The sequence below is a fragment of the Acinetobacter sp. genome (assembly GCF_036666595.1).
Lineage (GTDB): Bacteria > Pseudomonadota > Gammaproteobacteria > Pseudomonadales > Moraxellaceae > Acinetobacter.
In genome coordinates, this window is sequence record NZ_JAVWVO010000007.1 from 115,344 (window position 1) to 173,014 (window position 57,671).

Sequence of the window (57,671 nt, forward strand, 5' to 3'; positions counted from 1 at the left end):
TTGTAATTCATCCTGATCTTCAATAAATGTCGCGCGTGGGAACTGTTTTTTCAGATAGGTCAATGCATCCCGATTTGCTTCGGTAAAGGCCATATGACAAATCCCTTTAGGGGTCGAGGCAATAATGACGGAGCCAAAAATGGTCTCGGCAAAGCTATAGTGGATGTGGAGTGCTTCACCGCCATGTTTATATTCTGCGGGCGTCATACCTTCGATTTGAACAAATAAATCATGCAATCGACTGGTACTAGAAAGGCCAGTGTCAAAGGTTGCTGCAAAAATATTATTTTCTGTGTGATTTTTCAAAACGGACTTTGCATATTCCACACTAATATATTGCAGAAATTTCTTCGGGCTAATGCCTGCCCATTCGCTAAAGATACGCTGAAAATGTGTAGGACTTAAATGAACGTGTTCTGCAATCTCAGCCAAACTGGGTTGCTGTTTGAAGTTTTGTTCAATATATTCAATCGCCTTTGCCACACGTGCATAGTTACTATGTTCTGTCATGATGACTCGCGGAAATCATTTAACTTAAGAAAACAGTAACAAATCCAGCGAGGCCTGAAAATCCGTTTCTTGCGCTTTATCAGAAAAGGTTCGGAGCATGCATTGATTGACTTAATCGTTCCTTGGTAAGCATAAAAAAAGCGGAACAGTGACCTGTTCCGCTTGAGATGGCGTTTTAACTGAAGGGTTTTAGAACTGGTAGTTCAAACGCATGAGGAAGCTACGTGGTGTACCTGGCATAGAGTCTGAACGCCAGTATTCTTTATTGGTCAAGTTACTGACAGCTAAAGTCACGTTCCATGGGTCAGCACTATAACCAATGGCAGCATCGACGCGATTGAAACCATCCATCTTGGTCAAGTTATTGATGTTTGGATAGTAAGAGCCAACATAAGTCACGCCAACTTCACCGTAGAGTTTTTCTGTAGGTAAGTAACGCACAAACAGGTTGCCTGTGTTTTTAGAGGTATTTGCTAATGCATTCCCTGCATTCTCAGGCTTTTCCTTATCCTTTTTCACTTCAGTATCCGTATAACCATAACCACCACGGACAAATAAGTTGTCCAGTACACGACCGATGAAGCTGAACTCTAAACCTTTGGCTTGATGCTCACCACCTACAGACCAAAGGAAAGGCTGTTCTTTGGCATCAGGTTGATAACGAATATTCTTTTTGCGAATGTCATAAACCGAAAGTTGTGTGTTTAAGCGTTGATCTAACCAATCACTCTTAATCCCAATTTCATATTGTTCATTATATTGCGGTTCAGCGTCATAGTATTTAGGGTCAGTATTGACATCAACAGAAATATTGCCGCGACCTCCATAAGGGGCGAAGCTCTTGTTATATGAGGTATAAAAACTATGTTGTTCTGATGGCTGCCATACAAAGCCAATATTAGGGCTGAAGGTCGTATCATCATATTGTTTTGAAAGGTTCTGGATATGATTGGTCGATTTGAAATTGTACTGATCATAGCGCATACCTAACATCATTTTCAGTTCAGGTGTCAGGCTAATTAAATCTTGAGCAAAGAACCCCATTGACTCACCTACGTGATGATTTTCCGAGGTTACAGGGAGGCGTTCAGAGCTTGGTAACGTATTATATTGGTCTGCTGGATTGTAGGGGTTAATAAAACCATAGTAGCGCGGAACACCTGTGCCACTTGAGTAATTTCCTAGTTTTGGTGAACGCTCTTCACGGCTGACATCTGCACCGATGAGGAGCTGATGTTCTATAGCTCCAGTTTTGAATGAACCAGATATATCAAAAGTATTGGTAATGGTCTTATTCATGGTTTCTTGCCATGCATAGCTTTGACGCACGTAACCATTCCAAGAACATGTCTCAGGCTTGGCAGCTATAGTGAGATTATTATTGCAATAGGTACCACCAAAGAAGTTGTCAAAGTTCTGATAAGCTTGGCGATAGCTGAGCGCCCAGTGGAAATTCCAATTTGGTGCATATTGATATTTCACATCAGTGCGAATTACTTGTAATTCATCTTCAATAAAATCGCCTTCTTGAGCAAAGCCAGTTTTGATTGAAACACCAGCGGGTAAATTACTATAAGAAGGCCCACGGTCAGGGGTTCGATTTAATTTGTCATAGGTATATTGTGTGGTCCACGTAAGGGTTTCGTCATCATTTTTATAAGTGAAACTTGGTGAGATCATTTCAATTTTACTGTCGATGCCTGAACGAAAACTATCCGCTTCACCGTATTCACCCGTCAAACGGACAGCCCAATTGTCATTCAACACTTGGTTAATATCTGCTGTTGCACCGTAGTTATCATATGAGCCGACATAGGTGCCGACGGAACTTTTCGAGTCAAAGTTGGCGTATTTACTCACCATATTGATCACACCGCCGCCAGCACTACGACCATATAACACCGAGGCAGGGCCTTTTAAAATTTCGATGCGTTCAATGTTGGATGTGCTGCGGCGGACTTGGCCACTTTCACGAATACCGTCACGGTAAATATCGCCCGAGTCGGCAGAGAAGCCACGGAGGGTGATGCCATCACCACGCGTATCGTAGCTGGTGGATACCCCTGGTGTGCCTTGTAGCATTACACTGAGGTCATTAGACCCATAGATTTTATATTTCTGTACATCGATGGTATCGATGGTTTGAGGAATATCTTTTTTCTTTAAACCATTCCGTGTGACATTGGCCTGATCATAATCGACATAGCTTTTGATTGGATCAAGTTCACTCATTGCCTCAATTTTTAAAGTAGGCAAAACTGCTGCTGTGCCCGATTTGTTTGTCGTCGCTTGAGAGGAGGGGTTCTCATTACTTTGTAGCGTCGCTTCATCCGCATAGGCTGCATGCGCATTTAAAATCATAAAGCTGAGAAGGCTATATTTGAATAGGTTAGAACCACAAAGCGGCTGTGGTGAAAATTTCATCATGATTTAAGGCTCGGAGAGAGTGAATGGCCAATAAAAATGAGAAGTATAATCATTTACTAAAAATGAACAAGACTTACGGTAATATTCATTTTTTCTACATAGTATTACTGAGTGGAAAAGTACAGCTGTACAGGCTGTTTAATTTTTCTAAAAAATTGATAAATAAGCATTAAAATTTGAAGGAAATGCAAAAGAATTATTTTTGTGAATTTTCCATGCATTTTTTACAGCTTAAAAGAACGCCTATTTTTTCTTGGCGTCCTTGCTCAGTTTGTACCCAAGGGCGGTTTTGCCACGGTGGAGTATGGCGGACATGTTGTGTGTGGCCACAGGCTAGTTCCGCCACCCAATGATGTTCTTCATCGAGATGAAAACCAACAATCGCTTGTTGCACTTAAGTATCTCCACTGGCGTGTTGGGTCTGGTCTAAGCCGTTTAAAAAACGCTGACACAGTTGATGGATGGCTACCAAATCATCGGGATCTAGGCCTAAAGAACATGCCAGCTCAAAAGGAATGGCCATAATTTTATCTTTGGCTAAGAGTGCTTTTTCCAGCAGAACGACTTTTTTCATACGTTCATCTTCTTTGACGGCAACACGCTTTAAAAACTGTTTTTCTTCTAGTTTTTTAATAATCGGGGTTAAGGTGCCTGAGTCAAAAAAGGTTTTTTGTCCAATCTCAGTCAGCGTCACATTGTCCTGCTCATATAAAGCCAACAAAACAATAAATTGCGGATAGGTCAGATCGTAAACCTGTAAGCGTGGACGGTATTGACGAACCATGGCATTGGTTGCGGAATACATGGCAAAACACACGCGGTTTTCTAAAAGTGGGGTGTCCGGCATGTTGCATGTCCTTGGGTGTTGATGTCTGTAAAGCAGTATAAATGAAATAGGGGGAGAAGTATATTGTGCATAATAATCTTGTGTACAAGTTAATTGTGTGCGATATTTATTTGAGATTGAGGTCGGTTCAGTCCTTGAAGCGACTTCAAGTAATGACATTTTGATGAATGGAAGAGATGTAATGACCACAATTTATGATTTTCAGGCTGAACTGTTAGAAGGCGAGCAAAAAAATCTGGCCGATTATCAAGGCAAGGTTTTATTGGTGGTGAATACCGCCAGCCAATGTGGTTTAACCCCGCAATTTGAAGGTTTGGAACAGTTATATCAGGACTATCAACAGCAAGGCCTGCTGATCTTAGGCTTTCCCTGCAACCAATTTGCGCAGCAAGACCCTGCGAGTAATGAAGAGATCGGTAGCTTTTGTCAGCGTAACTATGGGGTCTCTTTCCCAATGTTTGCCAAAGTTGATGTGAATGGTCCTACAGCACATCCGCTGTATCAGTATTTAACCACTGAAGCGAAAGGCATTTTAGGTAGCCAGAGCATCAAGTGGAATTTCACCAAGTTTCTCATTAATCAAAAAGGGCAGGTGGTGAAACGTTATGCGCCAATTGTTAAACCTGAAAAAATTGCCAAGGATATTCAACGTCTTTTGGCTTAATGGAGAAGGTGTGGAAAGGAGCTGTCGCGTGGTAATGGATGCATACTTTCCTTTGTTGCATCGCGCAGTTAGCAACTAAGTGGTTGCTGAAATATGTTGTAGTTATTTGAATAAAATAGATTTTTTAATCTTTAATTATTACACAACTTGTTGCACCCAAACCTGAAAACTTCGTTATACTTTTTGCCAAGTTTAAAAAATATGAGCGTGAGAATTATGCGTGTACTGGTAGTGATGGACCCGATTGAAACGGTGAATCTGAAAAAAGATTCCACCATGGCCATGTTATGGGCCGCAAGCCGTCGCGGACATGAGCTGGGTTATGCATTACAACACGATTTACATATCGATCAAGGTAAAGCCTTTGGTCTGATTTCTCCCTTAAAAGTGTTTGAAGACTACGATCATTATTTTGAGTTGGGCGAACAGCAAAAAGAGTCCTTGGCCGATTACGATGTGATCTTGATGCGTAAAGATCCACCGTTTGACATGAACTTTGTCTACACCACCTATATCTTGGAACAAGCAGAACGTGAAGGCGCGTGGATTATCAATAAACCACAGTCCTTACGTGACTGTAATGAAAAACTGTTTGCCACGCAGTTCCCCGAACTGCAAGTTCCTACATTAGTGACTTCACAACAAAGCCTCATTCGTGAATTTATCAAAGAACATGGTGATGTGATTGTGAAGCCTCTTGATGGTATGGGGGGTATGGGAATTTTCCGTTTATATCAAGATGGTGTGAACATTGGCTCCACTTTGGAAATGTTGACGGAAATGGGCACACGTCCAATTATGGCGCAGCGTTATATTCCTGAAATTGTGGAAGGGGATAAACGTATTTTGTTGGTCAATGGCGAACCGATTCCGTACTGTTTGGCGCGTATTCCACAAAACGGCGAAGTGCGTGGAAATTTGGCCGCAGGTGGTTTGGGTCAAGCACGTCCTTTGACTGAAAACGATAAGGCGATTGCTGCAAAAGTGGGACCCTTCTTACGTGAAAAAGGTTTGGTTTTTGTCGGACTTGATGTAATTGGCAACTATGTGACCGAGATTAATGTCACCAGTCCAACCTGTATTCGTGAGATTGATGCACAATTTGGCACCTCGATTGCCGATGATTTATTTGATGTCTTGGAAGCAGGCAAAGCCAGCTAAATTGACAGAAAAGGAACCTGAAATGGTTCCTTTTTTCTTTCATGGTGGTGGTCGGTTTTGAAATAGAAGTGTACTTTGCTGCAAAGTGTATCAATTTGGTTGAAAATAAAGCGGATTATGTTGCTAGACACTACAAATTTTTATCCTGCTCAAATGTATGCGCTCACATTGTATTTCTGAGCGATAAAATGAAGTGAATTGGGCTTTAAAATTATGTTAAATATTTGATTCAAATCAGCTTCATTGTTTTATTTTTAAATATCTCCAATTGCGCTGTCGAGCCTGATTGTGTGCTGTAGTTTGAGTAAAAATGCACATCTGATAACAAATCTAGTTTAAACTTGAAAATCAGTAGAAAAAAACAATCAAATGCCTGTTGAAAAAAAGTAAATAATCTTTCGCGGCTATGCGTTTGTGATTACAATTGATCGCTTAAAATTGAATTTTGTTTCCATATTTTTAGAATTGAAGAATTAGACTGTGACCGAAGCAACACAAACAAAGCCGAAACATGTAATGATGATGGCTGCCGGAACGGGCGGACATGTTTTTCCAGCACTTGCTGTGGCTAAGGAATTACAGCAACAAGGCTGCCAAGTCTCGTGGCTTGCTACGCCTACAGGTATGGAAAATCGCCTGCTTAAAAATCATGATATCCCAATTTATCAAATTGATATTCAAGGTGTGCGCGGCAATGGCTTAGTCCGCAAAGTATTGGCACCCTTTAAGATTTTAAAAGCCACTTTAAGTGCAATGCGCTACATGAAGCAGCTCAAAGTCGATGCCGTCGCGGGCTTTGGGGGGTATGTCGCTGGGCCTGGTGGATTGGCTGCGCGCGCACTGGGTATTCCTGTGATTATTCATGAGCAGAATGCGATTGCTGGATTTACCAATACGCAGTTATCACGTATTGCCAAAACAGTGTGTCAGGCGTTTCCAAATACCTTTGCGGCACAAGATAAAATTGTGACCACGGGTAATCCTGTCCGCAAAGAGATTACGGAAATTTTAAATCCGTCTTGGCGTTATCAAGAACGTGAAAAAGCTGGAGCCACGCTTCGAGTTTTAATTGTGGGTGGCTCGTTGGGTGCACAAGCGTTAAATGAGCGTGTTCCTGAAGCATTGACGCAATTGAATGTGCCTTTAAGCGTTTATCATCAGTGTGGTCAAAACCATGCAGATGCGACCCAAGCGCGTTATGCCGATGCCCCTGAGCAGCTTCAGGTTGAAGTCCACCCTTTTATTGAAGATATGGCCCAAGCTTATAGCGATGCCGATTTAATTATTTGCCGTGCTGGGGCGTTAACCGTGACCGAAATTGCGACTGCGGGTGTGGCTGCGGTGTTTGTTCCACTGCCAAGTGCAGTAGATGATCACCAAACGGCCAATGCAAAGTTTTTAGCCAATATTGGTGCAGCCAAAATTTGCCCACAAGCAAGCATGACGCCCGAGAGTTTAAAAGAATTATTATTACCCTTGATGAACCGGCAGTTATTGTCTGAAATGGCAGTGAAAGCACGTCAGCAAGCACAACCCGATGCAACCCAACATGTGGTTCGTTTAATTCAAGCATTGTAAACCGAGTATTTTATGTCGCCATCTACGCCTGCTGATCAAGCAAAAAAGTTAATTAAAGTGCCAGAAATGCGCCGTATTAAGCACATCCATTTTATTGGAATTGGTGGTGCGGGTATGTGTGGTATTGCCGAAGTGTTAAAGAATCAAGGCTACAAAGTCTCAGGTTCAGATATCAAGGCATCAAAAACCACGGCTCAGCTTGAAGAAAACGGCATCAAAGTCTACATCGGGCATACGGCTGAAAATATTCAAGGGGCAAACGTGATTGTGGTGTCGACTGCAATTGATGCAGAAAACCCAGAAATTAAAGCAGCCATTGAAACGCGTACACCTGTGGTGCGCCGTGCAGAAATGCTGGGTGAGCTGATGCGCTACCGTCATGGGATTGCTGTTGCGGGAACGCATGGTAAAACCACGACCACCAGCCTAGTCACGTGTATGTTGGCAGAAGAAAATCTCGATCCAACCTATGTGATTGGTGGTTTGCTGAATCGTACTGGTGTGAATGCTGCGCTGGGCGCGAGTCGTTTTATCGTGGCAGAGGCAGATGAATCAGATGCTTCATTCTTGCATTTGCAACCAATGGCCACCATCGTGACCAATATTGATGCAGACCATATGGACACCTATGGTGGTAGTTTCGATGTCTTAAAAGATACCTTTGTACAGTTCTTACAAAAACTACCGTTTTACGGCTTGGCTGTGGTGTGTGGCGATGATGCCAACATTCGTGAAATCATGCCGCGTATTGGTCGTCCATTGATCACGTATGGTTTTAACGAAGACAATGACATTCGTGCAGTGGATATTGAACAAGAAGGCATGCAGTCGCACTTTACCGTATTACGTAAAGATCGTGAGCCTTTGCGTTTAACCATCAATTTGCCGGGTTTGCATAATATTTTAAATGCACTTGCAGCGATCGGTATTGCAACTGATGAAGGTGTGTCTGATGCTGCGATTGCACGTGCGTTGGAAAGTTTCAGCGGCGTAGGCCGTCGTTTCCAAGTACAAGGCGAATTTGACATCGAAGGCGGCAATGTGAAATTGGTGGATGACTATGGTCACCATCCAAAAGAAGTCGAAGCGACTATTAAAGCGGCACGTGCAAGCCATCCAAACCGCCGTTTAGTGATGATGTTCCAGCCACACCGTTTTAGCCGTACCCGTGACTGTTTCGATGACTTTGTGGATGTACTGTCACATGTCGATCAGTTGTTGCTGCTTGAAGTCTATCCTGCGGGCGAAAAACCGATTGTGGGCGCAGACAGCCGTTCATTGGCGCGTAGTATTCGTTTACGTGGCGATGTAGAGCCGATTTTGATCGATCCGGTTGAAGGTAATTTGCAGCATGCGTTGAAAAAAGTGTTACAAGCGGATGACTTGTTATTGACGCAAGGCGCAGGTAATGTGGGGGCTATCTCGGTTGAGCTTGCAAGCAATCATTTATATTTAAAATAATCACGTTTTGTGATTACTCAATGAATAAAACAGTCATAAAGTTTAAGGATATCAACGTGTCAAATGCTTCAAAATTCGGCAAAGTAGCGGTGTTGCTTGGTGGTAAGTCTGCTGAGCGTGAGGTTTCTCTAGATAGTGGTGCAGCTGTACTTGAAGCATTGGTTCGTTCGGGTGTAAATGCAGAAGCTTTTGACCCGCAAGAGCGTAGTGTGACGGAATTGGTCGGTTATGACCGTGCGTTTATTGTGTTACATGGTCGCGGTGGGGAAGACGGTCAAATCCAAGGTGTCTTAGAGTGGCTCAACATCCCGTATACTGGAACAGGCGTACAGGGTTCTGCTATTGGCATGGATAAAGTTAAAACCAAGCAAGTTTGGCAGGGTTCAGACTTACCGACAGCGCCTTATCGCATCATTAGCCAAGAGTCAGATTTAGCTGAAGTGGTGGCGAATTTGGGTCTTCCACTGATTATCAAGCCAGTACACGAAGGTTCAAGTGTCGGCATGAGTAAAGTCGAAAAAACAGAAGATTTGGTAGCGGCAATTGCCAAAGCGACCCAACACGATGCTGTGGTGATGGCTGAAAAATGGATTACGGGACGTGAATTCACGATTTCATTTTTAAATGGTCAACCGCTACCTGTGATTCGTCTACAACCGCCTGCGGATGTGGCTTTTTATGATTACGAAGCGAAATATCAGCGTAATGATGTGGAATACGGAATTCCGTGTGGCTTAAGCGCTGAAGAAGAGCAAAAGTTGCAAGCGCTTTGCCTCCGTGCATTCCAAGCGGTAGGTGCAAGTGGTTGGGGCCGTATTGATGCGATGCAAGATGAGCAAGGCAATTTCTGGTTATTAGAAGTGAACACAGTCCCAGGGATGACCAGTCACTCTTTGGTGCCGAAAGCAGCAAATGCAGTGGGTTATAGTTTTGATGCGCTTTGTGTCCAAATTTTAGAGCAAACACTGACAGGTGTGGCTCACTAAATGGCGCAATTACCCGCTTCTATGCGCCGTAAACGTGCAGCGATTACTTCGATACACGATAAACCACCGACGCGTAAGGAAAAGCTTGCCAACTTCGGTGGTTGGGTGATGTTGGTCGTTGCCGTGGCGGTGCTGTTGGTTGGTATTTATGGCTTATATCAAGTCATGACAGATGCTCGTGTGGCCGAACTTGATGTAGTAGGTGTACGTTCTGAGGCGGAAAAGAATCAGGTGATGGGACATGTTTCACCAGCCATTACCCATAATTATTTCACCTCAGATTTAGAAGAAATTCGTGATCGCACTTTAGAGCTGGCTTGGGTCGATCGCGTGGTGGTTTCGCGGGCATGGCCGAATGCGATTCGCGTTCGTGTTATGCCACGGCATGCAATTGCACGTTGGGGGACAGGGCGTCTCTTAAGTGACAGTGGTGACGTATTTAGCGAAGTGACGCCGAAAAATAATCAGAATTTGCCTTTATTACACGGCCCAATCAGTCAATCTAAAATGATGATGCGCCGTTATAATGAAATTAATCAATTATTCCAGCCAGTCAACCTTCGTTTAAAAGAACTATATTTAACGGAGCGTATGACTTGGTTTATGCAGTTCGATTCAGGTTTACGTGTTATCGTAGATCAGGATCAAACCATGAGTAAGCTGCAACGTTTGAGTTATTTGGCTCAAAGTGATTTGAAGCCAGTTTGGGCTAAAGTATCTGCCATTGATTTGCGTTATCGGAATGGCTTGGCCATCCAATGGAAGAATGCTGCCGCACCAAAGATAGCAAATGGTCATTTTGTTGTAACGATTGATGACACAAGCATTGCAGGTGGAGCAGCAGCAAAGCCATAATACTTGGCTTTAAAACAGAGGCATAAAGCCATAAATTAAACAAACATGTGATGGTAGTAGTAAATAATGAATGAAGCGGTTCCCTCAGTTGTTGCGATTGACATTGGGACGCACAAAGTTTCAGTTTTGATTGGTAAGGTACATGCGCCAGACAATATCCAAGTGATAGGAATGGCAACTGCTCGTAACCGAGGCATGAATAAAGGAAAAATTGTAAGTCTTGATAAAGTCATTACAGCGATAAAAAATGCCGTGCAAGAAGCAGAAGATATGGCTGAATGCCGTGTCCATTCCGCGTGGGTGTCGATCCCAAGTGCCGAGTTAAAAAGCTTTTATGCATCTGGACGAACGCCAGTTGAAAATACTGACCATACAATTACAACAAGTGAAGTGGTTCGTGCATTAGAGTTGGCCAAAGCCAGCCACATGACCTCGGATCATTATTTGGTCAGTGCTGTTCCACTGGGCTTTGAGCTGGATGACTCCACTGAGTGGGTACAAAACCCAATACGGATGTCTGCACACAGCATGATTGGCCATTATCAGTTGATGATGTTACCGATTAGTACCATGCAAAACCTTGATCGGGCATTAAAAGGCGCGAACATCGGGGTAGAAAAACTGGTGGTGTCTTGTTTGGCAACGGCAGAAGCGAGCCTACTCAAAGATGAAAAAGAGTATGGCGTCTGTTTGGTTGATATTGGTGCAGGTACCACTAACATTGCTGTGTATTTGGATGGTCGTTTGGCATTGACACATACGTTGCAGCGTGGTGGCGAGCATGTCACCCGTGATATTGCTGCTGTGTTACAAACCACCACTGAAGAAGCTGAGCGAATTAAATTACTCTATGGGTGTGTCGACATTAAGTCGGTTAAACCGGACCATATGATCCAGATCCAAGGAATTGATGGTCCGCAAACGATTAGTCGTATTGAGCTGACTGAAATCGTGATTGCGCGTTATGAAGAAATCTTAGGCCAAGTTCGCCAAGAGCTAGAGCGTAATGGTGCGATTCATGGTTTGTATCATGGTGTGGTGTTAACTGGTGATGCCAGTCAAATCGAAGGTATGGTGACGTTGACTCGTCGTATGTTGGGTGTGTCTGCGCATTTGGGTAATCCACCTGTGCAAGTGACAGCAGATGAGCAAAATATTGCCGCACTGCGTCGCTCTCAGTATGCCACAGCCGCAGGTTTGTTGATGTTTAGTCAGAGCGAAACACAAGAAACCATAGTGGAACCAGAAGATACAGAAAAACTGTCTCTGATTAAACGCGTTGGACGTGCTTGGTCTGGACTCAATGAAAAGCTGAAATCTGTTTTTTAAGTTGAATTTTTTTGGAATATTGTTAAGAAGTTGTACAACGCATCGCTTAAACTTGACAAGCTATGGCTTGCACAGCATGCTTAAAAGCAATTTTGTTTATTAAGATCAAGGCAGTATACGGGCTTAAGTGACTGCCAATAACGAATTAGGAAATCTATAGGTCATGGCCTCATTTGAATTTTTAGAAGATGATCAAACCGATAGCAACGGTCAAGCCCGTTTTACTGTGTTTGGTGTTGGTGGTGCAGGCGGTAACGCCGTACAACACATGCTTGAGTCAGATATTCAAGGTGTAAAATTTGTATGTGCCAATACGGACAAGCAAGCGCTAGACCGTATGAATGCACAATTCAAAATCCAGCTGGGTGAGCAAAGTACTCGTGGTTTAGGTGCAGGTGCTAATCCAAATGTCGGTCAAACAGCGGCTGAAGAAAGTCGTGATTTGATTCGTCAACACCTTGAAGGCACTGACATGGTGTTTGTCACTGCCGGTATGGGCGGTGGTACAGGTACAGGTGCTGCGCCAGTGGTTGCTGAGATTGCCAAAGAAATGGGCATTTTAACCGTAGGTGTGGTGACGACACCGTTTAACTTTGAAGGTAAACGTCGTCTTCAGTCTGCGGAGCAGGGCATTGAAGCATTAGAAGCGCATGTTGACTCTTTAATCATCATTCCAAACCAACGTTTGTTAAAAGTTTTCCGTGACATCTCAATGAAAGATGCCTACAAAAAAGCGGATGATGTCTTATTAAATGCGGTCCGTAGTATCTTTGATTTGGTGGTACGCCCAGGTCATATTAACCTTGACTTTGCTGACTTGAAAACTGCGATGAGCACACGTGGTTATGCCATGATGGGTGCGGGTTTAGGTCGTGGTGAAAATCGTGCACGCCAAGCGGCTGAGCAAGCGATCCGTAGTCCATTGCTAGATAATGTCACCATTATGAATGCCAAAGGGATTCTGATTAATGTGACGGGTGGTGATGATGTTACATTTGGCGAAATCGAAGAAATTACCGACGTTGTGAACCAAATTGTCGATCTAGATGAAGGCCAAGTCTTCTACGGTACCGTATTTGATCCAGATGCGCGCGATGAAATCAGTGTCACTGTCATTGCAACAGGTTTAACTCGAAATTCAGCAGATTCTGCTGAGCCAGTGAAGCGTCCAAATGCACATGTGCAGGTAGCACAACATGGGCATGCAACGCAAGCGGTTGTTGAAGATGATGATGTGCCTGCAATCCAGCGTCAGAACCAAGACGTGGCTGCTGCAGCAAGTTCTGCATCGACAGTGAGTGCTGCACGTCCAACTCCAATGAGTATTCAAGATTACTTGAAAAATCAACAACGTAAGTAGTGTTTGTCTATGTGGTTAAGCCACATATGATGAAGAAAAGGTAGTCTCTGACTACCTTTTTGTTTTTTATCAATGGCTAAATATGCTAACGTATAGCGGTTTAGTGGTGAGATGATATGAAACATGTTGAAACAAAGAACTCTACAACGTGTCGTTAAAGCAAGCGGCATTGGTTTGCATAGTGGTCAAAAAGTCTTAATTAACTTTGTACCACATCATGCGGACGGAGGAATTGTGTTTCGTCGTATCGATCTCAATCCACCCGTCGACATTCGTGCAAATGCGATGTTGATCCAAGAAGCCTTCATGTGTTCAAACTTGGTTCAAGAAGATGCCAAAGTCGGTACCATTGAACATGTCATGAGTGCAATTGCAGGTCTAGGTATTGATAACTTGATCATTGAGGTGTCTGCCTCTGAAGTCCCAATTATGGATGGCAGTGCAGGTCCGTTTATTTACTTGCTCATGCAAGGCGGCCTCAAAGAATTAGATGCCCCTAAAAAATTTATAAAAATACTCAAACCTGTTGAAGCACTCATTGACGACAAACGCGCCATTTTCCGCCCGCATGAGGGTTTCCAACTCAACTTCACGATTGACTTCGATCATCCCGCTTTTAAGAAAGAATATCAGTCTGCCACTATTGATTTTTCAACCGAAACTTTTGTTTATGAAGTCAGCGAAGCCCGTACTTTTGGTTTTATGAAAGATTTGGACTATCTCAAAGCCAATAATCTCGCTTTGGGGGCAAGTTTAGACAATGCCATTGGCGTCGATGAAACCGGTGTGGTGAATGAAGAAGGTTTACGCTTCTCAGATGAATTTGTTCGTCACAAAATATTAGATGCGGTGGGGGATCTTTACTTGCTCGGTCACCAAATTATTGCCAAATTTGATGGATATAAGTCTGGGCATGCTTTGAATAATCAATTATTGCGCAATGTTCAAAGTGATCCAAGCAGCTATGAAATTGTAACATTTGATGACGAAGATCAGTGTCCAATTCCTTATGTGAGTGTGACTTAAGTCATTGTCTTTATTGTGTGATGTTATATTGTAACAAATATAAGTGTGATGAATTTATCATTTTAAAATCGTAATTCTGAAGCTAGTCGCGACGAGGTTACTTTTTTTTGCTTGCCAAACGGCGCATTGCTTGGCTAAGCTTAGGGTCGCTCACAAAGTCAGCAGCACCTCGAATTAAGTCTTGAGTTTCTGTGCTTAGCGATCTTGAAATAGATTGTATCTTTGCGGGTGTTTGAGAGGGGATTCTCAAACGAACTTGGAGTTTTTGTAGGTCTTTAAACTCATCAAGTTCCGATAGTTGTGCAATATATTGTTTTTGAAGGTAACCAAGTTGACTAATCATCGCTTGATTTTCGCCGGTAATCGTCAAAATACCATATTGATAACAAACAACCTGCCACTGCTCTGGTTGCGGTAGGATAGGTTGAATCAGTTTTGTAAGTTTCTGCCATGCAGTCACTTGCTTTGAGAGAAACGTTAAGTTTCCTGTTTTTATGTGTTTTCTGGTTTGTTGAAAGAGATTCACTGGTTCGGACATACATATTTCCTTCATGTTAATGTCTTAATCTTATGCGCTTCTTTCGGTAGATATCAAGGACGAGATCACGCAAGAAACATTCGTAAGAACAGTTTTAAGAGGTTTTTTATGCATATGCGACGTATTTTGTTGGCTTTTTCTTTTGCGGCATCGGCTGCTTCAGTAGCCTTCGCTGATTTGGTAGAACTCAATACAAATAATGCATCTTCGGATCGAATTGAGCAATTGACACGCACTTTATCGGAAGGTGCTTATACTGAATCAAATGATATTGATGTTCCTGCCGAAACGAAAATGTCCGTTCAGCTCCGTGAGAAAACGGTTGAACTCAACAACGCTTCACTGGCGAAAAAATACGGTTCGGAATCCTCTGCAAAAAGTTTTTCAACTAATCCATATTCGTGGTTAGTGACACACCCGCTTCCAAGTGCACGTGTTAGCTCAAGTTACGGTGGCCGAACCATGAATGGTCGTGCTGAGCGTCACTCAGGTCTAGATCTTGCTGCGCCAAGCGGTACACCGATTTATGCGACAGGTCCAGGGATTGTGACCAAGTCAGGTTGGGGTACAGGTTATGGTCAATATGTTGAAATTAACCATGGCAATGGTTACATCACGCGCTATGCTCATGCATCACGTTTAATCGCTCGTGTTGGCGACCGTGTAGACGCGGGTGAACATATTGCCAATGTTGGTTGTACAGGTCGTTGTACAGGCCCACATTTACACTATGAAGTAGTTAAAGATGGCCAGCGCAAAAATCCATCGACTTATCTAGCCATGTTGCCTTAATCCGATTTGATCGATGATCCGAACTTACCGTTGGTCTGATGCTTGAAAAAGGAATACAGCTCTGACGAAATCTAAGTTAGCATCAAAAAATAGCATTAAATGTATAAAAAACCGCCTAAATTGGCGGTTTTTTGTTATCTTGGGTAACGAATGGTCAATGACTATTTAGTTGCTAAATAGTATGGCTCGGCCATATTCAGCTGTAGCGATACTCTTATAGGACGAAAGTATGATACATATTAGCGTATAAGATTAGGATATCGAAATAGGTGAATTATGGCGTTTTATGGTGATACTGACGCGCAAGAAACGCAAGAATGGCAAGATGCGTTTGACTCCGTTTTACAACACATGGGGACTGAGCGTGCAGCTTTTCTACTGGAAAAACTGTATCAACAAGCAATCGCTAAACATGTCCCTATTCAGCGATTAAATACGCCTTATTTAAATACAATTTCAGTGGCTGAAGAACCTGCAATGCCGGGCGATCAAGACATGGAGCGTCGTATCCGTGCGTTGATTCGTTGGAATGCGCTAGCGATGGTACTCCGTGCCAATAAAACGGGTGATGACTTAGGTGGTCACTTGGCAAGTTTCGCATCTTCAGCAACATTATATGATGTCGGTTTTAACCACTTTTTCCGTGCCAATAACGACAACTTTGGCGGCGACATGATTTATTATCAAGGTCACTGTGCGCCAGGTATTTATGCGCGTTCGTTCCTTGAAGGTCGTTTGACTGAAGAGCATCTAAACAATTTCCGTCGCGAAGTGGACGGTGTTGGCTTACCTTCTTATCCGCATCCATACTTAATGCCTGATTATTGGCAGTTCCCAACGGTATCGATGGGTCTTGGCCCAATCATGTCGATTTACCAAGCACATATTCAAAAATATTTGATGAACCGTGGTTTGATTAAAGAAGAAAATCGCAAAGTTTGGGCATACCTTGGCGATGGCGAGATGGATGAGCCAGAAAGCACAGGTGCAATTTCACTTGCGGGTCGTGAAAAATTAGACAATCTCATTTGGGTTGTAAACTGTAACTTACAGCGTCTAGATGGCCCAGTACGTGGTAACGGTAAAATTATTCAAGAATTAGAATCTTTATTCCGTGGTGCGGGCTGGCGTGTCATTAAAGTGGTTTGGGGCCGTCATTGGGACCCACTACTTGCAAAAGACAAAACTGGTGCTTTAAAGTCGGTTATGGAAGAAACACTGGATGGCGAATACCAACGCTTACAAGTGAAGGGCGGTGCATATGCACGCGAAAAATTCTTTGGTAAATACCCAGAAGCGGCTGAGTTGATTAAAGACTTAAGCGATGAAGATATTGATAATCTAAATCGTGGTGGTCATGACCCGTACAAAGTTTTTGCAGCCTATGCAGAAGCATGTACAGCCAAAGGTCAACCAACTGTAATCTTAGCGAAAACTGTTAAAGGTTATGGCTTGTCTGATGAAATTGAAGCGGTAAATAAAACGCATCAAATCAAAAAGATGCAAATCGAATCTTTAAAATATGTACGTGATCGCTTCAATTTGCCATTTAACGATGAGCAATTAGAAGAAGTGCCTTTCTATCGTCCAAGCGAAAACTCGCCTGAATTGAAATATATGAAAGCACGTCGTGAAGCACTAGGTGGTTATTTGCCTGCACGTCGTAAAGAAAGTGAACAGTTGGCTATTCCAGAACTTTCTGTCTTTGATGCAGTATTAAAAGGCTCACAAGGCAAAGAACAATCAACCACCATGGTGATGGTTCGTTTAATCGCTGCATTGTTAAAAGAAAAAGCAATTAAAGACCGTGTTGTTCCTATTGTTCCAGATGAAGCACGTACTTTTGGTTTAGAAGGTATGTTCCGTCAGTTAGGTATTTATGCAGCCAATGGTCAGCATTACACGCCTGAAGACCAAGAACAGTTGATGCATTACCGTGAAGCAAAAGATGGTCACATGCTTCAAGAAGGTATTAACGAAGCAGGTGCGATGAGTGCTTGGGCGGCATTGGCAACAAGTTATTCAACCAATAACTTACCTATGATTCCAATGTACATGTACTATTCTATGTTTGGTTTCCAACGTATTGGCGACATTGCATGGGCTGCAGGCGATGCACAAGCACAAGGTTTCTTGTTGGGTGCTACAGCAGGCCGTACAACGCTCAATGGCGAAGGCTTACAACACCAAGATGGTCACTCACATATTCTTGCGAACACGATTCCGAACTGTGTGTCGTATGACCCATGTTTTGGTTATGAATTAGCAGTTATTGTGCATGATGGTTTACAACGCATGTATGTGAACCAAGAGCGTATTTTCTATTACTTAACGGTAATGAACGAAAACTACGAGCATCCTGAAATGCCACAAGGTGCTGAAGAAGGCATTAAACGTGGTATGTACTTACTTCAAAAAGATGAAAAAGCCACTGTTCAGTTGATGGGTTCAGGTGTGATTCTGCGTGAAGTCATTAAAGCAGCACAAATCTTACGTGATGAATACCAAATCCATTCAAATGTATTTAGCGTAACAAGTTTCAATGAACTTGCACGTGATGGTATGGCATGTGAAGAATATAACCGCTTGCATCCAATGAGCGAGAATGTGAAAGAGGCTTGGGTGACTGAGCAACTGCGCGGTACAGAAGGTATCGTGGTTTCTGCAACAGATCATATGCGTGCTTATAGCGAACAAATTCGTGCATATCTTCCAGACAACCGTCCATTCGTAGCATTGGGTACAGATGGTTATGGTCGTTCAGATTCACGCGCTAAATTACGTAGCTACTTTGGTGTAGATGCAGCGCACATTGTTGTTGCCACACTGAAGAAATTGGCTGATGAAGGTGAAGTGGATGCACGCTTAGTGAAAGATGCCATCTCTACATTTGAATTAGATACGGACCGTCCTGTGGCTTGGGCTCCTCAAGCAACGCCATCTGTACACGCTGTAGCTGACTACAAAGAGGAGAAATAAGTATGCAAATTACAACTCCTGATATTGGTGTAGATAAAGCCGTTGTTGCTGAAGTTTTGGTCAAAGTCGGCGATCGCATTGCGGTTGATGACAGTGTCGTTCTATTAGAATCAGACAAAGCATCTGTTGAAGTGCCTAGCACTTCAGCAGGCGTTGTTAAAAGCATTTTAGTAAACTTAGGTGACTCGGTTGCTGAAGGTGCAGCGCTGATTGAGCTGGAAGCCGAGGGACAAACTGAAGCGCCAGCAGTACAAGCACAGGCTGACGTTGTACAAGCTGAAGAAAAGACTGCACCCGTTGCTGTTGCTGAAACGGTTGCACCCGCTGCGACTACAGTATCACAAGTGATTGATGTGCAAGTGCCAGACATTGGTGTAGAAAAAGCAACCGTTGGTGAAATTTTGGTGTCGGTTGGCGATCAAATTGATGTCGATCAAAGCATCCTTGTGGTTGAGTCAGACAAAGCGACGGTTGAAGTCCCGAGTACGATTTCAGGCACAGTGGAATCGATTAGCATTCAAGTTGGTGATAGTGTTAAAGAAGGTGTGGTGATTCTGACTGTAAAAACAGCAGCGTCAGTTGCACCAGTGACTGCTGAGCCTGCGCAAGTTGCAGCACCTCAAGCCACTGAAGCTCAGCCTGCTGAAGCGGCGCCACAATTAGCTGCTGCACCTGCAGGTGCGTTTGAAATTGCAGTGCCTGACTTGGGTGTGGATAAAGCGGCTGTTGCTGAAATCTTGGTGTCAGTAGGTGATACGGTTGAAAAAGATCAAAGTATTATCGTGGTTGAATCAGACAAAGCAACGGTTGAAGTACCAAGTACAACAGCAGGTGTGATTAAAGCCATTCATGTTGCATTGGGACAAAATGTATCGGAAGGTGTGGCTTTGGTGACCATTGAAGCCGAGGGCCAAGCCCCTGCACCAGTGGCTCAAGCTGTTGCTCAAACATCAGCGAAACCTACAGCAGCTCCAGCTGCAACTACACCAGTGCTGACATCTACTGTACAAGTTGCACCAGCAGTTCAAGGTGCAGATAAACTGACCAAAGAGCAAAATGCAGCCAATGCTAAAGTCTACGCGGGTCCTGCGGTACGTAAACTGGCGCGTGAATTGGGCGTGGTACTGGCAGAAGTAAAAGCCTCTGGGCCGCATGCACGTTTAATGAAAGATGACATTTTTGCTTATGTGAAAGGTCGCTTAACAGCACCGCAAACTGCACCTGCTGCGACGGTTGTTGCTGCCGCGGGCTTGCCGAAACTGCCTGACTTTAGTGCGTTTGGTGGTGTAGAAGAGAAAGTGCTGACACGTCTGCAACAAGTCTCTATTCCGCAGTTGTCTTTAAACAACTATATTCCGCAAGTAACTCAGTTTGATTTGGCGGATATTACTGAACTTGAAGCTTGGCGTAATGATCTTAAAGGTAACTTTAAGAAAGATGGTATTAGCTTGACCATTATGGCTTTCATTATTAAGGCTGTTGCGCATTTACTCAAAGAAGAACGTGATTTTTCCGGTCACTTGGCTGATGATGGCAAGTCTGTACTCTTGCGTAACGAAATTCATATGGGCATTGCTGTAGCAACGCCAGATGGTTTAACCGTTCCTGTACTCCGTAATCCAGATCAGAAATCGATTAAAGACATTGCGGTGGAGCTTGGTGTATTGGGTCAGAAAGCACGTGATAAGAAGCTTTCGCCGAAAGATCTACAAGGTGCGAACTTCACGATTTCAAGCTTAGGTGCAATTGGTGGTACGGCATTTACACCACTGGTGAACTGGCCGCAAGTCGCAATTTTGGGTATTTCTCCAGCGACGATGCAACCGGTATGGAATGGTCAAGGTTTTGATCCGAAACTGATGTTGCCGTTGTCATTGTCTTATGATCACCGTGTGATCAATGGGGCCGATGCAGCGCGCTTTACCAATAAGCTGACCAAGTTGTTGAAAGACATCCGTACTTTGCTGATCTGATGATCTAGCTTTTAGCCCTGCTATTCTCTCTTCTCAAAAGAGAAAAATAGCGGCTGGAAGCACTGAAAAAAATACCTCAATAAAGACCCTGCTTCGGCAGGGTCTTTTGTATTTATAGATTGCCAAAAAACATATTTTCGCCTAACATGGTGTTACTTCATTGGGGAGTAGCCGCTGTTCCTAAGAACAGGTGATGATCAACATATTTGCTCTAAAAAGAGCATGGTCATCATAGCAAAGAACCAAATGAGCTTCTAAAGAGCTTTCTTTTGTTGGCAAGACCTTTGATTTACCACTCTGCAGATTTTTGGCTAGCAGGAGCGGTGAGTCATTGGTATTTGTTATGCTAGCCAGAGAAAGACATCATGTATGAATTCCTCCTCTCCACAGCCATCGTGGCTTTAGCTGAAATGGGCGATAAGACCCAACTGCTTGCATTGTTACTTGCTGCACGTTTCCGTAAACCCGTCCCAATTCTATTGGCTATTTTGCTGGCGACCATTATTAACCATGGTGTCTCTGCTGTTTTAGGCCAATGGATCACCACAGTTTTAAGCCCTGATGCGCTGATCTGGATTCTCTCGATTGGTTTCATTGCTATGGCAGGTTGGATGTTAATTCCTGATCAGTTGGATGATGAGTCAGGCAGCATTAAGAAGTGGCAGAAGCTTGGGGTATTTGGTGCAACGTTTGTGTTGTTCTTCTTGGCCGAAATTGGAGATAAAACCCAAATTGCGACAGTGGCTTTAGCGGCACGTTTTGACAGTATTGTTTGGGTGATGTTGGGTACGACTTTAGGGATGATGTTGGCTAATGCGCCAGCGGTCTTTATTGGCGATAAGTTGGCGACCAAGTTGCCAATTGCCTTAATTCATAAAATTGGTGCGGCCATTTTCTTGGTCATTGGTGTTGCAACACTTGTACAGCATTATTTCTTCTAATTTATCGTAAAAAATAAGAATCCCGACTTAAAAAATCGGGATTTTTTCTTGAAAACTTATCTTCAATTTATTGATATATCAAATGATATTGGTCGCAAATGCATTGTAAGTTTGTGTAAATCCATATATGTTGTAGGTATTAAAAAGTCTTTTAAGAAAAACAGCATTTTGAGGGGATGGGCATGGCATTTGACCGCACAACGTCACAGGTTTTATATGATGATGGCACACATAAGTGTATTAGCTTTACCAGCTTGGTCAAAGGCGAGGGTGTACAGGCAAATCAGTTCTTAATTATTGACCATGAGCGTGCAGCAGTCTTAGATCCCGGTGGGGACTTAACCTATGTACCGTTGACCATGGAGTTGAATAAATATACCCGTTTGACCAATCTTGATTTTGTGATGGCCTCACACCAAGACCCCGATATTATTACCTCAATGCCGCGTTGGTTGGTCTATACCGAAGCGAAAGTGGTGGCTTCTAAACTTTGGGCACGCTTTTTACCCCACTTGAACTCTGCCTTTATGAGTGAGCGGATGAAAGGCAACTGGCTGGATCGTTTAGTGGAGCTACCTGACCACGGTCAAGTCATCACTTTGGGACAATCCTCCATTATTGCTGTGCCTGCCCATTTTCTACATTCGGTAGGCAATTTTCAGTTTTATGACCCAATTGCCAAGATTCTATTTTCAGGCGATATGGGGGCATCGATGGTGGACGATGCCTCAAAACCTTTGGAAAACTTTGCTGCGCATATTCCTAAAATGAAAGGGTTTCATCAGCGCTATATGTGCAATAACAAAGTGATTCGTTTATGGGTCAATATGGTCCGTACCATGGATGTTGAAATGATTGTACCGCAGCATGGGACACCGTTTATTGGGCACGAGCAGATTCATCAATTTTTAGACTGGATTGAGACTTTGGAGTGCGGTACAGACTTGATGGATGAGAGTGTTTTTACCTGTCCAACTTAAGTGACAAAATAGTCGTAAATTTTGCTTGTTTGGCAACCACAATTTTTTTAATATTTTCTTCCAAAAAAAGTTTTTGAAAATGAGAATATAAAGGATGTTGTCTCAAGTTCCAACGGAAGATGCCTGTTTAAGCTGCGGGGCATGTTGTGCCTTTTTTAGAGTCTCATTTTATTGGGCTGAAGGCATTTCCATGCCTGAACATTATACAGAGCCAGTGACGGCTGTGTATTCATGCATGGTTGGTACCAATCAAGCTAGCCCACGCTGTATCGCACTGCAAGGCACTATTGGCGAACACGTTAGTTGCGGGATGTATGAACAGCGTAGCTCTTCATGTAAAGAAGTTCAAATTGCTGATGATCAATGCAACAAAGCACGACGTGCACACAATATGATTCCATTTGTACAATTGGAAGCGAGTATTCCAGTCAATGATGAAGGTTTTGATCAAGTGTGTTAATCGGTAAAAGCAGAGTCAAGGCTCTGCTTTTTAGTTTTTGAAAGTAAATCAAATTCATCTTAAAACAAGAAATAAAAAATAAAGGTGAAAATGAAGGTATCAAATAAAATATGGGTTTTATCACTTTATTTTCTAAGATAAAAAAAATAAATTTTCAATTGAAATGAAATTTAAGTTCATATTTGTTTATAATAGCGCACGGAAATTACCAGTGAGACTGCCATGTTGACCATCGTTCAAGACGCGTTAACTTTTGATGATGTCCTATTACTCCCTGCCTATTCTACTGTTCTCCCAAAAGATGTCTCATTAAAGACACGATTCACGCGCGGCATTAATTTAAATATCCCCCTTGTTTCAGCAGCAATGGATACGGTGACTGAATCACGTATGGCGATTGCGATGGCGCAAAACGGTGGTATTGGTATTTTGCACAAGAATATGGATATTGCTGCACAAGCTGCAGAAGTCCGTCGTGTGAAAAAATTTGAAGCAGGAATGGTGAAAGATCCAATCACTGTGACACCTGAAACTACAGTGCGCGAATTGATTTCGATTACTCAAGCCAACAACATCAGCGGCGTGCCTGTTGTGAAAGATGGCAAAGTGGTCGGTATTGTCACAGGTCGTGATACGCGTTTTGAAACCAACCTTGAGCAACCTGTAAGCAACATCATGACCGGTCAAGATCGTCTCGTGACTGTTCGTGAAGGTGAGTCGAAAGAAAATATTCAAGCATTGCTACAAAAGCATCGCATTGAAAAAGTTTTGGTCGTTGGTGAACACAACGAACTTAAAGGTTTAATTACAGTCACTGACTTCCGTAAAGCGGAAAGCTATCCAAGCAGCTGTAAAGATGACCTTGGTCGCTTACGCGTGGGTGCTGCCGTCGGTACAGGTGTAGAAACACCAAGTCGTGTAGAGGCTTTGGTTGAAGCAGGTGTTGATGCGATTGTCGTGGATACGGCACATGGTCACTCTGCGGGTGTGATCGAGCGTGTACGTTGGGTGAAAGCGAATTACCCACAAGTCCAAGTGATTGGCGGTAACATTGCAACTGGTGATGCAGCATTGGCACTTCTCGATGCAGGCGCAGATGCGGTTAAAGTCGGTATCGGTCCAGGCTCAATTTGTACCACTCGTATTGTGGCGGGTATTGGTATGCCGCAGATTTCTGCGATTGATAGCGTTGCCAATGCACTAAAAGATCAAATTCCATTAATTGCAGATGGTGGTATTCGTTTCTCTGGCGATATGGCGAAAGCGATTGGCGCGGGTGCGAGTACGATTATGGTTGGTTCACTCCTTGCCGGGACTGAAGAAGCGCCAGGTGAAGTGGAATTCTTCCAAGGTCGTTACTATAAAGCGTATCGTGGTATGGGCTCATTGGGCGCGATGGCAGGAGCAACAGGTTCTGCTGACCGTTATTTCCAAGACTCTAAAGCAGGCGCTGAGAAACTTGTTCCCGAAGGAATCGAAGGTCGTGTGCCATACAAAGGGCCAATGGGCAACATTGTGCACCAAATGATGGGCGGTTTACGTTCTTCTATGGGTTATACGGGTTCATCTGTGATTGAAGATCTTCGTCAAAATGCGAAGTTTGTGAAAATTACTTCGGCAGGTATGTCGGAGTCACATGTTCACGACGTTACGATTACCAAAGAAGCACCGAACTATCGCGTTGGTTAATTCAGCTATACCAATTGTTCAATGTAAAAGCCGTCATTTTTATGACGGCTTTTTCGTTTTGGTGTAAAGTAATTCGCAATGAAAAAGGATGATGCAAATCACCCGTTAAGAAGTGAGTAAAATATGAGTTATTTTGGTACCGATGGTATTCGTGGCAAGTTTGGCGTCCTCCCTATTACCCCTGAATTTGCACTTAAATTAGGCTTTGCAGCAGGGAAAGTTTTAAAACGCCACAGTAAAAAATCAAAACCTGTTGTGGTGATGGGGAAAGATCCTCGCTTATCGGGCTATATTTTAGAATCTGCACTACAGTCAGGTCTGAATGCTGCAGGTGTTTACGTGCATCTGTTGGGTCCTTTACCGACTCCTGCGATTGCCCATTTAACTCGTGCTTTACACGCAAGCTTAGGCATTGTGATTTCAGCATCACATAATCCTTATTTTGATAATGGGATTAAATTTTTTTCCAGTGAAGGCAAGAAGCTTCCAGATGCGCTACAAGAAGAAATTAACCAAGAATTAGAAAAAGACCTCATCATTGATGATATAGCCAACTTGGGTAAAAGTGTCCGTGTAGATGATGCACAAGGCCGTTATATTGAATTCTGTAAATCCACATTTCCCTATCATTATGACTTGAATGATTTAACGATTGTGATGGACTGTGCCAATGGTGCAGCCTATAGCGTGGGCCCATCGGTGTTTCGTGAGTTGGGCGCTAAAGTTATTGCTATTCATAATGAACCCAACGGTTTAAACATTAACGAAGGTTGTGGTTCAACACACCCTGAAAGTTTACAACAAGCTGTGGTTGCAAATCGTGCAGATTTGGGCATCGCTTTTGATGGTGATGCAGACCGTGTCATGTTAGTCGATAAGGCTGGGAATTTGATTGACGGCGACCATATTCTATATATCTTGGCGACACAGAGCGCTAAAAAGCCTGCTGGAATAGTGGGTACCTTGATGTCAAACATGGCTTTAGAGCTGGCATTGGATAAAGCGGGTGTAGCATTGTTACGGGCCAAAGTGGGTGATCGTTATGTCCTACAAGGCCTAGAAGAAAAAGGCTGGGTCATTGGCGGTGAGCCATCAGGACATATCTTAACCTTGGATAAAAGTACCACGGGTGACGCCATTATTGCGGCTCTACAAGTGCTTACCGTGATGGTCGAGCAGAAGAAAGCGCTGCATGAATTGGTTGCTGACTTTAAGCTTCTACCGAATGTGTTGGTGAATGTACGTTTAGAGGCGATGTTTGACCCTTATGCAGTGCCTGCTTTGGTGGCTGAATTTGATAAAGCAGAGCAACAACTTAAAGGTCGTGGTCGTTTGTTGATTCGTAAATCAGGCACTGAACCTGTGATTCGTGTCATGGTGGAAGGGGATGATCTCGATGAAGTCAGTAGTTTAGCCCATACATTGGCTGATGCTGTACGTGCGAATGCAGCTTAATAAGGAGTGGAAAAATGAGTGATTTAATTAAAGATCTCAGCGAGCTTCGTTTAAGTTATCAAAAAGGCGAGCTGCGTGAAGATCGCGTAGAAGCCCATCCACATGCCCAGTTCTTGCTTTGGTTTAATCACGCTCTAGAAGCACAACTGCACGAACCTTATGCCATGTCACTGGCGACAGCAAGTGCGCAGGGTCGTCCGCATGTACGAACGGTATTGTTGCGTGGTGCAACTGAAGCAGGGTATGATTTTTATACCAATTATGACAGCCAAAAAGGCTATGATTTGGCTGAAAACCCATATGCAGAGTTACTGTTCTATTGGCAAGAGCAGGAACGTCAGATTCGCATTGGCGGTAAAGTGATCAAAGTTTCTGAAGCAGAATCGACTGACTACTATCATAAACGTCCACGAGATAGCCAAATTGCAGCACATATCAGTACACCACAAAGTGGTGTGATTGAAAGTCGTGAAGTCTTGCAACAACGTTTTGCGCAATTGCAGAACCAAGTTGAAGCTAAATCAGAGCTGAATAAACCCCTCTTTTGGGGTGGCTACCGTCTCGAGCCTGACTACTATGAGTTTTGGCAAGGGCGTCCGAACCGTTTACATGACCGTTTAAGTTATGAAAAACAGCAAGATGTTTGGATGCTGAAGCGTTTGATGCCATAAATGTCAGCCATTCAAATTAAGCAAAGACCCTTCATTACTCATCCTGAATTATTTCAGGACCTTCCTGCGTTTATTGCAGAAATTTTAGCCCGTCGTGGGGTGGCGTCAACGCAGGAGCTGGAGTTAAAGCTCAAGCATTTATTGGCTCCTAGTCTGAAAGGCTTAAATGAAGCGATTCAGTTGATGGATGCTGCAATTGATCAGCAACACAAAATTGTCATTGTGGGTGATTATGATGCAGATGGTGCAACCAGCACCGCTTTAATGGTCTTGGCTTTGCGAGAAATGGGCGCGCAGGTAGAGTATCTGGTTCCAGATCGCTTTAAATATGGTTATGGCTTAACGCCTGCGATTGCGGATTTAGCATTTACCAGCTTTACGCCTGATTTATTGATTACTGTGGATAATGGTATTTCCAGTCATGATGGCGTGAAACAAGCGCAAGATCATGGTATGCAGGTGATTATTACCGATCACCATTTGACCACCAAACCGACTCCCCGTGCCCAAGCGGTAGTGAACCCAAACCAATTGGGGTGTGATTTTCCAAGTAAAGCCTTAGCTGGGGTAGGCGTGGCCTTTTATGTCTTGGCCAACTTATCGACCTATCGTAAAAAACTGAATAAGTCTTCGGCAGTCATGAGTCAGTATTTGGATTTGGTGGCCTTAGGCACCTATGCCGATGTTGCCAGTCTTGACTATAACAATCGCATCTTGGTCGATGTTGGCCTGAAGCGTATTCAACAACATTTATGTCGTCCTGGCATTAGCGCTTTACTGGAGATTGCAGGTCGAGAAGCTGCAACTTTAAAAGCGCAAGATTTGGGGTTTGTACTGGGGCCACGTATTAATGCGGCAGGTCGTATGGAAACCATGGATATCGGTATTGAATGTCTATTGGCACAGGACTTTGCCTCTGCCTATCCATTGGCAGAACAACTGAATCAGTTGAATGTGGAACGTCGTCAGGTTGAAGCGACAATGAAACAAGAGGCCTTAATAGCCTTGGATCAAATTCAACTGGATGATACGGTCTTACCTGCGGCTTTAATCATGTTCGAGCCGCATTGGCATCAAGGGGTGATTGGCATTGTTGCGGGGCGCTTAAAGGAACAGTTTCATCGTCCGAGTATGGTGTTTGCTGCAGATGAAGACGGGATACATATCAAAGGTTCTGCCCGTTCGATTGAAGGAGTGCATATCCGCGATGCCATTGAGTGTGTTGCTGAGCAATATCCACATTTGGTCAGCCACTTTGGTGGGCATGCTGCGGCAGCAGGTTTAACCATTCAAAAAGTCCATTTTGAAGAGTTTAAGCAGGCCTTTGAAGTACTAATGGCAGCTCAGGATGAAGGTTTATTTACTGCGACTTTATGGACCGATGGTGAGTTAGCTGCACAGAATATTCAAGTTGAAACGGTCAATATGTTGCAGCAGATTAGTCCATGGGGGCAAAAGTTTCCAGCGCCTATTTTTGAAGGAAATTTTCAAATTTTAGATTTCCGCTGGTTGAAAGAAGTGCATTTAAAATTACGTATAGCTTTAGACAATGGACAGGTCGTAGATGCCATTGCTTTTAATGCGGCAGACAAATACCAGTTCAATGAGATGAGCCATCAAGTTCGTTTGGTCTATGAGCTGGATAAAAATGAATTTCGTGGCAATGTCAGCGTCCAACTTCGCATTTTGCATTTAGAACAACACTAAAAAACCGCTCTATAGAGCGGTTTTTTTTAATACATTTTAGTTGCAATTAGAAGCGGTAAGCACCACGTAGGCCAAACACATTGTCTTCATCAGCAAAGTCAATCGAACCTTCTAGGCTGACTTGTTGCGTGAAGAACTTTTTCGCACGGATGGTAAATTTCTCAGCATCTTTTTCATCGGTATCAGAGAAACCAAGGCCCACACTAAAAGTTTTATTTAAGTATAAGTCAGCATCGAGGTTGTAGTAATCGATATCACCAAAGATTGCACCACCCTCAAAGTTCATGTCATAGGCACCCACTTGAGTGACATATTTGGCACGTAAAGTTGGGTCGACATCGTCGCCATTATCATTATCGTAGCCAAATAAACCAGCTGCAACCAATAAGCCAGGAACAGGAAGGTAACCTACTTCAGCAGAATAAATAGTGGTATCTAGGTCTTCAACACCATCTGCTTCGTGTTTGGTTTGCCCAATATTACCGTTCAGGTAAAAATCAGAGTTTGGAATAAAATACTCAAGTCCAAAATTAAAGTCTGTGACTTCGTAATAATCATAATCAATGTATGAAACTTCGCCATTGAGATTACTTGAGCGATTTAAGAATGCAGCTTCATTCAGTGGGCTATTTTTGACTTGAACAGGGTTGAAGTAGTACGTGCCATCTACGCCAAAACCTATTGAAGTGTCCCCATGATCAGGATCAGCCACAGCAATGGTGCCACCAATTTCAGCTTGGTAAGCATGAGCAGTCCCGAAGCTTGCGATTAGTGCTGTAGTTAGCGCAATTTTTTTAAGCATTTTAGAGGTTCTCTCTTTGTTATAAAAATATGACTGTTCTATGACAGTTGTAACGAAGTGTACAAAAAAGTAGCAGGGAGTCAATCTTTATTTATAACAATGCTTTATAGAAGTGCAAAAAGCCCATTCGAAAATGGGCTTTGAGTATTCAAGGTTTTCTAATGGGTTTTAGAAACGATATTTAGCAGCTAAACCGAATTTGTTGTAGTCGTTGTTGCCGACTTCACCAAAACCAACACGGCCTTCAAGGCTGACTTGCGGGGTAAAGAATTTACGTGCATTGATACCAAATTCGTTCGTATCACCATAGTCACGGTCTTTACTGTAGTAGTCTACACCTAGGCTTAAGGTTTTATCGATGAAGTAATCTGCTGCAAGATTATATTCGTCTAAATCACCAAAACCTGCGCCTGCTTCTAAGTTAATGTCTTTACCATTGCTTAGGGAAGTGACATATTTAGCGCGAAGAGTAGGATCTACACCATCGTCATAATCGTTGTCATAGCCTTTTAGACCCGCAGCAATTAATAAACCTGGCGCTGGTAAATAACCAACTTCAGCGCCATAAACGGTTTCATCAAAATCGCCACCACGGTCAAATTTCACATCGTCGCGACCAACATTACCACTCACATAGAAATCTGAGTTAGGAATGTAAACTTCAGCACCTACGCCATAACGATGACGTTCATCATTACCAACTTCGTCATACTGATATTTTGCGTTAACGTTACTTGCGCGGTCTAAGAATGCTGCTTCTGCAAGTGGCGCATTACGTGTTTGAACTGGGTTGAAATAGTATGTGCCATCTACGCCAAAAGAGCCGCTTGAACTACCGTTGTCTGGATCAATTAGGCCAGCTGAAGCACCCACCTCTGCTTGGTATGCATGTGCAGTACCTGTGATCGCTAGAGCTGAAAGTAATGCTGAAGCAATTGCTAATTTTTTCATGGTATGTACCCCTCGTAAGTGGACCCGTATTTCATTAATTTTTTGTTACAACTTCAGTCTAGGGCAAAATAAAAAAGCGTCAACCAAAGGAAAGTTAATGCTCTGTATCTAAGGTTACATCGTGTAATTTCTAAAATTTAAATGATTGATAATAAATTATAAATTTATAATGTTTTGTTTTATTAAAATTGTGTAGATTCTGTGGATTTTATAATTTTTGACGCTATTTTAACCAATTTTAACTCAAAATGTTTAGTCCGTTTGTCTGTTGAGAACACTTCTCAGGTGTGTATTTTGTGGGATGGTTCGCATTTATATGCAGCTTGATTCCGGATCAAGCGAATGCTTTTTTGGAGATTAAACGGTTTTAATGTTTAGAAGAAGGGTGTGATTTTGTAGAATTTGAGATGAATAATCCCAGCCGTCGACTGTGATATAATCAGCGGCTATTTTTCGCTTAATATTGATTGAGAGTAATTCACGTGGAAATTAATCCGTATCTAAACCAATTAAAAGACTTAAACGACCGTGGTCTCACATTACGGGGGTATCTTTGACTACGATCTGAAAAAAGAGCGTTTAGAAGAGGTTCTCCGTGAATTAGAAGACCCAGCGATTTGGAATGATCAAAGCCGTGCACAAGCCATGGCCAAAGAAAAAGGCGAACTTGAAAACGTCTTAAATGTGTTAGATGGTTTGGCAACGCAGCTTGAAGATGCGCAAGCGATGCTTGATTTGGCAGTAGAAGCAGATGATGAAAGTCTGTTGGCTGATGTCCAAGCTGAATTGACTTCTGCAGAAGAAGAGTTAGCGAAGCTTGAATTCCGCCGTATGTTCAGCAACCCAATGGACCCAAATCCATGTTATGTAGAAATTCAAGCAGGTTCAGGTGGTACAGAAGCACAAGACTGGGCTTCAATGTTACTGCGTATGTATATGCGCTGGATTGAGCGTCATGGCTTTAAAGCTGAATTGATGGAAGAGTCAGACGGCGATGTGGCTGGGATTAAGTCAGCAACGATTCGTGTTGAAGGTGAGTATGCCTATGGTTGGTTGCGTACCGAATCGGGTGTGCATCGCTTAGTGCGTAAATCGCCATTTGACTCGGGTAACCGTCGTCATACGTCATTCTCTGCTGTGTTTGTCTCGCCAGAAGTCGATGACAACATTGAAATTGATATCAACCCATCTGACGTGCGTACCGATACCTATCGTGCTTCTGGTGCAGGTGGTCAGCACATTAACAAAACAGACTCTGCAGTACGTTTAACCCACGCGCCAACAGGCATTGTGGTGGCATGTCAGAACCAACGTTCACAACATGCCAACCGTGACCATGCTTGGAAACAGTTACGTGCGAAGTTGTATGAGTTGGAAATGAGCAAGCGTAACGAAGCGGCTCAAGCACTTGAAGACTCGAAGTCGGATATTGGTTGGGGCAGTCAGATTCGTTCTTATGTATTGGATGACTCGCGTATTAAAGACTTACGTACGGGTGTTGAAAACTCCAACACAGGTGCAGTACTAGATGGTGACCTTGATAAGTTTATTGAAGCAAGCTTAAAACAAGGTTTGTAATTTAAATGATGAATGAAAGCAAAGTGTTATCAGTTATTTTATAATATATCTAAAAAAATCGATATTAAAATCGAAAAAATGCGATATATTAAGTAAAACAAGCTGACAACGCTTTGCTGCCCATTAAACGTGTCTTGAGTATGGATATAGATTTAATTTTTAAAGCCTTGGCTAATCCAACGCGTCGCCAAATTTTGGAATGGTTAAAAAAACCGGAACAATTTTTATCGAGTGACGAATGTGGTGACTTTAGACGCGGCGTATGTGCAGGTCATATCGAACGGTTGGGAAATGTATCGCAATCGACGATGTCGAACCATTTGTCTGTGTTACAGCAGGCCGGTTTAATTCAAGTGGAAAAGTATGGGCAATGGTCTTATTTTTCTCGAAATGAAGCGTTGATTCAGCAATATATCGAACATTTGCAACGTTCACTTTAATTGAAAAAAGTGACGATCGAGGCGACTATGGCTGAACTGAATACTCCTTTAACTTTAGGTAATCTACACTTAAAAAACCGTGTCATTATGGCTCCTTTAACACGAAGTCGTGCAACGGCAGACCGTGTGCCAACAGCCATGATGGCGGAGTATTATGCACAGCGTGCAAGTGCCGGTTTGATCATTTCTGAAGCGACCGTGATTTCTGAAGAAGCCAATGGCTATTTGAATACACCGGGGCTATTTAATGAAGCTCAAGTTGAAGGCTGGAAACAGGTGACTCAAGCTGTACATGACCAAGCGGGCTTAATTGTGGCGCAGTTGTGGCATGTGGGCCGTGTATCGCACCCTGATTTATTGGATGGTGAAACCCCAGTTTCAGCAAGTAGTGTGCAACAAAAAGGCTATGTCAGCTTATTGCGTCCGAAACGTGAATATGTGGTACCTCGTGCATTAGAGGTTGCTGAAATTAAGAGTATTGTTGAACAATATAAACAAGCAGCGCTTCATGCCAAAGTTGCGGGCTTTGATGGTGTGGAACTGCATGCGGCCAATGGTTATTTGATTGACCAGTTCCTACAAAGTTCAACCAATGTACGTGAAGACCAATATGGTGGCAGCGTAGAAAACCGCGCGCGTTTGTTACTTGAAGTGGTGGATGTGCTGATTGAAGTCTGGGGTGCAGGTCGTGTTGGGGTGCATTTAGCTCCACGTGGTGATGAGCATGACATGGGCGATAATGATCCACGTGAAACCTTTGGTTATGCGTTAGAACAACTAGGTCAGCGTCAGATTGCATTCTTTTTTACCCGTGAATATTTAGCAGACGACAGTATCAGTACTTACCTGAAACAACGTTCGGGTGGTGTGCCATTGATTGCCAATATGCGTTTAAGCCGTGAAGATGCGATTGATCTGTTAGCATCGGGTCAGGCGGATGCAGTGTCCTGGGGTAAGGATTATATTGCCAATCCAGACTTGTATGAGCGTTTGGTTCAAGATGCGCCACTGAATGAATTGAAACTGGAAAACATGATTGGAACAGATGTCGCGGCAGGCTATGTGGACTATCCAACTTTAGCTGAAATGGAAACTGCTGCGGTTTAAATTGCTTTTCCGTTAAATTCGCGACAAGATAACAGCGCAATTCATGGGATAATATGAGTTGCGCTGTTTTATTTTTGCATTGATTTTTGGAGCACGTATTTGGCTACTCCTTTTTGGTATAACGCAGCACTTGCGCTGATCAAACCGCTGTATAAGTCTAAAATAAAAAAACGTGCAGAGAGTACAGAACAATTTCAACAAGAATGTCTCGAACGTTTCGGGCCGTTTCAACTGGTTAAAAATCGCCAAGCGATTTGGTTCCATGTGGTGTCGGTGGGTGAAACCAATGCAGCGCAGCCTCTCATCGAGCATTATTTAAAAGCGGGTCATCCAGTCTTGGTGACCAACACCACCAAAACGGGTCAGGCGCGGGCCAAATCCCTATTTTTAAAAGCACCTTATTTAGACCTGTTCCAAGCTGTATATTTACCTGCAGATCAAAAGCCTTTAGTTCGTCAGTTTTTTGCATTGTATCAGCCCAAACTCTTGGCTTTGGTTGAAACGGAACTGTGGCCAAATTTAATTGCGCAAGCGGGGCAGAGTCAGGTGCCGTGTATCTTGATTAATGCACGTCTTTCTGAAAAATCAGCCAAAGGCTATGCCAAAGTATCTAGCCTGACGCAGCCGATGTTACACGGACTAGATCAGCTCTTGGCACAAGATCAGGCAACTGCGGAGCGCTTTATTCAGCTAGGTGCAGTACCATCGGTAACACAGGTGGTGGGGAGTATTAAGTTTGATATTCATGCACCAGAATTGGCTGTCAAACAAGCAGCTCAGCTCAAGCAAGAATGGTCGCTCACTGGGCGCAAGATCATCACTATTGCCAGTACCCATGCACCCGAAGAACAAAAACTGTTAAGTGCGTTTAAGTCATATTTAGATGCACAGCATGAACTGTTGTGTATTGTTGTACCGCGTCATCCAGAGCGTTTTGATGAGGTCTTTAACATCACGCAAAGTTTAAATTTAAATACCACTCGCAGAAGTACGGGACAAAGAATAGAGGCGGAAACCCAAGTCTATTTAGCCGATTCGATGGGGGAGATGTGGTTATGGTATGCCTTATCGAATGCCTGTTTTGTCGGGGGATCACTGAATGAACCTGGTGGCGGACATAATATTTTAGAGCCGATTGCATTAAATGTGCCGACGGTTTTGGGTAAAAACTATTTTAATTTCCAAACCATTGTCGATGAATTTGTACAAGCCGATGCAGTGAAAGTTGTTGAGGATGCTGAACAAGCTGCCGCGGTGTTGATGACACTGTTAGAGGATGCAGAGCAGGCCAATACACTGAATCAAGCGGCACAAAAGATTATGCAATTGAATACGGGCTCTCTAGCCAAACATATTCAAGTGATTGATGCTTATTTATAAAATTTGACTGAGTCTGTCATTACTACAAATACTGTAGATTTTATGGATGGCTTTTGCGTAAGTGGCTCCTACTTTTCAAAGATGAAAAGTAGCAAAAATCTTTTGCTGTGCTGAAGGTACATCCTGTATCTCAGCACAGCGGGCGACATCCTTGTCGCCTTTCACGATGACATGTGCTGATTAGGCCTTCACTGTTTGGATTTTTTCTATTTATTATGAATATCGTTCTCTTAGATCCGCGCCAAACTGAATCTGAACTCTGGTCCATTAGTGCCAAGCGCCAGCTTGAGCATTTACATCGTCATTTAGAGCTTAAAGTCGATGATACTTTAAAAGTAGGGATACAAAACGGAAAGCGTTATCTTACGCAAGTGGTTGATGTTTCCGAAACAGCTGTACGCTTAAAACCCTTATATGAAGAACCTGTACCAGCCAAACTGCCCGTGACTTTAATTGTCGCGATGCCACGCCCTAAAGTTCTGCGTCGTTTGATTATGGATGCGGTGACTTTAGGGGTTGAGAACATCATTTTGCTGCATAGCTATCGGGTCGATAAAAGTTATTGGCAAACCCCGTTCTTACAACAGTTGGATCAATATGTGACTTTGGGGCTAGAGCAGGCAGGTGATACGGTTGCACCCAAAATTGAAATTTATAAACGCTTTAAGCCTTTTGTTGAAGATCACTTGCCAAGCCTGATTTCAGCCGATTGTCCTGCCTATGTGGCACATCCCTATAGCGATGCCAAAATGCCTTTTGCGATTCAACATCCGTGTACAGTTGTGATCGGACCGGAAGGTGGATTTATCCCTTATGAAATTGAATTACTTGTAAAAAACGGCTGCCAAGCGATGAGCTTAGGCAGCCGTATTATTCGGACTGAAACCGTGATCCCTTATGTTTTAGGACGCTTATTTAGCAGTTGAAGTTTCTGTCGGGTAGCTGTCATTTTTTGCGACGCGAACTTCTTGAACTGGGTAAGGAATAGAAATCCCTTGCTCAGCAAAGGCCTGAACCACATATTCTTGTACTGAGCTGATCGAGCCAGATACCGTAGTTTCAGTAGTGTTGACCCACCATTGGACTTTGAGGTTCACTGAAAAATCTGCAAGTGCAGCGACGTTCACGCTAAAACCTGGTTGACTTAAAATGGTCGTATCTCGGTCTAAAATACCTAAAATAATATCTTTGGCTTTTTTGATGTCATCTTCATAACCAATACCGACCAAGAACTCGCAGCGACGGCGTGGATAGGCGGTGTTGACAGTGACTGCACTGGTATACACAGTCGCATTTGGAATCACGATACGGCGACCATCTGGCGCACGTAGGTAAGTGGCACGAATTTGAATATCTTCAACGTTACCTTCCATACCCGAGACAATGATGTCGTCGCCAATCTTAAATGGTTCACCCAGTAAAATCAGGATTCCTGAAAGTAGGTTTTGGAAGATATCTTTAAATGCAAAACCAATGGCAACCGAGCCAATCCCCAAAGCACTCATCAGCTGCCCGGGTGTGAAACCCGGAATCGCAATCACCATGGCAATCAGGAAGCCAATAAAGACAATGGCCGAACTGCCAACACGGTTCAGGACAAGGACAAGGTTTTGCTTGGTATAAGAACGATCAGACAGTGCTTTACGAACAAAAAGCTTAAACAGTTTGGAGAGCAAATAAAAAATGACGAAGGTAATTAGCGCAATACAAAAATAAGGCATACGCTCCCAAAAACTATCGACAAATTTGTCGATGGTGGAATAGGCATCATTATATTTTGCTGTATGTGCAATTACACTTTGCGTGGTTTTTGCTGTCGCGTCATGTAGCATCTCTGACGTACCTTGAGCAACCTCGCTCAAGGTATTGGTTTGTTCTGACACTGGTGCTCCAATCGCTGAAAATTTGGCATATTTTGCCTGAAAATTGTGTGTATTTAATAGAGAAAAGCGTATGAAATTATCGCATTCTGGGTGATTGATAGACGGATAAAAACTTATCTCTCTGTTTTTTAAATGCTTGAGTTTTGGAATGAAGGCGCTGAGTCATGCTCCTAAGTATGAAACAGCACCGACTGAAGTGTAACAATATGCTTGAAAAAGTGTAGCTGGAGTGACTTTACGGAGTTCAGCTTTGTTCATGTTACGGATTAAACACAGGATCTCATTGAAAGATCACTATAAAATGTGTTTTAAATTGTAGAAATAATATACGACCAAAGCCGTGTTGATCTGTTTAAAAAACAATCGTCATACTGTGGTTATGCAGTCCAATAATAAACCAATAACTGTGGCATGAACTCTCGCGATGAGAGTCAGAATATAAGGAAGTATGATATGAAAGAAGTCTATCCTGTACCTGCTGAATTTGAAAAAACTGCGCGCACCAATGAACAAGAATATTTTGAACGTTATCAAAAATCGATAGAACAACCTGACGAGTATTGGGCTGAACAAGCTTTGAAACTCGATTGGATCAAGCCTTTTAGCCAAGTTAAAAACACCAGTTATGACAAAGATAATTTTAAAATTGAATGGTTTGCCGATGGTCAGTTAAACCTAAGTGCCAACTGCCTCGATCGCCACTTAAAAGAACATCCGTATAAACCTGCCATTATTTGGGAAGGTGACCATCCCTCACGCCATAAAATCATTTCCTTTGCTGAACTGTATGATGAAGTATGTCGTTTTGCCAATGTTCTGAAAAAGCATGGCGTGGTGAAGGGTGATCGTGTGGTGCTGTATATGCCAATGATTTCAGAAGCAGCCATTTCGATGTTGGCCTGTGCCCGAATCGGTGCCGTGCATTGTGTGGTGTTTGGTGGTTTCTCGCCTGATTCATTGGCAAGCCGAATTGATGACAGTCAAGCCAAAATTGTGATTACCGCAGACTCTGGAATGCGCGGGGGTAAACCCATTCCGCTGAAAGAAAATGTAGACGCAGCATTGAATCTACCCGGGACAGACTCAGTACAGAACGTGATTGTGGTGCACCGTACAGGCAATCCAATCACGCTGAAAGAAGGGCGTGATTTGTGGTATCACATGGAAATCATGACCGTCAACGAGATTTGTCCAGCTGAACCGATGAATGCCGAAGATCCCCTATTTATTTTATATACCTCAGGTTCAACCGGTAAGCCCAAAGGGGTGCTGCATACCACAGGTGGATATTTAACTTATGTGAATAGTACCTTCCGTGAAGTATTCGACTTAAAACAAGATGATGTGTTTTGGTGTACCGCCGATGTGGGCTGGATTACGGGGCACTCTTATGTGCTGTATGGACCCTTGTCGAATGGAACGACAACGGTGATGTTTGAGGGGATTCCACAGTATCCAAGTTGGGCACGTACAGGGCATATTGTCGACAAACACAATGTGACGATTTTATACACGGCACCGACAGCGATCCGCGCCATGATGCGTGAAGGGGATGCCTTTGTCCGTGAGAGTGACCGTAGCAGTTTGCGCTTAATTGGTTCCGTTGGAGAGCCGATCAATCCTGAAGCATGGAATTGGTATTACACGGTAGTGGGAGAAAGCCGTTGCCCAGTGGTGGATACTTGGTGGCAGACCGAAACAGGCGGGATTTTGATTTCTCCACTTCCGGGTGCGACACCACTTAAACCGGGGTCTGCAACGCGTCCTTTATTTGGGATTCAACCCGCTTTGGTCGATGCTGAAGGCAACGAGTTAGACGGAGAGGCCGAAGGCAATCTGGTGATTAAGGATTCATGGCCGGGGCAAATGCGAACTATTTGGGGGGATCCTGAGCGGTTTATCGAAGCGTATTTTGCAACCTATCCGGGAACGTATTTCACGGGCGATGGCGCACGCCGTGATAAAGATGGTTACTACTGGATCACAGGACGGGTGGATGATGTGCTGAATGTGTCAGGGCACCGCTTAGGCACGGCCGAAGTGGAAAGTGCTTTGGTGGCACATGAGGCGGTTGCTGAGGCTGCCGTAGTGGGAATGCCGCATGAAATCAAAGGACAGGGAATTTGTTCCTTTGTCACTTTACAAGCGGGCACAGCGCAAACGGAAGAACTCCGTGCAGAGCTGATTCAGTGGGTAAGAAAGGTGTTGGGCCCTGTGGCGACACCAGATGCCTTACATTGGGCACCGTCTTTACCGAAAACACGTTCAGGCAAAATCATGCGCCGTATTTTAAGAAAAATTGCGGCGAACGAGCTAGATAGTTTGGGCGATACATCGACGCTGGCTGAACCGCAAGTGGTCGAAGTGTTGATTAAAGAAGTATATCCAAACGGCTAAAATTGGTCTAAAAAATACCGTCTTAAGCAGACGGTATTTTTATTTGAGGGAAAGTCTTGATGCATGCATGAGGCTAGGGAGTTATGTATGATAGGAAGCACAAAAATCAAACCATCTTAACGTTGATGGATGCTTTCTAAGGTATCCACCATTGTCCGTGTCATCTGATCAATTTCATAATTGACCGCATCCCCCACTTTTACCGATGCCCACGTGGTTAGACGCAAGGTTTCAGGAATCAAATCAACTGAAATTTCATGGCTGTTACGATCAACACGGTTGACGGTGAGGCTACAGCCATTGAGACCAATAAAACCTTTTAAGAAAAAGTATTTAATATTGCCTTCTGGAATGTGAAGATCCACATGCAGAGTCTCGCCGTGACGGCTCAGATGCTTTACTGTAGCCATTCCTTCGATATGTCCATACAAGTTATGCCCCCCATTTTCCATCCCGACTTTGGCTGAACGTTCGATATTCACCTCATCACCTGCCTGTAAAGTGCCTAAAGTGGTCAGGCGTCGAGTCAAATCCGAAACATCAAAATGGACTTGATTAGCGGTCAGATCGATGCGCGTTGCAGTTAAGCAGGTGCCATTGATGGCTACACTTGCACCGATGAAGACATCGTGAAAAAAGTTGTGTGTATTTGAAACCACAAGGGTGCTAAAACCGTCGCCTTGACGGACATCTAGAATTTTTTCTAAGCCTTGCACGATACCTGTGTACATCAGAAGTCTTCCTAATTCGGGGGTTATGTTTAATGTAAATGATCTACAACTTGATGTGGCATTATTTTGAATTGAGATGTGCTAAAGCTGTATCTTTGATTGGATTTCGACGCCAATAATAGGGCTGCAAAAATCGGAGCAATAGACGTAAGGGCGTCATCCATACGATGCGAGTATGGCGACGTTTATTCTCTAAAATCCGTTGGGCCAAATAGTGACAGACCACTTCAGGTGGGTCAATAATAAACAAAAAAAGCCGTTTCATTTTGTTCCAGTGCTGAACATTGCCATTTTGCCATGAGGATACCAGTAGGTCGGTTGCCACCATTCCGGGACTGAGCGTACCGACTTGAATATTGGTCTGTTTGGTTTCTTTAAAGAGGGCTTGACTAAAGTACCCTACGGCACGTTTGGTGGTGGCATAGGCGGTCATGCCTGCACTCCATTCGCCTCGAGTACCCCAACCTTCCATATTGAAAATTTGACCATAGCCTTGTGCCAGCATGCCGTTTAAGGCCACTTGTGAGCCGAACATACTGCCGAGAATATTGGTTTGAACCACAGTCTGTATGTCTGCTGCTGCGAGATCTTTAAAGTCTAGTGTCGCTGTACAACTGCCTGCATTATTAATCCAAATCTGAACAGCACCAAAGTGTTGAATGGCTTCATCCCAAAGCGTTTGTACTTCATGGATCTGCATGACATCGCAAGTGACGGCATGAATCAGCGCAGCGGGAAAGCGATGCCGTAGCTGTTGCAGGGTGCGCTGCAAATCTGTGCTATTTCGGCCAGAAATCACGACGGCTTGTTGCTGTTCCAAGAAGGCTTGAGCTAAACCCAAGCCGATACCTTTAGAACTGCCTGTAATGATGATGCAACCTGATTTTGAATTCATATGGAGCCTTTACTTTGTGAACTAAAGGACGTCGCTTCTTGGCTGTGAAGCATGCAATAACAAATGGATAGACTGATCATTGCAAGGTTCATGACCACAGGATTAAAAGCACGAATGAGACTGTCTGGTATTAGAAAAGCGACCAGTGCCAATAAAAACACTAAGCTAAAGATACTGAGGTAATGCAGATACTTACTGGAATTAAAGAGGAACAATAAAGCAAAAACACACTCAAGCACACCTGAGCCCTGACCTGCTAGTTGGGCCTGTGTGTAGGAAAGCCCAAAAGTTTGCCAAATGGCAATTTCATCGGGATTGATAAAGAGGATTTTAGGAATTAGACCTTGATAGCCCCATAAAAAGGCCAAAGAGAGATTAATGAATTTGGAAGGTTGGCTGTTGTTCATATAAAGGGGTTATTTTTTACTTTGTGCGGATTATACACCAATAAAAAAACCCTCAAGCCGAGCCTTGAGGGAAGAATAGAGTCACCTATCATTATTATTTTTTAGTTCGTGTCTGCTGCTTACCGAGCTAAGCAGATTTGGCAGTCTCAACGGATTGCTGCTGAGCTTCCAACTCACGAACCAATGGCAACACTTTGGCACCGAAGTATTCAACCTCTTCGATAAAATGTAAAAAACCTGAAAGGATTAAATCCACACCAACGGCTTTTAATTCCACAATACGTTCCGCAATTTGGCGTGGTGTACCAATCAAATTGGTTTTAAAGCCATCATTGTATTGAACCAAGTCTTCAAAAGTCGATTTAGCCCAGTTGCCTTCACCTTCCAGTGTTGCTGCACCCGCTTCACGGGTGGCCTCGCCAAAGGCATGTACTGCTTGAATATTGGCTTTATCAATAATTTCTTGCAGAACCGTTTTCGCTTCTTCCTCGGTATCTCGGGCAATAATGAAAGCATTCACCCCAATTTTGACCTGATGGCCATTCTGTTGGGCTTTTGCACGAATATCATCAATCTGTTTTTTGAGTTCATCAGGGGTATTGCCATTGGTAAAATACCAGTCTGAAACTCGTGCAGCCATATCCCGTGCAGCACGAGAGCTGCCGCCTTGGAAAATTTCAATATGCGGCTTTTGCACAGGTTTGGGTGACAAGGTGTAGTCTTTGAACTGGTAGTATTTTCCATCGAAACTATAGTTGTCTTGGGTCCAAACGCCTTTTAATGCACGAATAAACTCTTCAGAGCGAGCATAGCGTTGGTCATGTTCAGGCCATGTTTCACCAATGGCATCAAATTCGCCGCGGAACCAACCACTAACCACATTAATCGCAATACGTCCTTGGGTTAAGTGGTCGATGGTTGCAAGCTGTTTTGCGGCAAGCACGGGTTTCCACGGGCCAGGTAAAATGGCGGCAATGACTTTGAGTTTGCTGGTTTTGGCTAAAATACCGTGACTAAAGCTAACCGACTCATGTTGGTTTTCTGCGTTATAACCTGCAGTAAAACGAATCTGAGTTAGAGCATAGTCAAAGCCATTTTTTTCCGCGGCCTGCGCTAAACGGACGTTATAGTCATAACTCCAATCCGTGCGCTGCTCAATATTACTTACCACTAAGCCACCGCTGACATTGGGAACCCAATAAGCAAACGTAATATTTTTATTCTGTTGTGACATGTGAAAACCCTCTCAATGCTTTTGCGTTAAGCGACCTGTGGTTTGGCTTTTTTCTGATGCAAGCGAGACTCGGCTGCATCTAAATTCGGGACCGCGGCTGAAGGCAGCACATCGTCTTGTTCGATTTGAGTGTTGATACCCAAGTTCTGATTGGCAAGTTGGGTCTTTTCTTTCACCACTTCTGCACGTTGACCTTTGGCAGGTGCCCATTCTAGGATGGGTAAAGCGCGGGCCACAGCAAGGGTGATGCGATCTCGTAATAATTCACTTTGGATGGTATACGCTGGGGTAAAGTCTTTGTCTGTGGCATAGACCCCAATCGGTAAAGTTTGTGCTTGGAAGAAACTGAATAGTGGGCGAAGTTGGTGTTCCAGTACCAGGGCATGACGTTCACTGCCGCCTGAGGCTGCAAGTAGTACCGGTACATCGACCAGCGCCGTTTGTTCAACAAAGTCGAAAAAGTGTTTAAACAAACCAGTAAATGAAGCACGGTAAACTGGTGTTCCAACAATCAAAGCATCGGCAGCTTCGACCGCGGCTAAGTCATCTTGCACACGTTGTGGCAGTTGGTTGCGATAGATCGCACCACCGAGCAGATGTCCAATTTCGCTGAATTTAATGAAATGTACATTGATTGGGGTTGCATCGCCCAGTTCATTTAATATTTCTTGTACCAAGGCCTCAGTTTTAGATGGAGTGTTTAAACCGCCTGACACAGCGACAATATTGAGTGGTTTTTGCAGTAAAGTAGACATAAGGAAAGCCCTAAAGTGTTGTATCTCGGAATGGGCTTATTTATCTAATATCTGAACTTGGTCTGTAAAATAAAGAAATAGCGTTAAGTTATATGATTTTAAGATATATGGGTTGATATTAAAAAAGGCTGCTTAATTTTTTATTAAAGGTTTGTATTTTATATATATATTTAAATTACATAACCTTTTCCGATGTGCTGATAAATTTTATATCAAAATGTGATTAGTTATTTATATTTCAATATCGACTTAGAATTGAGGCTATTTTCCTGCCTAAAGCGTGATAAAGTGAAAAAAAGTTAGACTTTGCATATCCTTATCGGCACTTGTATGGTTAGAATAGTCAAGACTAGTGCACTCGAAATCTCTCGTTGCTTATGAATATATTAATCGTTGATGACCATCCGCTGTTTCGCCATGCGTTAATCCAAGCTGTTCGTTATAGCTTACCGCAAGCTCAAATTCATGAAACAGCCGCAGTAAACGAGTTTTATGAACGCCTTGAAAAAGGCCCTGAACCTGATTTGGTGCTATTGGACTTAAACTTACCAGGTGCTTCAGGTTTTTCTGCATTGGTACACGTTCGTGCCCAGTATCCATCATTACCGATTATTGTCGTTTCAGCGCATGAAGAGACTTCAATCATTCAGCGTTCAATTGCGCATGGTGCGATGGGGTATATTCCAAAGTCGGCACATCCAAGCCATATTGGCGAAGCAATTCGCGAAGTCTTAGATGGTGAAATTTGGTTGCCGCCAAATTTACCCGCCAACATGAACTTTGACCCACGTGCTGCCGATGAAACTGCATTGGCTGAGCGAATTCAATCCTTAACACCGCAGCAGTTCCGTGTTTTGATGATGGTGGCAGAAGGTTTGCTGAATAAGCAGATTGCCTATGAACTCGATGTTTCAGAAGCGACCATTAAAGCACACGTGACTGCGATTTTCCGTAAGCTCGGGGTACAAAACCGAACTCAAGCGGTCCTCGCGATCAATGCTTTAAATATTGAAGAAAAACGCATGTAAGCTGATCTATTGAATTAAAAAAGCGCTGAATCATCAGCGCTTTTTTTCGGTCTTAAGTTTAAGCCAAGCAGTTTTGTTTGCTGGTGACATCGGTACAAAATAAAGGATTTAAAGCACATTGCAGATCATCAATTTGCTCTTCAGAGACATAGCCCTGTTGTTTCAAATAAGCGGCAACACGGTCATCACGCAGACTTAAAAAGGCCGCATCATACACGCCAAGATCGACAAATAAAGCCGCCGTTTCTAAGCTATTGAAACGGTCTAAGTAGATTTCGTTGTCATACATGAGGAAAATATGGTCTTGTGTCCCTTGCGTATCAATACTTAAACGATCCGCCAAGACTTGTGGTGGTGTTTTAATAAAGAGCAGATCCAACAGTTGGTCAAACTGGGTGGTGTCGAGTTGATCCTGATCGGTTTTGACTTTACCGAGCCATGCTTTAAACACCAATACTGCGCCGCCGCGAAGGAGCATACTCCAAATTTGATGGCGTACATCTTCACTGAGTGCACTGGATTCGGTTTCCAATGCCAGCAAGAACGGGTCTTCTTGTTGCTGAAGTTTTTCAAATAGACCTAAGCCGTGCGGTTGGTAAGCCGCAGGTCGAAACACATCAAAGTCGAGTTGATCAAATACTTGTAATGCGAGGGGAATGGCGGTGTGATACAGCGTATCTAAGGCCTGAACATGAGTCTCGCTGAGTTTACTTTGCTTAAAGAGTTCGACCCAGTCAATACTGGGTAAAAAGGCATTGGCACTATACTGGCGCAGAAATTGTTGCGACTGATCTGAGCCATGTGGCATTGCTTTAGAAATGTTCATCATAAAACTCCAAGAGAAGGATGATCAGTTTCTTCAGCGAAGGAAGGGGTATATAGGTAGAAAAACTGATCTTTTCTTAGTCCTAGTTATCTGCCAATCCCCTGTGGAGATGAATACGACTAAAGTCGTAGTTTGTGTTTTTATGTATATTTAGTTTAAATAAAACAGATACTTGAAAAATTGTAACTAAGTATACAAGTGTTCACTAATGTAAGTGGTGTATTTTGCCATAGTAAAAATAGATGTGTAATTTTTAGCCAATATTGTTGGGCTTCAAAGGGCTGAAAATGAGCACTTTGGTCGAAATCCTTAAAACTTTAGTCATTTTGCTATGTATACAGAGCCTAAAAAAAACAAAACCCAAGTCAGGTGACTTGGGTTTTGTGAGCGAATGTAGTGAATTTATTCAGGATTTGAAATTTTTAAACCCGATAACCATGCTCGTAAAGAAGCAGGTTTTAACGGTTTTTTCAACAGCACGATATTCATATCTTTGACCCGTTGTGGCAGTTCAGGATCTGAGTCTGCGGTAATCAAAGCGACGGGGACATTTTCTTGGCGATTGGCCAAAATAAAGTCCAAACCAATTTTGTCATGATTTAAGTGCTGATCGACCAACCAGACCTGAATATTTTCTTGTTGAATCATCTCAAAAGCCTGTTCAGGCTCGGTTGCCTTGAACACTTGATAGCCCCATTTGGTCAGTAAAGTCGACATCCCTTCTAAAATGGTTTCGTCATTGTCCAAGCACAAAATCTTATAGGCTTTGGTTTTGAGTGGAACTGCTTGTACGGGCGCTGCTACGACTTTGGGTGGGTCAATGATTGGTACTTCAATCATAAAGCATGACCCTTTGCCATACTCTGAATAGACATGCACTGGGTAGTCGAGCAGGCTGGTCATCCGCTGTACGATGGCCAAGCCCAAGCCAAGCCCTTGCTCACCCCACGGTGAGGTATGACCACAGCGCTCAAACTCTTGGAATAGCTTAATCCGTTGTTCTTCTGCAATCCCAGGTCCTGTATCCCATACTCCAATCCGAATATGGCGTGGCTTGTCCGTGGAACGGAGTACACCCACCACCACTTTGCCTTTGGCCGTATAGCGTAGGGCATTACTGACAAAGTTTTGAATAATACGGCGAATCCATTGTGGGTCAGTATCAATCCAGAATTGTGCATCATGTACGCTGAAACGAATACCGCGCTGTGCTGCAATGGATTTAAACTGCAATTCGAGGTCACTGAGTAAATCATGCAGCGGATAGGCCTGACGGTTGGGTTGAATAGTGCCACCTTCAAGACGGGCAATATCCAGTAGGGCAGACAACATACTTTCTGCACCGTGTAAGGCACGATCAAGCTGTTGTAGGGTTTTACGGTCTTCTTCACTTTGTACGCTTTGTTCTAAAGCAGTACTGAACAGGCGCGCGGCATGCATCGGTTGCAATAAGTCATGACTGGCCGCGGCAATAAAGCGACTTTTCGACATATTGGCTTTGTCGGCTTGTTCACGCGCCAGTTGTTGTTCAGACAATGCATCTGCCAACTGCTGAGTTCGGTCTTGGACACGCGCCTCCAGCATGGCTTCATTTTCACGGAAGGCGGTAATGTCGGCAAAGGTGGTGACGAATCCACCGCCTTCAATTGGGTTACCGCGCATTTGAATGACACGACCATCTTTACGAATTCGTTCAAATTCATGTGCGCTACCGACTTGCATCCAGTGCATCCGTTTACGCACATGTTCTTCGACCGAACCCGGGCCACACTCGCCGCGCTCTGCGTTATATCGAATCAAATCGGAAATTGGACAACCGACATAGACAATATCTTTCGGATAATCAAACAGTTTTAAATATTGGTTATTCCATGCCACCAAACACATATTTTCATCGACCACACTCACCCCTTGGGTCATGTGGTCAATCATGGTCATGATCAGGTTTTGATTAAAACGTTGCCACTGTGAGGCTTGGTCTAGAATATTTGCTACTTGCCCCAAAGCGAGGCCATTGTTGACCATTGCGGTGGTGAGCAGGGTACGTGCTGATGCAGCACCAATAGTACCTGCCAAATATTGTTCGGTAAAACGCCACCACATGCCGTTGGCATTGCTGTTTTCATTCAGCACCACATTGTTCTGGGCACAGAACTGTTGGAAAGCGCGCATAGTTGCGCCATCGCCTGTAATCCGTTTGGCTAAGGTGATTAAATCACCAACTTTTAAGCGTGCAACATCGTGATGAATGTAGTTGATGTCTGTTGACGTGCTCTGTGTTGGCAGTGGCTTAGTTTCATAATAGAAAAAGCTTTCTGCTTGAATTTGTTCGGCCACGCTGGGGCGGAAAATTCGTGAAATCCAAATGTATAAAATAATATTCAGACCGAGTGCCCACACCACCCCATGGGTGAGTGCCGCAAAGGATTCAAAACCGAGCAGGGCTTCAGGGCGTAACCAGTTAATGCCCATTGGCCCGAAATTAAGAAAGCTCTCGGTAAAGTGTGAATATTCAGCAGGTAAACTACGCAGTACAGTGGGTAACAGCAGGGTGTAGGCCCACATACCAAAACCGGCCAATAAACCTGCATAGACGCCTTGTTTACTGCCGCCACGCCAGTACAGACCACCAATGAGGGCAGGTGAGAACTGAGCCACCGCACTAAAGGCCAACAAGCCAAAGACTGAAAGTTGGTCAATGTCATTAAAGAAATGAAAGAACAAAAAGCCCAATAACATGACGGCTAAAATACAGACCCGACGGGTAAATTTAAGCACCAAGGGTAAGCGTTTATCGTGGCGGGACAGTAAATTGGTACGCCATAAGGCAGGCATGATCAAGTCATTACTGAGCATGATCGACAGGGCCACTGAAGACACCAACAGCATACCCGTAGAGGCAGAGAAGCCGCCTAAAAAGGCCAATAAAGTTAACCAGTCTTGGCCATAGCTTAAGGGTAGAGACAAAACCGCTACATCGGGGATTGCTAAGTAACCTGGCGTTGCATGCAGCGCCCAACTGGCAATCGGGATAATGGCAATGATGGTTAAAACTAAATAAACGGCGAACCAGCGCCGTGCCCCGCGAATATGTTTTTCATCACGCAATTCAACCACAGCAACGTGAAACTGACGCGGTAAGCAAATGATCGCTAGTCCAGCCAATAAGGTTTGAATCCAAAACGTATCGGGTACACCAATCAGTTGTACTTGATGGAAAGTCTCTGCGACATCTTTGGAGATTTGATGAATGTTTTCAGGTGCAGCAAACACGAAAAAGAGCGCGACACACAGCAAAGCAAACAGTTTGACAAAAGACTCGAAGGCAACCGCCAACATCAGACCGCCATGTTGTTCTGTATTGGCAATCTGTCTGGTCCCGAAAATCATGGCTAAAATAGCCAAGATACCCGTGAGGAACAGTACACCGTTGGTGGTTGAGGCGATGCTGCCTGCGGTGGGTTCTAAAATCACCGCAGCACTGAGTGCAATAGCGCGTAGCTGTAGGGCAAGGTAAGGAATAATTGCAATGACGGCGAGGATGGTCACCATCGAGGCCAAAGGCCCACTTTTACCATAGCGTGCAGCGACAAAATCGGCAATCGATGAAATAGCATGGTGTTGACGGACGCGGCCTAAACGACGCCAAATGTCATAGCCCAGTGCGACGAAGAGTAGTGGGCCAAGGTAGATCGGCAGAAAGATAATGCCTTCACGAACTGCTGCACCTGTTGCGCCATAAAAGGTCCAAGATGAACAGTAGACCCCTAAAGTTAAACTAAACAATAGCATGCGCCCACGCGTGCTCAGGCGGCTGGCGTGTTTCTCACCAAAAAAGGCGCAGATAAAGAGTAAGACGATATAGAGGGCCAATACCCCGATAATGAGCCAGCTGTTCATTTTACCTAAAGTTTTTCCTTTATCCTGCCATCATAACGTATCTCTGCCAGAGACGGCTGGCTTGTTTAAAATTTACAGACCAAAGTCTAAATTACAACCAATACAGAAGCTTGCTACTTTAGCAAATGTAATAATTCGAATTAAAAATGGTATCTACGGTTGGATACGGACAGGAGTATGGTTATGGATGAGAGACAAGTAGAACAGATTCTACAAAATCCCAAATTCAAGGAAATGGTTAGTCGTAAAAGTAAATTGAGCTGGACACTGACGGCTATTATGTTGGTTGTATACGTTGGTTTCATGTTGTTGGTCGGCTACAACAAAGAATTTTTAATGACTTCAGTCAGTGGTGGGGTGACCACGATTGGCATGCCATTGGGTCTAAGCATTATTGTATTGTCTTTTGTTTTGTGTGGTGTTTATTCGTATATCTCGAATAACAAACTCGACGCATTAAATGAAGAAGCAATGCGTGAAGTCGAAGCCATTGCGCAAGAGAAAGGACAGCACTAATGAAATGGAATTCATTGAAAGCGCTTGCAGTCGCTGCTACAGCACTGTTGGCTTCGAGCCTAGCACTTGCAGGCCCAGATTTGGGTGAGGCTCAACAGCAAGCGACAAACTGGCATGCAATTATCATGTTCGGTATTTTTGTCGGATTTACTTTGCTCATCACCAAATGGGCAGCAAAACAAACCACCAACACTGCTGACTTCTACACAGCGGGTGGCGGGATCTCAGGTTTCCAAAATGGTTTAGCGATTGCGGGTGACTATATGTCCGCAGCATCATTCTTGGGTATTTCCGCAATGGTTTTCAGTTCAGGCTTCGACGGCTTGCTGTATTCATTGGGTTTCATGGTCGGCTGGCCAATCGTATTGTTCTTGGTGGCTGAACGTCTACGTAACTTAGGTAAGTTCAACTTATCTGACGTAGTGTCCTTCCGTTTAGCGGAAAAACCAGTACGTACGCTTGCAGCAGTAAGTTCACTGGTTGTTGTTGCATTCTATCTGATCGCTCAGATGGTGGGTGCAGGTCAGCTGATCAAACTCTTATTTGGTTTGAACTACAACATTGCTGTGGTGATTGTCGGTCTTCTTATGATGGCTTATGTGATCTTCGGTGGGATGTTGGCAACGACTTGGGTACAGATTATTAAAGCTGTGATGCTTTTGTCTGGCGCGACATTCATGGCTTTCATGGTGATGAAAGGCGTAGGCTTCAGCTTCTCTGAAATGTTCACGCAGTCAATTCAAGTTTTCTCTAAAGTACATGACATTTCTCTAGCAGAAGCGGGCAATATCATGGGCCCAGGTAAACTTGCAGCGAACCCAATTGATGCCATTTCTTTAGGTTTGGCTTTAATGTTCGGTACAGCGGGTCTACCACACATCTTAATGCGTTTCTTTACCGTTAAAGATGCTAAAGAAGCACGTAAATCAGTGGTTGTAGCAACAGGTTTCATTGGTTACTTCTACCTTTTAACCTTCATTATTGGTTTTGGTGCGATCCTTTATGTATCGAACAACCCACAGTTCATTGATGTCGCGAAAATGGCAGTAACTGGCAAGCTAGAGCTTGTTGGTGGTAACAACATGGCAGCGGTTCACTTGTCTGATGCATTGGGCGGTGACTTGTTCATGGGCTTCATTTCAGCAGTGGCGTTCGCAACGATTCTTGCTGTTGTTGCAGGTCTGACCTTGTCAGGTGCTTCAGCAATCTCGCATGACTTGTATGCAAACGTATTCAAGAAAGGCCAAACGACTCCTGAATCTGAACTTCGTATGTCTAAAATCGCGACTTTAGGTCTTGCTATTTTTGCGATGATTTTAGGGATTCTATTTGAGAAACAAAACGTTGCCTTCATGGTAGGTTTAGCATTCTCTGTAGCAGCATGTGCGAACTTCCCAGTGCTTGTACTGTCAATGTTCTGGAAAGGTTTAACCACACGTGGTGCGGTGATTGGTGGTGTGATTGGTCTAGCGACTGCAGTAACACTGATTATCTTATCTAAAGCCGTTTGGGTCGATACATTGGGTATTTCTGAAACGCCAGTGAACCCATTCAATGGTCCAGCAATCTTTGCAATGCCATTGGCGTTCTTCTGCTGCTGGTTGTTCTCTGTGACTGATAACTCAGCACGTGCACAAGCAGAACGTAAAGCATTTGATGCGCAGTATGTACGTTCACAAACGGGTATTGGTATCTCAGGCGCTTCAGATCACTAATCTGAACCTGAACTAAAAAAGCCCCATTCATTGGGGCTTTTTTATGGTGTTGAACCTCGTAACTGTGTTGGCTTTGAATGCTGAAAGATCTAGATCGTGACATTCAGTACTCAAGCAGTACTCAAATTGTTGGGCAAAATGAATCGACTGACACGAATAAAAAGCATCGGTTTCAGTGGCTATTCATGCTAAGTTAAAAAAGCGAGAACAAGAACCAATCAAACTTGGCTTTAAAAATAACAGGCTGCATATGCAAGTATTTGTCGAATTTTGGAAAGGCTTCCGTCTACTGCCTTCAGCATGGTTACTGCTGTTGCAATTTATTATGCTGATTTTGGCGCTGTTGAGCGGCCATAGCCTGTCCTTACGTGTATTGGTTTGGGGCTTAGGTGTTTTGGTCCTGTTACTCATTGCCAAGGTCATTCGTCAAACCCCAGTGTTTACCATCCTCGGGTTGAGTTTTGTTGGTGGGGCATTGTTCTTTTCCTTACTGATTTTGCTGGGTGCGCGAAATCCGATGCTTTTGGTGATTAGTCATGCCTTTGAGGCGATGGCCTATTTTATAGCGGCCTATGGCTTGCTGCGCTATATGTTTGCAGACCGTTATTTGACCAAGGATGAGCTATTTGCGGCAGGGGCAGTGTTTACGCTTATTGCATGGGGTTTTGCCTTTTTATATAGCATTTGCCAGATTTTGGAGCCAAATAGCTTTTTAAATCCCAATGTGGCGGGCGCACAATCGTGGCTCGATTTATTATTTTTAAGCTTTAGTTTGCAGTCGGCGACAGGTTTGTCCGATCTAATGCCACTGACACCGCTGGCCCGTATGATTGCGATGTTACAGATGTTTTGTGGGGTGATGTATTTGGCTTTAGTCGTCTCACGCTTGATTGCCTTGCAGTATATTCAGCATCACCCGAATGACCATAAAGAAAATTAAACTGTTACAGGATTCGCACTGCCTTATTTTTAAACATAAATTATGATGGAACAGAATCGTTAAATTTTAAGCTATTCATTCTTCACTCTTTATTAGACTCGTCTAATTAACCATTTTGGTTATATCTTTGTACTAAAAATAATTTTCTGGGGGAATTATGCCTTCCATAAAGCCATCGCTGTTTGCAAACATCAAACGGAATGTATTTCTCAGCACTGTCGTGATTCTGGTGCTTTTTCTGGCCTTGATTCTTTTTGACCCAAGTGGTTTTGAGGCTTTAACCAAACATTTAAATCAATGGATTATTGATTCATTTAGCTGGTTTTACGTTTTATCTGTCGCGTTATTTCTGATCTTACTGATCTTTATTGCACTCTCCGATATGGGGAAAATCAAACTCGGCCCTGATCATAGTCTGCCTGAATATAGCAGTGGTTCTTGGTTCGCCATGCTGTTTACCGCTGGGATGGGGATTGGTTTGATGTTCTTCGGTGTTGCTGAACCCGTGATGCACTATGTCAACCCGCCAACAGGAGATGGGCAAACCGTAGATGCCGCACAACAAGCGATGCGAATCACCTTTTTTCACTGGGGATTACATGCATGGGCCATTTATGCGCTTGTGGGCTTGGCACTGGCTTATTTCTCTTTCCGACATAATTTACCTTTAAAGGTTCGCTCCGCTTTATATCCTTTGGTGGGCAAAAAAATCTATGGTGTAACGGGAGATGCAGTCGATACCTTTGCAACCTTAGGCACCATTTTCGGGGTTGCTACCACACTTGGTTTTGGGGTAACCCAAATTAATTCGGGACTGAATTATTTATTTGGTATCCAGCAAAGTATTGGTATTCAGGTCGGGCTGATTATTTTTGTCACTTTTTTAGCTTCGCTCTCAGTCGGTTTTGGTCTGGACAAAGGTATTAAACGGCTGTCTGAATTGAACTTGGTGCTGGCAGTGGTTTTACTGTTATTTGTGTTTTTTGCCAGTTCTTCCATTTATATCTTACAAACCAGCATTCAAAATGCAGGGCAATATGTATCCAATCTGTTCACGATGACCTTCAACTTATATGCCTATCAACCCAATGGTTGGATTGGCGGTTGGACCATTATGTATTGGGCGTGGTGGATTTCGTGGTCGCCTTTTGTTGGAATGTTTATTGCCCGAGTGTCTAAAGGTCGAACCATTCGCGAGTTCATTGTCGGAGTGCTGTTCATTCCGACGGGCTTTACCCTGATCTGGATGGGCTTCATGGGGAATGCAGCGCTGTTCAGTATTATTCAAGATGGGCACACTTCTTTAATCTCAGCTGTACAACAAGATTCATCCGTCGCACTGTTTGAATTTTTGACCCATTTACCTTTCTCTCAAATATCGAGCCTGATTGCGACCGTTCTTGTGGTGCTATTCTTTGTGACTTCAGCTGACTCAGGCTCATTGGTGATTGATTACTTAACCGCAGAAACAGAAAATTCACCTTTATGGCAACGGCTATTTTGGACTATTTTGATTGCTTTACTGTCGATTATCTTACTGATGGCAGGCGGACTTTCGGCCTTACAATCGGCCACAATTATGAGTGCCTTACCCTTTACGTTGATCATGTTGTTGGTCTGTTGGGGCTTACTGAAAGCACTGCGTTTGGATGTCACCAAAATGCGTGCACTACAAGATGCACGAATCACGCCACGTGCGATTCAAAATCCACGCAGTTGGCAACAGCGTCTAGGTCTAATTATGCATTATCCGCATACCCAGTCTGAGGTCGAAGAATTCATTGGTCAGCAAGTACAACATGCATTTTCAGCGGTACAAAAGGAATTTCAGCGCCGTCAGCTAGACGTGACCATTCAGCCGATTGAGCATGGTTTGCAGTTACGCGTGGATCACCATAATGAAATTAACTTCATCTATCAGGTGGTTGCCCGTGAAACTCAGCCACCCAGTTTTATGGCAGATCGACTTGAAGAACAGCAGTTTTATCAAGCTGAAGTTTTCTTAAGAGAAGGTGGACAGAATTATGATGTGATGGATTGGACTTTAGATGATCTATTACAAGATATTATTGACCAATATGAGCGTCATTTACATTTCTTAAATTTAGTCAGAGCCACAAACTAAAAAAAAGGACGCATTAAGCGTCCTTTTTTTGTATTCAGTTTCTAAATTGAATTAGAAGCGGAATTTAGCATTTACGCCGATAGTTTGAGTATCAAGATTCTCAACATTGTCTTTAGCGTTAGCATTTACATAGCTCGCACCAACAGCAACAGCTGGAGTGATGAAGTAGTTTACGTTCGCACCCCAAGCTGAATCAGGTGTATCTTCGAAGCTTGATTTCACATAAGATGCACCAACGCTTAATGCAGGCGTTAGGTAAAGGTTAGTTTTTAATTGATAAGCAGTGTCTTCACCATAAACAAGGCCTGTTTCAAAACTTACAGCCATGTTTGTGCCATCAATGTTACCTACGTATTTAGTACGTGCAGTAATTGCATCTTGGTCATCACGAATCGTATCAGATTCTAAACCTGCACTAACAACACCGTTTGATAAGATATTGAATGCATCTAGAGAATATTGGTCTGCAACGCTGGTATAACCTACAGCAACCAAGAAGTTTGGAGCCGCTAAAGCACCCACTTCAAGTGCATAACGGTCGCCTTGATCTTCAGCATCAGCTGACATGTCATTTTTTGCATCAGTTTTAGTATGGTTATAAGAAGCACTAGCATATACAGGAACAAACTGAGTTGGTACATATGCTTCAGCTTTAGCACCATATGTATGAGTTTCTGTATTAAACCCATTGTCTTCATTATATTTAGTGTAGTTATATGCTACAGAAACATTAGATGCTTGGTTTAAGAAAGCAGCTTCAGCTAAAGGACCTTTAGATGAATCAACATCTTTAAAGTAGAAAGTACCTTGAGCTGCACCAGTAAAGTTTTTGTCATTCGCAGTATTATCGATGTATTCAGATTGACCTTGTACTTCGAATTGGTATGCTTGAGCACCGGTCATGGCTAATAATAAAGCAGTGGCTAAACCGAGTTTTTTCATGATATTTACCAGATTGTTAACATTGGATTAAACTAAGGCTATTCTATTGTAACAATTTATTAAGTCAATGAACTCTAATGACATTATTAATTTGAGTAATTACTCTAATTATGCTTTAGGTTAAAAAATGCTCGAATAAGCACATCTATGTCAACCAAAAAAAACTTACAGCAGAACAATAGGGTATATCGCTTTTGAAAACAGAGAATGCGCGATATTGAATTGTACTGAACTTGATTTATGATTGATAAATTAGATTGAAATAACAAGAACAAACGGTAAAAAAGTTAATTGAAATGCCTCAAACACAGGTGCATTTGTGATCCAAGTCTAGAATATGGTTACATTTAGTGCAAAAAACACAGTTTTTGCTTGCATAATGTACATATATCTTCTGTATTTGTGATAATTCTCACAATAATTATGCAATTATATTAATCCATAGTGCTTTGGTTGGCTTTACAATCGAGCAGATTTATTTCATAATAATTTTAGCGAATCATTTAACAATATTGTTGTTTTCTGAGAAGCTAATTCTCCTCAAACAGTTTTTGTTTATCTGCCCAACTTTCCCCAAGGTTGGGCTTTTTTTTATTTAAAATTCCGAGATCTCTTTTTTCCATAATAAAAATATATTGGAATTTAATGCACCATAATGATGCAAATATAAGTCTGTATTTTTAATTAAAAACTTTTATTCGAGTAAAAAAAAACCAACTTCTAAAAGAAGTTGGTTTTTTTCGCCAAAACTAGTGGGAAAATTAGAATATCTGCTGAGGATACACTCTAATTCGCCCCAATACTGTGCATTATGCACCTAAATGTTGCATGTGTAAATATAGGCACTTTAAAAAATGGGAAAATTAGAAAATATTGAATGAAATTCACACTAAACATGAATATTATTAAGGATGGATTTACTTAGCTTTCATGGATGGGCGAAAGTTTAGCTGCGATCATTTGGGCTGATGAAATCTTAAAACGATGCAAAACAAAGAATTAATCACTTAAATACACGATATACTGTTTGTATAATGAACAATTGGTTTGATTTTCTTTTGGAATGGGGGCGTGGTTGAAGTATGCGAGAAATACGCTCTGAGTATTTGAGTCAAAAGCTGTATATTGCAATGAGCATTATTATTTTGTCATTGTGTAGCTTATCCATTCCGTTGATAGTTAAAAGTTATCGTGATTACATAAAAACCAACCAAGCTTTAACTGAAATACAAGCCCTACAAGCTGTTGCAGACTTGGCCAATAAGATTTCACGAGAGCGTGCGCCAGCCAACAAACTCATGTCGAGTAATCAGCAAGACTTTGCCAAACACGTGCTTGAGTTAAAACTATATCGGCTTACGGTGGATGAGCAGATGCAAAAGACTTTAGATGTTTTAAAGCATTCCAACCTCCCCAATTTAGATTTAAGTTTATTTGACCGTTTAGATGAAGCTTTAACTCAAGGCAGACAACAGGTAGATGCCTATGCAGCCCTACCTCGCGAGCAACGTAATGCTGAGACTATGGACCAAGCCATTCTAAAGATGTTTAGTGCTTGGGATCGTAGCCATGATGTTTTAAAAGATGTAATCGCTGTATCTGAAGGCAAAGACACCGCTGTTTCAAACTTCTATGTCCAAATTTTATTATTAGCGGACTTACGCGATCAGGCTGGTCGTGCTGCATCCAATGTGATGGCGCATGTAGCTTTTAAACAACCGATTCCTGAAACCAATTTAGCGCGTTCTTTACAGACTCGGAAGCAAGTGATGTATTTGTGGGAACTCATTGATACCTTACAGCCCGAGCGTGATAAAACCGAAGAATTTAAAGTGTTGCATCAAGCGGTTTATAACGAGTTTTTAGCCAAAGGGCTATTGATTGTTGAGCGTTTGATGAATGAAAGTATCTACCATCGACCATATTACTTAACGGGGACACAGTTAACTGAAGCAATCGTTGATAAATTTTCGACCGTGGTGGAATTGCAAAATTATTTACTCAAATATAGCGTTGAAAAAGCCATCATTGAAAAGCATAAAGCACAAAATATTTTGCTCACAACGGTGAGTATTTCACTTATTTCAATCTTTGCGGCACTGTTTACCATGATCTATGCGCGCAAGAGAGTGTTTAGTCCACTCATTCAAGCGCGTGAAATTTTGTTTGATTTATCTCATTCCAGTATTCGCCCCAACCCGATGGATACCAAAGATCAACCAGCCAATATGTATTCTTTATTTACAGCGATTCAGCAGTTAAAACAGACGCTTCAGCAGCGAGATGCGTTGGAGTTTCGACTCAAGAATATTGCGCATTTGGATTCATTAACGGGGGTTGCAAACCGTTATGCGTTGAATGAATACATTAAACTTTTGGAAAACCAGCCGACTCAGTTTTCTGAGACGTGTTTAATGGTGATCGACATCGATCACTTTAAACAGGTCAACGATGTGTATGGGCATCTGATGGGGGATCAAGTGATTCAGTTTGTGGCTGAAAAATTAAAAGAAAATATTCGGACATCTGACTTGTTGGTCCGTTATGGCGGTGACGAATTTATCGTACTGATTGAAAATGTTGGAATGGAGCGCGCTTTAAAAATTGCGGAAAAGATTCGTTCTGAGATTTATGAAGCGAAGTCGGTTGATAGCGTACGTTGCCCTGATTTGAAAGTCAGTATTAGTATTGGGGTGGCAATTGGTGCGACCAGTTGGATGGCACTGGTAG

At 43.1% G+C, this 57,671-nt stretch carries 47 protein-coding genes and 1 riboswitch (2 of these 48 cut by a window edge); of the genes, 31 read left to right on the forward strand and 16 right to left on the reverse strand.

The features are described 5' to 3' along the window. The 4 genes from RR876_RS10765 to RR876_RS10780 form a co-directional block, all read right to left on the reverse strand. Positions 1–510, reverse strand: the 5' portion of a protein-coding gene (locus RR876_RS10765; protein ID WP_332476304.1) for a methylated-DNA--[protein]-cysteine S-methyltransferase. The gene continues 351 nt to the left of window position 1, outside the view; 510 of the gene's 861 nt are visible here — the first part of the coding sequence; the start codon lies at positions 508–510; its stop codon lies off the left edge, out of view. A 189-nt stretch (positions 511–699) separates the two neighbouring features. Then, entirely contained in the window at positions 700–2,937 is a 2,238-nt protein-coding gene (locus tag RR876_RS10770; protein ID WP_332476305.1) for a TonB-dependent siderophore receptor, read from the reverse strand. Between the two features lie 196 nt (positions 2,938–3,133). Beyond that, positions 3,134–3,331, reverse strand: coding sequence for a DUF3565 domain-containing protein (locus RR876_RS10775; RefSeq protein ID WP_058870514.1), 198 nt, complete (start codon positions 3,329–3,331; stop codon positions 3,134–3,136). Further along, entirely contained in the window at positions 3,332–3,784 is a 453-nt protein-coding gene (locus RR876_RS10780; RefSeq protein WP_332476306.1) for a MarR family transcriptional regulator, read from the reverse strand. Between the two features lie 181 nt (positions 3,785–3,965). Here RR876_RS10780 and RR876_RS10785 point away from each other — a divergent pair, with 181 nt between their 5' ends. The 9 genes from RR876_RS10785 to lpxC all read left to right on the forward strand — a co-directional run bounded on the left by RR876_RS10785 (position 3,966) and on the right by lpxC (position 14,204). Continuing rightward, positions 3,966–4,448: a glutathione peroxidase gene (locus RR876_RS10785; RefSeq protein WP_004978287.1), complete on the forward strand. Its 483-nt coding sequence runs from the start codon at positions 3,966–3,968 to the stop codon at positions 4,446–4,448. 216 nt (positions 4,449–4,664) lie between these two features. Further along, the gene (gshB, locus tag RR876_RS10790) at positions 4,665–5,609 is read left to right on the forward strand and encodes a glutathione synthase (protein ID WP_332476307.1); all 945 of its coding nucleotides are present in this window, start codon (positions 4,665–4,667) and stop codon (positions 5,607–5,609) included. 480 nt (positions 5,610–6,089) lie between these two features. Then, on the forward strand, positions 6,090–7,187 hold the full coding sequence (murG, locus tag RR876_RS10795) for an undecaprenyldiphospho-muramoylpentapeptide beta-N-acetylglucosaminyltransferase (RefSeq protein WP_332476308.1): 1,098 nt from the start codon (positions 6,090–6,092) through the stop codon (positions 7,185–7,187). A 12-nt stretch (positions 7,188–7,199) separates the two neighbouring features. Next, on the forward strand, positions 7,200–8,648 hold the full coding sequence (murC, locus tag RR876_RS10800) for a UDP-N-acetylmuramate--L-alanine ligase (protein WP_332476309.1): 1,449 nt from the start codon (positions 7,200–7,202) through the stop codon (positions 8,646–8,648). A 56-nt stretch (positions 8,649–8,704) separates the two neighbouring features. Beyond that, positions 8,705–9,634: a D-alanine--D-alanine ligase gene (locus RR876_RS10805; protein ID WP_332476310.1), complete on the forward strand. Its 930-nt coding sequence runs from the start codon at positions 8,705–8,707 to the stop codon at positions 9,632–9,634. Next, positions 9,635–10,489: a cell division protein FtsQ/DivIB gene (locus RR876_RS10810; RefSeq protein WP_058870508.1), complete on the forward strand. Its 855-nt coding sequence runs from the start codon at positions 9,635–9,637 to the stop codon at positions 10,487–10,489. Between the two features lie 66 nt (positions 10,490–10,555). Beyond that, on the forward strand, positions 10,556–11,818 hold the full coding sequence (ftsA, locus tag RR876_RS10815) for a cell division protein FtsA (protein ID WP_004691727.1): 1,263 nt from the start codon (positions 10,556–10,558) through the stop codon (positions 11,816–11,818). 163 nt (positions 11,819–11,981) lie between these two features. Further along, on the forward strand, positions 11,982–13,178 hold the full coding sequence (ftsZ, locus tag RR876_RS10820) for a cell division protein FtsZ (protein ID WP_332476311.1): 1,197 nt from the start codon (positions 11,982–11,984) through the stop codon (positions 13,176–13,178). A gap of 123 nt (positions 13,179–13,301) precedes the next feature. Next, entirely contained in the window at positions 13,302–14,204 is a 903-nt protein-coding gene (gene lpxC, locus RR876_RS10825) for a UDP-3-O-acyl-N-acetylglucosamine deacetylase (protein ID WP_004691725.1), read from the forward strand. Positions 14,205–14,301: 97 nt separating this feature from the next. Here lpxC and RR876_RS10830 read toward each other — a convergent pair whose 3' ends face one another. After that, complete coding sequence (locus RR876_RS10830; protein ID WP_058870506.1) at positions 14,302–14,742, reverse strand: hypothetical protein; 441 nt, start codon at positions 14,740–14,742, stop codon at positions 14,302–14,304. 108 nt (positions 14,743–14,850) lie between these two features. On the opposite strand from RR876_RS10830, the gene RR876_RS10835 reads away from it, so the two are divergent. The 10 genes from RR876_RS10835 (at position 14,851) to recJ (ending at position 28,389) form a co-directional block, all read left to right on the forward strand. Beyond that, positions 14,851–15,534 carry a M23 family metallopeptidase gene (locus tag RR876_RS10835; RefSeq protein WP_332476312.1) on the forward strand — a complete coding sequence of 228 codons (684 nt, stop codon included), beginning with the start codon at positions 14,851–14,853 and terminating at the stop codon, positions 15,532–15,534. 276 nt (positions 15,535–15,810) lie between these two features. Further along, positions 15,811–18,513 carry a pyruvate dehydrogenase (acetyl-transferring), homodimeric type gene (gene aceE, locus RR876_RS10840; protein ID WP_005401509.1) on the forward strand — a complete coding sequence of 901 codons (2,703 nt, stop codon included), beginning with the start codon at positions 15,811–15,813 and terminating at the stop codon, positions 18,511–18,513. 2 nt (positions 18,514–18,515) lie between these two features. Then, positions 18,516–20,486 (forward strand): 2-oxo acid dehydrogenase subunit E2, encoded by a 1,971-nt coding sequence (locus tag RR876_RS10845; RefSeq protein ID WP_332476313.1) that lies wholly within the window; start codon positions 18,516–18,518, stop codon positions 20,484–20,486. A 150-nt stretch (positions 20,487–20,636) separates the two neighbouring features. Next, a riboswitch (yybP-ykoY riboswitch) is annotated at positions 20,637–20,775 on the forward strand. A gap of 76 nt (positions 20,776–20,851) precedes the next feature. After that, positions 20,852–21,427, forward strand: coding sequence for a TMEM165/GDT1 family protein (locus RR876_RS10850; protein WP_004691720.1), 576 nt, complete (start codon positions 20,852–20,854; stop codon positions 21,425–21,427). A gap of 182 nt (positions 21,428–21,609) precedes the next feature. After that, positions 21,610–22,407, forward strand: a complete 798-nt coding sequence (locus RR876_RS10855; protein ID WP_062031972.1) for an MBL fold metallo-hydrolase — start codon at positions 21,610–21,612, stop codon at positions 22,405–22,407. A 94-nt stretch (positions 22,408–22,501) separates the two neighbouring features. Beyond that, the gene (locus RR876_RS10860; RefSeq protein ID WP_004978263.1) at positions 22,502–22,867 is read left to right on the forward strand and encodes a YkgJ family cysteine cluster protein; all 366 of its coding nucleotides are present in this window, start codon (positions 22,502–22,504) and stop codon (positions 22,865–22,867) included. Positions 22,868–23,089: 222 nt separating this feature from the next. Continuing rightward, positions 23,090–24,556, forward strand: a complete 1,467-nt coding sequence (gene guaB / locus RR876_RS10865) for an IMP dehydrogenase (RefSeq protein ID WP_004691717.1) — start codon at positions 23,090–23,092, stop codon at positions 24,554–24,556. Between the two features lie 123 nt (positions 24,557–24,679). Continuing rightward, positions 24,680–26,011 carry a phosphoglucosamine mutase gene (glmM, locus tag RR876_RS10870; RefSeq protein ID WP_332476314.1) on the forward strand — a complete coding sequence of 444 codons (1,332 nt, stop codon included), beginning with the start codon at positions 24,680–24,682 and terminating at the stop codon, positions 26,009–26,011. 14 nt (positions 26,012–26,025) lie between these two features. Then, on the forward strand, positions 26,026–26,682 hold the full coding sequence (pdxH, locus tag RR876_RS10875; RefSeq protein ID WP_332476315.1) for a pyridoxamine 5'-phosphate oxidase: 657 nt from the start codon (positions 26,026–26,028) through the stop codon (positions 26,680–26,682). Next, positions 26,683–28,389, forward strand: a complete 1,707-nt coding sequence (recJ, locus tag RR876_RS10880; RefSeq protein WP_332476316.1) for a single-stranded-DNA-specific exonuclease RecJ — start codon at positions 26,683–26,685, stop codon at positions 28,387–28,389. 46 nt (positions 28,390–28,435) lie between these two features. On the opposite strand, the gene RR876_RS10885 is transcribed toward recJ, so the two are convergent. Both RR876_RS10885 and RR876_RS10890 read right to left on the reverse strand, forming a co-directional pair. Next, the gene (locus tag RR876_RS10885; protein WP_332476317.1) at positions 28,436–29,191 is read right to left on the reverse strand and encodes a putative porin; all 756 of its coding nucleotides are present in this window, start codon (positions 29,189–29,191) and stop codon (positions 28,436–28,438) included. Between the two features lie 168 nt (positions 29,192–29,359). Next, positions 29,360–30,142, reverse strand: a complete 783-nt coding sequence (locus RR876_RS10890; protein WP_332476318.1) for a putative porin — start codon at positions 30,140–30,142, stop codon at positions 29,360–29,362. 482 nt (positions 30,143–30,624) lie between these two features. On the opposite strand from RR876_RS10890, the gene prfB reads away from it, so the two are divergent. The 5 genes from prfB to RR876_RS10915 all read left to right on the forward strand — a co-directional run bounded on the left by prfB (position 30,625) and on the right by RR876_RS10915 (position 35,573). Further along, positions 30,625–31,720, forward strand: a protein-coding gene (prfB, locus tag RR876_RS10895; protein WP_100222790.1) for a peptide chain release factor 2 whose coding sequence is annotated in 2 segments (ribosomal slippage) — positions 30,625–30,696 and positions 30,698–31,720 — 1,095 coding nt in all. Because the reading frame shifts where the segments join, the coding sequence is not laid out codon by codon here. Between the two features lie 140 nt (positions 31,721–31,860). Continuing rightward, on the forward strand, positions 31,861–32,160 hold the full coding sequence (locus RR876_RS10900; RefSeq protein ID WP_004691709.1) for a metalloregulator ArsR/SmtB family transcription factor: 300 nt from the start codon (positions 31,861–31,863) through the stop codon (positions 32,158–32,160). Between the two features lie 27 nt (positions 32,161–32,187). Beyond that, entirely contained in the window at positions 32,188–33,267 is a 1,080-nt protein-coding gene (locus tag RR876_RS10905; protein WP_332476319.1) for an alkene reductase, read from the forward strand. A gap of 99 nt (positions 33,268–33,366) precedes the next feature. Further along, entirely contained in the window at positions 33,367–34,647 is a 1,281-nt protein-coding gene (locus tag RR876_RS10910; RefSeq protein WP_332476320.1) for a 3-deoxy-D-manno-octulosonic acid transferase, read from the forward strand. 215 nt (positions 34,648–34,862) lie between these two features. After that, entirely contained in the window at positions 34,863–35,573 is a 711-nt protein-coding gene (locus RR876_RS10915; protein ID WP_332476321.1) for a 16S rRNA (uracil(1498)-N(3))-methyltransferase, read from the forward strand. Here the strand turns inward: RR876_RS10915 and RR876_RS10920 are convergent. Next, positions 35,559–36,530, reverse strand: a complete 972-nt coding sequence (locus RR876_RS10920) for a mechanosensitive ion channel family protein (protein WP_058870491.1) — start codon at positions 36,528–36,530, stop codon at positions 35,559–35,561. The genes RR876_RS10915 and RR876_RS10920 overlap by 15 nt on opposite strands. A 453-nt stretch (positions 36,531–36,983) precedes the next feature. Here RR876_RS10920 and acs point away from each other — a divergent pair, with 453 nt between their 5' ends. Further along, complete coding sequence (acs, locus tag RR876_RS10925) at positions 36,984–38,927, forward strand: acetate--CoA ligase (RefSeq protein ID WP_332476323.1); 1,944 nt, start codon at positions 36,984–36,986, stop codon at positions 38,925–38,927. Positions 38,928–39,043: 116 nt separating this feature from the next. Here acs and RR876_RS10930 read toward each other — a convergent pair whose 3' ends face one another. The 5 genes from RR876_RS10930 to msuE all read right to left on the reverse strand — a co-directional run bounded on the left by RR876_RS10930 (position 39,044) and on the right by msuE (position 42,949). Beyond that, positions 39,044–39,658, reverse strand: a complete 615-nt coding sequence (locus tag RR876_RS10930; protein ID WP_332476324.1) for a riboflavin synthase subunit alpha — start codon at positions 39,656–39,658, stop codon at positions 39,044–39,046. A gap of 61 nt (positions 39,659–39,719) precedes the next feature. Then, the gene (locus RR876_RS10935; RefSeq protein WP_332476325.1) at positions 39,720–40,553 is read right to left on the reverse strand and encodes an SDR family oxidoreductase; all 834 of its coding nucleotides are present in this window, start codon (positions 40,551–40,553) and stop codon (positions 39,720–39,722) included. Next, a complete protein-coding gene (locus RR876_RS10940) occupies positions 40,550–40,960 on the reverse strand; it encodes a DoxX-like family protein (RefSeq protein WP_332637076.1) in 411 nt (136 codons plus the stop codon). Before RR876_RS10940 ends, RR876_RS10935 begins: the two co-directional genes overlap by 4 nt. Before the next feature lie 127 nt (positions 40,961–41,087). Further along, positions 41,088–42,194, reverse strand: coding sequence for a dimethylsulfone monooxygenase SfnG (sfnG, locus tag RR876_RS10945; RefSeq protein WP_234951007.1), 1,107 nt, complete (start codon positions 42,192–42,194; stop codon positions 41,088–41,090). A 26-nt stretch (positions 42,195–42,220) separates the two neighbouring features. Further along, on the reverse strand, positions 42,221–42,949 hold the full coding sequence (msuE, locus tag RR876_RS10950) for an FMN reductase (RefSeq protein WP_058870485.1): 729 nt from the start codon (positions 42,947–42,949) through the stop codon (positions 42,221–42,223). A 377-nt stretch (positions 42,950–43,326) separates the two neighbouring features. Between msuE and RR876_RS10955 the strand changes: the two genes are divergently transcribed. Beyond that, on the forward strand, positions 43,327–43,977 hold the full coding sequence (locus RR876_RS10955; protein ID WP_004691689.1) for a response regulator transcription factor: 651 nt from the start codon (positions 43,327–43,329) through the stop codon (positions 43,975–43,977). A 58-nt stretch (positions 43,978–44,035) separates the two neighbouring features. On the opposite strand, the gene RR876_RS10960 is transcribed toward RR876_RS10955, so the two are convergent. Then, positions 44,036–44,803: a hypothetical protein gene (locus RR876_RS10960; RefSeq protein WP_332637080.1), complete on the reverse strand. Its 768-nt coding sequence runs from the start codon at positions 44,801–44,803 to the stop codon at positions 44,036–44,038. A 402-nt stretch (positions 44,804–45,205) separates the two neighbouring features. Then, a complete protein-coding gene (locus RR876_RS10965) occupies positions 45,206–48,703 on the reverse strand; it encodes a PAS domain-containing hybrid sensor histidine kinase/response regulator (RefSeq protein ID WP_184118009.1) in 3,498 nt (1,165 codons plus the stop codon). Positions 48,704–48,886: 183 nt separating this feature from the next. On the opposite strand from RR876_RS10965, the gene RR876_RS10970 reads away from it, so the two are divergent. The 4 genes from RR876_RS10970 (at position 48,887) to betT (ending at position 53,999) form a co-directional block, all read left to right on the forward strand. Then, positions 48,887–49,219 (forward strand): DUF485 domain-containing protein, encoded by a 333-nt coding sequence (locus RR876_RS10970; RefSeq protein ID WP_332476327.1) that lies wholly within the window; start codon positions 48,887–48,889, stop codon positions 49,217–49,219. After that, positions 49,219–50,934: a cation acetate symporter gene (locus RR876_RS10975; protein WP_332476328.1), complete on the forward strand. Its 1,716-nt coding sequence runs from the start codon at positions 49,219–49,221 to the stop codon at positions 50,932–50,934. The genes RR876_RS10970 and RR876_RS10975 overlap by 1 nt, the downstream gene beginning before the upstream one ends. Positions 50,935–51,184: 250 nt before the next feature. Further along, positions 51,185–51,874, forward strand: a complete 690-nt coding sequence (locus RR876_RS10980) for an ion channel (protein ID WP_332481846.1) — start codon at positions 51,185–51,187, stop codon at positions 51,872–51,874. Positions 51,875–52,031: 157 nt separating this feature from the next. Then, positions 52,032–53,999 (forward strand): choline BCCT transporter BetT, encoded by a 1,968-nt coding sequence (gene betT, locus RR876_RS10985; protein ID WP_332476330.1) that lies wholly within the window; start codon positions 52,032–52,034, stop codon positions 53,997–53,999. Positions 54,000–54,050: 51 nt separating this feature from the next. Here betT and omp33-36 read toward each other — a convergent pair whose 3' ends face one another. Next, positions 54,051–54,941 carry a porin Omp33-36 gene (gene omp33-36, locus RR876_RS10990; RefSeq protein WP_332476331.1) on the reverse strand — a complete coding sequence of 297 codons (891 nt, stop codon included), beginning with the start codon at positions 54,939–54,941 and terminating at the stop codon, positions 54,051–54,053. A 1,082-nt stretch (positions 54,942–56,023) separates the two neighbouring features. Between omp33-36 and RR876_RS10995 the strand changes: the two genes are divergently transcribed. Beyond that, positions 56,024–57,671 carry the 5' portion of a GGDEF domain-containing protein gene (locus tag RR876_RS10995; RefSeq protein WP_332637077.1) on the forward strand. It continues 98 nt past the right edge of the window, so 1,648 of the gene's 1,746 nt are visible here — the first part of the coding sequence; its start codon is at positions 56,024–56,026; its stop codon lies off the right edge, out of view.

Excerpts from the sequence above, each read along its gene's own strand:
- RR876_RS10770 (WP_332476305.1), bottom strand. The coding sequence starts at position 2,937 with ATGATGAAATTTTCACCACAGCCGCTTTGTGGTTCTAACCTATTCAAA.
- RR876_RS10780 (WP_332476306.1), bottom strand. The coding sequence starts at position 3,784 with ATGCCGGACACCCCACTTTTAGAAAACCGCGTGTGTTTTGCCATGTAT.
- RR876_RS10785 (WP_004978287.1), top strand. The coding sequence starts at position 3,966 with ATGACCACAATTTATGATTTTCAGGCTGAACTGTTAGAAGGCGAGCAA.
- gshB (WP_332476307.1), top strand. The coding sequence starts at position 4,665 with ATGCGTGTACTGGTAGTGATGGACCCGATTGAAACGGTGAATCTGAAA.
- murC (WP_332476309.1), top strand. The coding sequence starts at position 7,200 with ATGTCGCCATCTACGCCTGCTGATCAAGCAAAAAAGTTAATTAAAGTG.
- RR876_RS10810 (WP_058870508.1), top strand. The coding sequence starts at position 9,635 with ATGGCGCAATTACCCGCTTCTATGCGCCGTAAACGTGCAGCGATTACT.
- ftsA (WP_004691727.1), top strand. The coding sequence starts at position 10,556 with ATGAATGAAGCGGTTCCCTCAGTTGTTGCGATTGACATTGGGACGCAC.
- ftsZ (WP_332476311.1), top strand. The coding sequence starts at position 11,982 with ATGGCCTCATTTGAATTTTTAGAAGATGATCAAACCGATAGCAACGGT.
- lpxC (WP_004691725.1), top strand. The coding sequence starts at position 13,302 with ATGTTGAAACAAAGAACTCTACAACGTGTCGTTAAAGCAAGCGGCATT.
- RR876_RS10830 (WP_058870506.1), bottom strand. The coding sequence starts at position 14,742 with ATGTCCGAACCAGTGAATCTCTTTCAACAAACCAGAAAACACATAAAA.
- RR876_RS10835 (WP_332476312.1), top strand. The coding sequence starts at position 14,851 with ATGCATATGCGACGTATTTTGTTGGCTTTTTCTTTTGCGGCATCGGCT.
- aceE (WP_005401509.1), top strand. The coding sequence starts at position 15,811 with ATGGCGTTTTATGGTGATACTGACGCGCAAGAAACGCAAGAATGGCAA.
- RR876_RS10845 (WP_332476313.1), top strand. The coding sequence starts at position 18,516 with ATGCAAATTACAACTCCTGATATTGGTGTAGATAAAGCCGTTGTTGCT.
- RR876_RS10850 (WP_004691720.1), top strand. The coding sequence starts at position 20,852 with ATGTATGAATTCCTCCTCTCCACAGCCATCGTGGCTTTAGCTGAAATG.
- RR876_RS10855 (WP_062031972.1), top strand. The coding sequence starts at position 21,610 with ATGGCATTTGACCGCACAACGTCACAGGTTTTATATGATGATGGCACA.
- RR876_RS10860 (WP_004978263.1), top strand. The coding sequence starts at position 22,502 with ATGTTGTCTCAAGTTCCAACGGAAGATGCCTGTTTAAGCTGCGGGGCA.
- guaB (WP_004691717.1), top strand. The coding sequence starts at position 23,090 with ATGTTGACCATCGTTCAAGACGCGTTAACTTTTGATGATGTCCTATTA.
- glmM (WP_332476314.1), top strand. The coding sequence starts at position 24,680 with ATGAGTTATTTTGGTACCGATGGTATTCGTGGCAAGTTTGGCGTCCTC.
- pdxH (WP_332476315.1), top strand. The coding sequence starts at position 26,026 with ATGAGTGATTTAATTAAAGATCTCAGCGAGCTTCGTTTAAGTTATCAA.
- recJ (WP_332476316.1), top strand. The coding sequence starts at position 26,683 with ATGTCAGCCATTCAAATTAAGCAAAGACCCTTCATTACTCATCCTGAA.
- RR876_RS10885 (WP_332476317.1), bottom strand. The coding sequence starts at position 29,191 with ATGCTTAAAAAAATTGCGCTAACTACAGCACTAATCGCAAGCTTCGGG.
- RR876_RS10890 (WP_332476318.1), bottom strand. The coding sequence starts at position 30,142 with ATGAAAAAATTAGCAATTGCTTCAGCATTACTTTCAGCTCTAGCGATC.
- RR876_RS10900 (WP_004691709.1), top strand. The coding sequence starts at position 31,861 with ATGGATATAGATTTAATTTTTAAAGCCTTGGCTAATCCAACGCGTCGC.
- RR876_RS10905 (WP_332476319.1), top strand. The coding sequence starts at position 32,188 with ATGGCTGAACTGAATACTCCTTTAACTTTAGGTAATCTACACTTAAAA.
- RR876_RS10915 (WP_332476321.1), top strand. The coding sequence starts at position 34,863 with ATGAATATCGTTCTCTTAGATCCGCGCCAAACTGAATCTGAACTCTGG.
- acs (WP_332476323.1), top strand. The coding sequence starts at position 36,984 with ATGAAAGAAGTCTATCCTGTACCTGCTGAATTTGAAAAAACTGCGCGC.
- RR876_RS10930 (WP_332476324.1), bottom strand. The coding sequence starts at position 39,658 with ATGTACACAGGTATCGTGCAAGGCTTAGAAAAAATTCTAGATGTCCGT.
- RR876_RS10935 (WP_332476325.1), bottom strand. The coding sequence starts at position 40,553 with ATGAATTCAAAATCAGGTTGCATCATCATTACAGGCAGTTCTAAAGGT.
- RR876_RS10940 (WP_332637076.1), bottom strand. The coding sequence starts at position 40,960 with ATGAACAACAGCCAACCTTCCAAATTCATTAATCTCTCTTTGGCCTTT.
- sfnG (WP_234951007.1), bottom strand. The coding sequence starts at position 42,194 with ATGTCACAACAGAATAAAAATATTACGTTTGCTTATTGGGTTCCCAAT.
- msuE (WP_058870485.1), bottom strand. The coding sequence starts at position 42,949 with ATGTCTACTTTACTGCAAAAACCACTCAATATTGTCGCTGTGTCAGGC.
- RR876_RS10955 (WP_004691689.1), top strand. The coding sequence starts at position 43,327 with ATGAATATATTAATCGTTGATGACCATCCGCTGTTTCGCCATGCGTTA.
- RR876_RS10960 (WP_332637080.1), bottom strand. The coding sequence starts at position 44,803 with ATGAACATTTCTAAAGCAATGCCACATGGCTCAGATCAGTCGCAACAA.
- RR876_RS10965 (WP_184118009.1), bottom strand. The coding sequence starts at position 48,703 with ATGAACAGCTGGCTCATTATCGGGGTATTGGCCCTCTATATCGTCTTA.
- RR876_RS10970 (WP_332476327.1), top strand. The coding sequence starts at position 48,887 with ATGGATGAGAGACAAGTAGAACAGATTCTACAAAATCCCAAATTCAAG.
- RR876_RS10975 (WP_332476328.1), top strand. The coding sequence starts at position 49,219 with ATGAAATGGAATTCATTGAAAGCGCTTGCAGTCGCTGCTACAGCACTG.
- RR876_RS10980 (WP_332481846.1), top strand. The coding sequence starts at position 51,185 with ATGCAAGTATTTGTCGAATTTTGGAAAGGCTTCCGTCTACTGCCTTCA.
- betT (WP_332476330.1), top strand. The coding sequence starts at position 52,032 with ATGCCTTCCATAAAGCCATCGCTGTTTGCAAACATCAAACGGAATGTA.
- omp33-36 (WP_332476331.1), bottom strand. The coding sequence starts at position 54,941 with ATGAAAAAACTCGGTTTAGCCACTGCTTTATTATTAGCCATGACCGGT.